Annotated in this window: 55 protein-coding genes (2 of these 55 only partly in view); 40 read left to right on the forward strand and 15 right to left on the reverse strand. The window is 64.1% G+C overall.

Translation table 11 applies throughout. The annotated features are described in order from the left end of the window. A protein-coding gene (gene eccB / locus QP752_RS01665; RefSeq protein ID WP_284804102.1) for a type VII secretion protein EccB crosses the window boundary here: on the forward strand, window positions 1-352 show its end. It extends 902 nt beyond the left edge of the window; 352 of the gene's 1,254 nt are visible here — the last part of the coding sequence; its start codon lies beyond the left edge, outside the window; its stop codon occupies window positions 350-352. On the opposite strand, the gene QP752_RS01670 is transcribed toward eccB, so the two are convergent. Then, window positions 349-1,542, reverse strand: coding sequence for a S8 family serine peptidase (locus QP752_RS01670; RefSeq protein ID WP_256007714.1), 1,194 nt, complete (start codon window positions 1,540-1,542; stop codon window positions 349-351). The two genes, eccB and QP752_RS01670, sit on opposite strands and share 4 nt — an antisense overlap. 4 nt (window positions 1,543-1,546) lie before the next feature. Then, a complete protein-coding gene (eccD, locus tag QP752_RS01675) occupies window positions 1,547-2,872 on the reverse strand; it encodes a type VII secretion integral membrane protein EccD (RefSeq protein WP_256006182.1) in 1,326 nt (441 codons plus the stop codon). A 137-nt stretch (window positions 2,873-3,009) separates the two neighbouring features. Between eccD and eccCa the strand changes: the two genes are divergently transcribed. From eccCa to QP752_RS01725, 10 genes are all read left to right on the forward strand, one after another. Then, window positions 3,010-6,666, forward strand: a complete 3,657-nt coding sequence (gene eccCa, locus QP752_RS01680) for a type VII secretion protein EccCa (protein ID WP_284804103.1) — start codon at window positions 3,010-3,012, stop codon at window positions 6,664-6,666. Beyond that, window positions 6,663-7,580 (forward strand): type VII secretion-associated protein, encoded by a 918-nt coding sequence (locus tag QP752_RS01685; RefSeq protein ID WP_284804104.1) that lies wholly within the window; start codon window positions 6,663-6,665, stop codon window positions 7,578-7,580. Before eccCa ends, QP752_RS01685 begins: the two co-directional genes overlap by 4 nt. 154 nt (window positions 7,581-7,734) lie before the next feature. Next, window positions 7,735-8,052 (forward strand): WXG100 family type VII secretion target, encoded by a 318-nt coding sequence (locus QP752_RS01690; RefSeq protein ID WP_071567367.1) that lies wholly within the window; start codon window positions 7,735-7,737, stop codon window positions 8,050-8,052. Between the two features lie 65 nt (window positions 8,053-8,117). Beyond that, window positions 8,118-8,402: a WXG100 family type VII secretion target gene (locus QP752_RS01695; RefSeq protein WP_070477587.1), complete on the forward strand. Its 285-nt coding sequence runs from the start codon at window positions 8,118-8,120 to the stop codon at window positions 8,400-8,402. 194 nt (window positions 8,403-8,596) lie between these two features. Continuing rightward, window positions 8,597-9,040, forward strand: a complete 444-nt coding sequence (gene rplM / locus QP752_RS01700; RefSeq protein WP_070363053.1) for a 50S ribosomal protein L13 — start codon at window positions 8,597-8,599, stop codon at window positions 9,038-9,040. After that, a complete protein-coding gene (gene rpsI, locus QP752_RS01705; protein WP_070363052.1) occupies window positions 9,040-9,570 on the forward strand; it encodes a 30S ribosomal protein S9 in 531 nt (176 codons plus the stop codon). Before rplM ends, rpsI begins: the two co-directional genes overlap by 1 nt. Window positions 9,571-9,665: 95 nt before the next feature. Beyond that, complete coding sequence (glmM, locus tag QP752_RS01710; RefSeq protein WP_070363051.1) at window positions 9,666-11,009, forward strand: phosphoglucosamine mutase; 1,344 nt, start codon at window positions 9,666-9,668, stop codon at window positions 11,007-11,009. A 122-nt stretch (window positions 11,010-11,131) separates the two neighbouring features. Beyond that, on the forward strand, window positions 11,132-11,467 hold the full coding sequence (locus tag QP752_RS01715) for a hypothetical protein (protein WP_070477591.1): 336 nt from the start codon (window positions 11,132-11,134) through the stop codon (window positions 11,465-11,467). Next, window positions 11,461-12,825: a hypothetical protein gene (locus tag QP752_RS01720; protein ID WP_284804107.1), complete on the forward strand. Its 1,365-nt coding sequence runs from the start codon at window positions 11,461-11,463 to the stop codon at window positions 12,823-12,825. Before QP752_RS01715 ends, QP752_RS01720 begins: the two co-directional genes overlap by 7 nt. After that, window positions 12,826-13,131 (forward strand): hypothetical protein, encoded by a 306-nt coding sequence (locus QP752_RS01725; RefSeq protein ID WP_070975823.1) that lies wholly within the window; start codon window positions 12,826-12,828, stop codon window positions 13,129-13,131. On the opposite strand, the gene QP752_RS01730 is transcribed toward QP752_RS01725, so the two are convergent. Beyond that, entirely contained in the window at window positions 13,120-13,974 is an 855-nt protein-coding gene (locus QP752_RS01730; protein ID WP_070975825.1) for a dienelactone hydrolase family protein, read from the reverse strand. The genes QP752_RS01725 and QP752_RS01730 overlap by 12 nt on opposite strands. A 128-nt stretch (window positions 13,975-14,102) precedes the next feature. On the opposite strand from QP752_RS01730, the gene QP752_RS01735 reads away from it, so the two are divergent. From QP752_RS01735 to QP752_RS01780, 10 genes are all read left to right on the forward strand, one after another. After that, the gene (locus tag QP752_RS01735; protein ID WP_284804111.1) at window positions 14,103-14,762 is read left to right on the forward strand and encodes a GAP family protein; all 660 of its coding nucleotides are present in this window, start codon (window positions 14,103-14,105) and stop codon (window positions 14,760-14,762) included. A 20-nt stretch (window positions 14,763-14,782) separates the two neighbouring features. After that, a complete protein-coding gene (gene alr / locus QP752_RS01740; protein WP_083290813.1) occupies window positions 14,783-16,330 on the forward strand; it encodes an alanine racemase in 1,548 nt (515 codons plus the stop codon). Window positions 16,331-16,350: 20 nt separating this feature from the next. Further along, complete coding sequence (locus QP752_RS01745) at window positions 16,351-16,851, forward strand: hypothetical protein (protein ID WP_070363044.1); 501 nt, start codon at window positions 16,351-16,353, stop codon at window positions 16,849-16,851. After that, window positions 16,851-17,519: a tRNA (adenosine(37)-N6)-threonylcarbamoyltransferase complex dimerization subunit type 1 TsaB gene (tsaB, locus tag QP752_RS01750; RefSeq protein ID WP_256007721.1), complete on the forward strand. Its 669-nt coding sequence runs from the start codon at window positions 16,851-16,853 to the stop codon at window positions 17,517-17,519. Before QP752_RS01745 ends, tsaB begins: the two co-directional genes overlap by 1 nt. Then, complete coding sequence (rimI, locus tag QP752_RS01755; protein ID WP_070477599.1) at window positions 17,516-17,989, forward strand: ribosomal protein S18-alanine N-acetyltransferase; 474 nt, start codon at window positions 17,516-17,518, stop codon at window positions 17,987-17,989. Before tsaB ends, rimI begins: the two co-directional genes overlap by 4 nt. Further along, window positions 17,986-19,038: a tRNA (adenosine(37)-N6)-threonylcarbamoyltransferase complex transferase subunit TsaD gene (gene tsaD, locus QP752_RS01760; protein WP_256007722.1), complete on the forward strand. Its 1,053-nt coding sequence runs from the start codon at window positions 17,986-17,988 to the stop codon at window positions 19,036-19,038. The genes rimI and tsaD overlap by 4 nt, the downstream gene beginning before the upstream one ends. 165 nt (window positions 19,039-19,203) lie before the next feature. After that, window positions 19,204-19,503 carry a co-chaperone GroES gene (gene groES, locus QP752_RS01765; protein WP_070363040.1) on the forward strand — a complete coding sequence of 100 codons (300 nt, stop codon included), beginning with the start codon at window positions 19,204-19,206 and terminating at the stop codon, window positions 19,501-19,503. Between the two features lie 21 nt (window positions 19,504-19,524). Beyond that, window positions 19,525-21,135, forward strand: coding sequence for a chaperonin GroEL (groL, locus tag QP752_RS01770; RefSeq protein ID WP_256007723.1), 1,611 nt, complete (start codon window positions 19,525-19,527; stop codon window positions 21,133-21,135). Window positions 21,136-21,271: 136 nt separating this feature from the next. Continuing rightward, complete coding sequence (locus QP752_RS01775; RefSeq protein WP_070363038.1) at window positions 21,272-21,856, forward strand: sigma-70 family RNA polymerase sigma factor; 585 nt, start codon at window positions 21,272-21,274, stop codon at window positions 21,854-21,856. Beyond that, a complete protein-coding gene (locus QP752_RS01780) occupies window positions 21,853-22,611 on the forward strand; it encodes a hypothetical protein (protein ID WP_256007724.1) in 759 nt (252 codons plus the stop codon). Before QP752_RS01775 ends, QP752_RS01780 begins: the two co-directional genes overlap by 4 nt. Here QP752_RS01780 and QP752_RS01785 read toward each other — a convergent pair. Next, window positions 22,608-22,994, reverse strand: a complete 387-nt coding sequence (locus tag QP752_RS01785; protein WP_205634860.1) for a DUF5319 domain-containing protein — start codon at window positions 22,992-22,994, stop codon at window positions 22,608-22,610. The two genes, QP752_RS01780 and QP752_RS01785, sit on opposite strands and share 4 nt — an antisense overlap. Before the next feature lie 140 nt (window positions 22,995-23,134). Here QP752_RS01785 and guaB point away from each other — a divergent pair, with 140 nt between their 5' ends. The 4 genes from guaB (at window position 23,135) to guaA (ending at window position 28,932) form a co-directional block, all read left to right on the forward strand. Next, a complete protein-coding gene (guaB, locus tag QP752_RS01790; RefSeq protein WP_256007725.1) occupies window positions 23,135-24,658 on the forward strand; it encodes an IMP dehydrogenase in 1,524 nt (507 codons plus the stop codon). Between the two features lie 36 nt (window positions 24,659-24,694). Next, window positions 24,695-25,849: a GuaB3 family IMP dehydrogenase-related protein gene (locus tag QP752_RS01795; RefSeq protein WP_070363034.1), complete on the forward strand. Its 1,155-nt coding sequence runs from the start codon at window positions 24,695-24,697 to the stop codon at window positions 25,847-25,849. 24 nt (window positions 25,850-25,873) lie between these two features. Next, on the forward strand, window positions 25,874-27,166 hold the full coding sequence (locus tag QP752_RS01800) for a PAS domain-containing protein (protein WP_284804115.1): 1,293 nt from the start codon (window positions 25,874-25,876) through the stop codon (window positions 27,164-27,166). A 212-nt stretch (window positions 27,167-27,378) separates the two neighbouring features. Beyond that, the gene (gene guaA, locus QP752_RS01805) at window positions 27,379-28,932 is read left to right on the forward strand and encodes a glutamine-hydrolyzing GMP synthase (RefSeq protein WP_284804117.1); all 1,554 of its coding nucleotides are present in this window, start codon (window positions 27,379-27,381) and stop codon (window positions 28,930-28,932) included. A 9-nt stretch (window positions 28,933-28,941) separates the two neighbouring features. Here the strand turns inward: guaA and QP752_RS01810 are convergent, their stop codons facing one another. Then, complete coding sequence (locus tag QP752_RS01810) at window positions 28,942-29,988, reverse strand: PspC domain-containing protein (RefSeq protein ID WP_284804118.1); 1,047 nt, start codon at window positions 29,986-29,988, stop codon at window positions 28,942-28,944. 111 nt (window positions 29,989-30,099) lie between these two features. Between QP752_RS01810 and QP752_RS01815 the strand changes: the two genes are divergently transcribed. Beyond that, window positions 30,100-31,227 (forward strand): ATP-binding protein, encoded by a 1,128-nt coding sequence (locus QP752_RS01815; protein WP_284804120.1) that lies wholly within the window; start codon window positions 30,100-30,102, stop codon window positions 31,225-31,227. Next, window positions 31,224-31,847, forward strand: a complete 624-nt coding sequence (locus QP752_RS01820) for a response regulator transcription factor (protein WP_284804123.1) — start codon at window positions 31,224-31,226, stop codon at window positions 31,845-31,847. Before QP752_RS01815 ends, QP752_RS01820 begins: the two co-directional genes overlap by 4 nt. Here QP752_RS01820 and QP752_RS01825 read toward each other — a convergent pair. Further along, window positions 31,844-33,739 (reverse strand): FAD/NAD(P)-binding domain-containing protein, encoded by a 1,896-nt coding sequence (locus tag QP752_RS01825; RefSeq protein ID WP_284804124.1) that lies wholly within the window; start codon window positions 33,737-33,739, stop codon window positions 31,844-31,846. The two genes, QP752_RS01820 and QP752_RS01825, sit on opposite strands and share 4 nt — an antisense overlap. Before the next feature lie 109 nt (window positions 33,740-33,848). Here QP752_RS01825 and QP752_RS01830 point away from each other — a divergent pair, with 109 nt between their 5' ends. From QP752_RS01830 to QP752_RS01850, 5 genes are read left to right on the forward strand one after another with little or no spacing between them, the layout of a single operon-like run. Continuing rightward, the gene (locus QP752_RS01830) at window positions 33,849-35,513 is read left to right on the forward strand and encodes a TIGR04028 family ABC transporter substrate-binding protein (RefSeq protein ID WP_284804126.1); all 1,665 of its coding nucleotides are present in this window, start codon (window positions 33,849-33,851) and stop codon (window positions 35,511-35,513) included. Beyond that, a complete protein-coding gene (locus QP752_RS01835; RefSeq protein ID WP_284804128.1) occupies window positions 35,489-36,502 on the forward strand; it encodes an ABC transporter permease in 1,014 nt (337 codons plus the stop codon). Before QP752_RS01830 ends, QP752_RS01835 begins: the two co-directional genes overlap by 25 nt. A gap of 5 nt (window positions 36,503-36,507) precedes the next feature. Beyond that, complete coding sequence (locus QP752_RS01840; protein ID WP_070975837.1) at window positions 36,508-37,320, forward strand: ABC transporter permease; 813 nt, start codon at window positions 36,508-36,510, stop codon at window positions 37,318-37,320. Window positions 37,321-37,323: 3 nt separating this feature from the next. Further along, window positions 37,324-38,934: an ABC transporter ATP-binding protein gene (locus QP752_RS01845; protein WP_284804129.1), complete on the forward strand. Its 1,611-nt coding sequence runs from the start codon at window positions 37,324-37,326 to the stop codon at window positions 38,932-38,934. Beyond that, window positions 38,927-40,150, forward strand: a complete 1,224-nt coding sequence (locus tag QP752_RS01850; protein ID WP_284804130.1) for an alkylhydroperoxidase domain protein — start codon at window positions 38,927-38,929, stop codon at window positions 40,148-40,150. Before QP752_RS01845 ends, QP752_RS01850 begins: the two co-directional genes overlap by 8 nt. On the opposite strand, the gene QP752_RS01855 is transcribed toward QP752_RS01850, so the two are convergent. Then, on the reverse strand, window positions 40,147-40,590 hold the full coding sequence (locus QP752_RS01855; protein ID WP_070975843.1) for a hypothetical protein: 444 nt from the start codon (window positions 40,588-40,590) through the stop codon (window positions 40,147-40,149). The two genes, QP752_RS01850 and QP752_RS01855, sit on opposite strands and share 4 nt — an antisense overlap. Window positions 40,591-40,696: 106 nt before the next feature. On the opposite strand from QP752_RS01855, the gene QP752_RS01860 reads away from it, so the two are divergent. After that, window positions 40,697-41,410: a hypothetical protein gene (locus QP752_RS01860; RefSeq protein ID WP_284804131.1), complete on the forward strand. Its 714-nt coding sequence runs from the start codon at window positions 40,697-40,699 to the stop codon at window positions 41,408-41,410. After that, a complete protein-coding gene (locus QP752_RS01865) occupies window positions 41,407-42,951 on the forward strand; it encodes a DNA polymerase Y family protein (protein WP_284804133.1) in 1,545 nt (514 codons plus the stop codon). Before QP752_RS01860 ends, QP752_RS01865 begins: the two co-directional genes overlap by 4 nt. 3 nt (window positions 42,952-42,954) lie before the next feature. On the opposite strand, the gene QP752_RS01870 is transcribed toward QP752_RS01865, so the two are convergent. After that, entirely contained in the window at window positions 42,955-43,548 is a 594-nt protein-coding gene (locus tag QP752_RS01870) for a hypothetical protein (RefSeq protein WP_252930963.1), read from the reverse strand. A gap of 143 nt (window positions 43,549-43,691) precedes the next feature. Between QP752_RS01870 and QP752_RS01875 the strand changes: the two genes are divergently transcribed. After that, on the forward strand, window positions 43,692-44,597 hold the full coding sequence (locus tag QP752_RS01875; RefSeq protein WP_070363020.1) for a sucrase ferredoxin: 906 nt from the start codon (window positions 43,692-43,694) through the stop codon (window positions 44,595-44,597). On the opposite strand, the gene QP752_RS01880 is transcribed toward QP752_RS01875, so the two are convergent. Genes QP752_RS01880 through QP752_RS01895 form a run of 4 tightly spaced genes read right to left on the reverse strand, consistent with a single transcriptional unit; the run spans window position 44,594 to window position 48,026 of the window. Continuing rightward, entirely contained in the window at window positions 44,594-45,382 is a 789-nt protein-coding gene (locus tag QP752_RS01880; RefSeq protein ID WP_084028662.1) for an HAD family hydrolase, read from the reverse strand. The two genes, QP752_RS01875 and QP752_RS01880, sit on opposite strands and share 4 nt — an antisense overlap. A gap of 29 nt (window positions 45,383-45,411) precedes the next feature. Continuing rightward, a complete protein-coding gene (locus QP752_RS01885; RefSeq protein ID WP_070975850.1) occupies window positions 45,412-46,104 on the reverse strand; it encodes a methionine ABC transporter permease in 693 nt (230 codons plus the stop codon). Beyond that, on the reverse strand, window positions 46,101-47,132 hold the full coding sequence (locus tag QP752_RS01890; RefSeq protein ID WP_070363017.1) for a methionine ABC transporter ATP-binding protein: 1,032 nt from the start codon (window positions 47,130-47,132) through the stop codon (window positions 46,101-46,103). The genes QP752_RS01885 and QP752_RS01890 overlap by 4 nt, the downstream gene beginning before the upstream one ends. A 3-nt stretch (window positions 47,133-47,135) precedes the next feature. Next, entirely contained in the window at window positions 47,136-48,026 is an 891-nt protein-coding gene (locus QP752_RS01895; protein WP_070363016.1) for a MetQ/NlpA family ABC transporter substrate-binding protein, read from the reverse strand. 126 nt (window positions 48,027-48,152) lie between these two features. Between QP752_RS01895 and QP752_RS01900 the strand changes: the two genes are divergently transcribed. Genes QP752_RS01900 through QP752_RS01910 form a run of 3 tightly spaced genes read left to right on the forward strand, consistent with a single transcriptional unit; the run spans window position 48,153 to window position 53,204 of the window. After that, window positions 48,153-51,308 carry an error-prone DNA polymerase gene (locus QP752_RS01900; protein WP_284804137.1) on the forward strand — a complete coding sequence of 1,052 codons (3,156 nt, stop codon included), beginning with the start codon at window positions 48,153-48,155 and terminating at the stop codon, window positions 51,306-51,308. Window positions 51,309-51,327: 19 nt separating this feature from the next. Further along, a complete protein-coding gene (locus tag QP752_RS01905; RefSeq protein ID WP_284804139.1) occupies window positions 51,328-51,834 on the forward strand; it encodes a PH domain-containing protein in 507 nt (168 codons plus the stop codon). Further along, window positions 51,831-53,204 (forward strand): PH domain-containing protein, encoded by a 1,374-nt coding sequence (locus QP752_RS01910; RefSeq protein ID WP_284804140.1) that lies wholly within the window; start codon window positions 51,831-51,833, stop codon window positions 53,202-53,204. Before QP752_RS01905 ends, QP752_RS01910 begins: the two co-directional genes overlap by 4 nt. Here the strand turns inward: QP752_RS01910 and QP752_RS01915 are convergent. Continuing rightward, window positions 53,201-54,169 (reverse strand): S1 family peptidase, encoded by a 969-nt coding sequence (locus QP752_RS01915; RefSeq protein ID WP_256041908.1) that lies wholly within the window; start codon window positions 54,167-54,169, stop codon window positions 53,201-53,203. The two genes, QP752_RS01910 and QP752_RS01915, sit on opposite strands and share 4 nt — an antisense overlap. Before the next feature lie 69 nt (window positions 54,170-54,238). Then, window positions 54,239-54,709 (reverse strand): tRNA (cytidine(34)-2'-O)-methyltransferase, encoded by a 471-nt coding sequence (locus tag QP752_RS01920; protein WP_070477642.1) that lies wholly within the window; start codon window positions 54,707-54,709, stop codon window positions 54,239-54,241. 23 nt (window positions 54,710-54,732) lie between these two features. On the opposite strand from QP752_RS01920, the gene QP752_RS01925 reads away from it, so the two are divergent. Then, window positions 54,733-55,581: a bifunctional methylenetetrahydrofolate dehydrogenase/methenyltetrahydrofolate cyclohydrolase gene (locus tag QP752_RS01925; protein ID WP_205634833.1), complete on the forward strand. Its 849-nt coding sequence runs from the start codon at window positions 54,733-54,735 to the stop codon at window positions 55,579-55,581. Then, window positions 55,574-55,909, forward strand: coding sequence for a DUF3017 domain-containing protein (locus QP752_RS01930; RefSeq protein ID WP_246814897.1), 336 nt, complete (start codon window positions 55,574-55,576; stop codon window positions 55,907-55,909). Before QP752_RS01925 ends, QP752_RS01930 begins: the two co-directional genes overlap by 8 nt. A gap of 7 nt (window positions 55,910-55,916) precedes the next feature. On the opposite strand, the gene QP752_RS01935 is transcribed toward QP752_RS01930, so the two are convergent. After that, window positions 55,917-56,306 carry the 3' portion of a homoserine O-acetyltransferase gene (locus tag QP752_RS01935; protein WP_083290817.1) on the reverse strand. The gene runs 705 nt beyond the window's last position, so the window shows 390 of its 1,095 coding nt (coding positions 706-1,095); the start codon falls outside the window, past its right edge — the gene reads right to left on this strand; it ends in the stop codon at window positions 55,917-55,919.

Raw genomic sequence — 56,306 nt, forward strand, 5'->3', positions numbered from 1 at the left:
GGCTCCGCGCTGGGTGCAACCCACACAGGACACGGTGTGCGTGAACGACAAACGTGGCGCAGCCACCTGGCCGAAGGATGCCGGTGGCGTGCTTGAAGGGGCGATTGCGCTGGCGGGGACGGGCACCGCGACCCACTTCGCGGGACTACGCGAGGGCGCCGTCGGCGTGGATACAGGGCAAGGCCTACTCGTGGTGTCGCCGGAGGGTGCCCGCCACGAGGTCGCCGGGCAGGCCACCCTCGAGCTGATCGGTGTGCGCCACACCGAGGAAGCGCCGTGGCAGATCGTTGCGCTTCTCCCAGCCGGAGCTCCGCTCGAGCGGTCGGTGGCGCTGAAACCGGTGGCGTCTTAGAGCCCGCGGCGTCCGCGGCCCCCACGGAGGGAGCGCGCCACGATCGTCAGCGCGATGCATGCCAAGAGCCCACCGAGTGCCAGCCCGGCGCGCCGGGCCGCAAGGGATGCGGTGGGCAACGGTGCGTCGATGGTGGTGACGGTTGCCTCGCGCGGTGGCGTGGGTGGGAGTTGCGTGACGATGTCTTCTGGGCGCAGCGCCCCGCCGTTGGGTTCCGCGGCGGCGTAGACGATCTCACGCACTTGTTGCGGTGAGAGGTGTGGATAGCGCTCGAAGAGGAGGGCGATGGCGCCACTGACGACGGGTGCGGCGAAGCTGGTGCCCACGTAGGGCTGCACGGTTGGTGTGCCGTCGGGTTGGAGCTCGCCGGTGATGCCGGTGGCGAACCCTGCGCCGTCGGACGCGAGGACCACGGGTGTGGTGCCGCGGGCGGAGAGCGGCGGCTTTGGGGATGCGATGGAGTAGTCGGCGACAGTGTGGGCGTCCTCGCGTGCGCCGACGGCAAGGACCGTGGGCATGTGCGCGGGGAAGACGGCGAAGCCGTGGGCGCATTCGTTGGTGGCGTTGCCGGCGGCGGCCACGACGACGGCACCGGAGGTTTCGGCGCGGTGGAGCGCGGCCTCCAGCTCGCGGGTGTCCAGGCTTGCGGCGAGGTAAGGCGGCATGCAGGAGACGATTGAGATGTTGATGACGCGTGCGCGTTCGTCGACGGCGTTGTTGATGGCGTCAGTGAGGGTGGCGAGTGATCCCGCGGCCTGCTCTTCGCGGTAGTGCGCGGAGGTTTGCCGGATTGAGATGAGGTGCGCTGTGGGCGCGATGCCGAGGTCGCGGCTGGCGATGATGCCGGCGACGATGGTGCCGTGGCTGTCGCAGTCGAAGAATGGATCGGGGTCGTCGGGTGTGACGAAGTCTCGGCCGGGTGTGACCGGCGGCAGTTGCGGGTGCCGCGCGATGCCGGTGTCGATGACGGCGACGCGCACCCCGCGTCCACTCGCGTGGCTGCGGGACGCGGCGACGGATGGGTCAAGCTCCGGTGGCGTGTTTCGGTCTAGTTGCAGGTGCGCAGGGCGGGCACAGGCGTAGTCCTGGGCCTGCGCCGGTGGGGCCGGGATCGAGATTGGCAGCGTCGTTCCAACGGCGAGCGGGACGCAGAGGGTGACGAAGAGGTGTCGAGAAGCAGTGGTGCGCATGGGCTTAGAGCCCCCGGATGAGGTCGAACAGCCCGGTGAGGTGCACCGCGAGCGGGATGACTGCGATGATGGCGGCGGCTTCGGCGCGCTCGAACCACACCACCGTGGTTGGCTCGAGGTCAGGCACGCGGCGCGACCAGATGACGGCGGTAGCGCACACAATGGCGATGCAGCCTGCGGCCACGAGGAACGCTGGGTGCGGGCTTGGCTCGTATACGGTGGCGAGCACCACAGCACCGAGCGCGCCGAGGGCCAGCGCCGTCAGCGCGATGCGCGGGGTGGGGTAGTGGTGACGCACCGCGTGGATGAGTAGCGCGCCAGCCACGCAACCGGCGAGTGCGACGCGCCAGCCAAGTGCGGCGTCCATCGTGGCAATGCCGTAGAGCGCCGGTAAGCAGCAGGTGGTCACGGCACATGCAATCGCAGCGGATACGGTCAGCGCGGTGCGGCTGCGCGCATCGACATCATGCTGGTACACATCCGAGCGGTCAAATTCCTCGCCAGCGGTGGGGATGCGTGGCACCTTCAAGCCCGCGGCGGCCGTGGCGATATGGGGCGTGAGCATGACCAGCAGCAACCCGAGCAGCACGACCACCGCCGCCCCCGCGTGGTGCTGCGGCAACCACGCACCGAGCGAGGCCGCGGCAAGGAGCAGCGCGCACACCGCCGCGAAGGTCGCGACGGCCGCACCGCACAGCCTGAGCATCGCGCCGATGACCACGCAGGCCACGGCGGTGATCGCGGCAGCCAGCATCCCGATTGCCGTATCGCTCGACCCGTCCCACGTAGCCGGAGGCCCAGCCACCCAGGCGCCGACTGCGAAAGGGGCCGCGCACAGAAACGCCCCGTAAACCGCGCTGCTTCGCGCCGCGAGCGACAGCACCAGCGCCGCCGCAGCCGCCAGGCCCGCGCCGAACGCCACTCCGCCGACCGTGCCAGCCACCGCTGCAATGCACAGCAGGCCCAGCATCGTCGCGCCGATGTGCAGGCCACGCACATCGCGTGCAGAAGCCGCCGCGGCGCTGAGCGAGTGGGCCGCGTCGCGGATCACGGGCGGTGCCGCCTGCTCCTGTGGGCGCATCACCACCGTCGCTCCGTTTCGCATCTTGAGCTGGTACAACGGCACGTGTCCGTCCAGTGGGATGCCAGCTACGTTGGTGAACTCCCAAGGGCGGTGCAGCTGCGGCAGTTCCACGAAGCGCGCGATCTCGGGTATCAGCTCGTAGAGCGACGAGGACGTCGGCAAACTGAGATCGATATCGCGGTGAAGCGAAGCGACGTCGATACGAATGGTGACGTGCACGATGTGATGCGTTGCAGAAACTGCCACGATGAATCCCCCCGGAAAACAAACAAATGCGCGACTTGGCGCTTAACTTGAACAATGTAGCGCACCATCGCCTAGAATGCATGCAGACGTTGCGCGAGGGGGAATGCGCAACCGGGGAAATGCATGAGGGGGAATGCATGCTAGGTCTTGACCACGAACCAGTCGTGACACCATCGACGGCGCACACACTCGCGCCGCCACCACCACTGCCGACCGGCCAACTCCGCGCCGAAGCGGTACCGCAGGCGCACAAGGACCAGCCGATGCCGCTGCTGAAAGTGCTGCTGCCGGTGGTCATGGTGGTTGCCATTGGTGCTGTGATGGCGCTGATGGTGATGTCCGGGCGCACCGTGAGCCCAATGATGCTCATCTTCCCGGTCATGATGCTCTTCGGCATGGTCACCATGTTCTCTCCACAGGAACGCCAGGGCGACATCGACGAGACGCGCCGGGTCTACCTGCGCCACCTGGACGCCCTCGCTCACCGGGCGCGCAGCAACGCCGAGGTCCAGCGCGAGCACGCCGAATATCTCCACCCGGCACCGAACGCCCTGCTCACGGCGGTGCCTGCGGAGCGTGTCTGGGAACAGTACGCCGCCTCGCCGTACGCGCTGCAGGTGCGCATTGGTGTTGGCGCGGTGGCACTGCATACCCCAATCGAGGTCGACGACCCTGGCTCGCCCGAGGACCTCGACCCGGTGTGCGCGGTGAGCCTGCGCAGGACGGTCGCCGCGGTGAACACGATCCAAGAGATGCCGATCGTGGTGGCGCTCAATGCGTTTCCCGTGATCACGATGGTGGGGCCGCGTGCGGCGGAGGTCGCGCGCTCGATCATTGCCCAGCTGGCGTTTTTCCACGGCCCGGAGCTCGTCGGCATCGACGCCGCCCAGGCGCCGAGAGAATTTGAGTGGGTGAAGTGGCTGCCGCACTCCGCCACGCCGGAGGCGGCCGAGTTCCAAGTCATACTTCTCGACGCCACCACCCACCCCTCCGTGATCTCCTTCAGCACCAGTGCCTCCAGCAGCGAGAACGTGTGCGTGCTGGTTATCCACCCGGACCCGGACTGGTTGGTGGATGAGGAGGCGTTCCACCTTGTCTGCGACGACGAACTCCACGCGCTGACCGGGATGGGCCTAGAGTTTCTGGGCAGGCCCGACAGGATTAGTGTCGCAGAGGCGGAGCTGATCGCGCGCCAACTGGCGTTCTATCGCCGCCCCGAGCTGCTCAGCGCCGAAAGCGCCTCCCACGGAGGCAAGCTGCTCCCGATGCTCGGCATCAACGACATCGCCGAGCTCAACGAGCACACCATGTGGACCGGACGCGAAGGCACCCGACAGCGCCTCATGGTCCCGATTGGCTCGACTGCCCAGGGCCAGGCCCTCTACTTGGACCTGAAAGAGTCCGCCCAGGGCGGGATGGGCCCGCACGGGTTGTGCATCGGTGCGACGGGGTCTGGTAAATCGGAACTTCTAAAAACACTCGTTGTGGCGCTCGCCGCGACGCACTCGCCGGAGGAACTCAACCTCGTGCTCGTGGACTTCAAAGGCGGCGCAACCTTCCTCGGCTGCGAGTCCTTGCCTCACACCTCGGCGGTCATTACCAACCTGGAGGACGAATCCATCCTGGTTGAGCGCATGTACGACGCCATCTCCGGTGAGATGAACCGACGTCAGGAGCTACTGCGCAAGGCGGGGAACTACGCCAATATCACCGACTACACCGCGGCCCGGCTCGCGGGCGAGGACCTCGCGCCGCTGCCGGCGCTAGTGATCATCCTGGACGAGTTTTCTGAGTTGCTCAGCCAACACCCGCACTTCGCTGACCTGTTCGTGGCCGTCGGCCGACTTGGCCGCTCGCTGGGCGTGCACCTGCTACTTGCCTCCCAGCGCTTGGAGGAGGGCAAGCTGCGCGGGCTGGACTCGCACCTTTCTTACCGTATCGGCCTCAAGACGTTCTCCGCGGCCGAATCCCGCCAGGTGCTCGGCGTGCCGGACGCCTACGAGCTACCCAGCGAGCCCGGCGCGGGCTTCTTGTCCACGGGCTCAGGCGACTTGGAGCGTTTCCGCGCGGCGTACGTGTCGGGGCCGCTGGAGCGCGCCCGCGGCGTGACCAGGCGCGAGGCGGCCGTGGAGGTTCGCCTGTTTCACGGGTGGGAGCCTCCGCCGGTGGAGGACGCGAAGGAGAGTGTCGGTGTCGATACTGATGCGACGACGACGTTGCTGGCGGCGGTCGTCGAGAAGTCGAGGGAGGTGGCGGATGCCCTGGGCATGCGGGCGCACCAGGTGTGGCTGCCGCCGTTGCCTGCACAGATCGAGCTTTCGCAGGTCTACGGTGGCAGTGAGTCGATGCCGAAGCTGCGGGCGATTATCGGGGTGATTGACGAGCCGATCAAGCAGCGCCAGGTGCCGCTCGTGCTGGACCTGTCGGTGGCGGGTGGCCACGTGGCGCTCGCGGGTGGACCGCAGACGGGCAAGTCGATGGCGGTGCGCACGATGGTGGCGTCGCTCGCGCTGCGCCACTCCACTGACGAGCTGTGCTTCTACATTATCGACGCCGGCTCCGGCGACTTCAGCGACGTCGCCGAACTGCCGCATGTGGCCGGTGTTGCGCAGCGCACGGACGAGGAGCGCGTGCGCCGCGTCGTCGACGAGCTGGTCGAGATGCTCGACGACCCGCAGCGGCGCACGAAGCGCCACACCGTGTTGATTGTGGACGGCTGGCACACGTTGCTCGCACCGGATGCGAAGACGGAAGACTTGCGTGAACCGCTGACTCGTCTTGCTGCGGAAGGCCCGGCTGTGGGCATTCACCTGGTTGCGACTACGCAGCGTTGGAACGCGATCCGCGCGAACGTCCGCGACGTGATTGGCACGAGGATTGAGCTGCATCTTACCGAACCGATGGACTCGGTGATTGATAGGAAGGTGCAGGCGAAACTTCCCGCGCTGCCGGGCCGCGGCATTACCGAAGAAGGGGCGTTCATGCTGGTCGCGCACACCTCCGCGCAGGACGTGGCACACGTCTGTGCAGCGACGCAGGGTCAGCCTCCGGTGCCACGCCTGCGAGTGCTGCCGAGTCACGTGGAGGTTGCGGACCTGCTCACCTCGGGAGGCCAACGTCTGCCACTCGGCGTCGGTGGACCCCGACTTGCACCGCTGTGGAGCGAGTCTGGTCACCTGCTGGTCATCGGTGCGAGCGGTGCTGGCAAGTCCACAGCGATTGCCTCGGCCATCACCGCGATTGAGGCGATGGGCCGTGAGCAGGCCCGCATGGTGATTCTGGACGTGCGCCGCGCGCACCTCGGGCGGGCGAACCCGGACATGGTGGCGGCCTACGCAGCCTCTACCAGCGCCGTCGACGAGGCGGTCAGTGCGCTGATCACCACGCTGCGCGGCAGGCTACCCGGGTCGGATGTGACCCCGCAGCAGCTCGCGCAGCGTTCCTGGTGGGAAGGCCCGGAGCTCTATCTCGTCATCGACGACCTCGAGCTCGTCCCGGAGGACACCCTGCGCGAGCTGGCCACGCTGTTCCCGCACGCCCGCGACATTGGCCTGCACGTGGTGGCCGCCCGCAAGTTCGGCGGAGTATCGCGCGCCATGTTCGGCAGCTTCCTGTCCTCGCTGAAGGACCTGTTGCCCGACGTCGTCATCCTCGACGGAACCAGGGACGAAGGCGCGCTCTTCGGAGTGCGCCCAGCCCCGCAGCCGCCCGGCCGAGGCCTGCTCGTCCAATCCGGCGAGGCCCGAGGCCTGGTCCAAGTCGCTGCACCCTACTCCGAAGGAGCCACCCTATGAAACCCGATCTCCGCATCACCATGCCGCCCACGAACACCGTGTTCACCGGCGCCGCCAACGTCCACCGTTTTGACGGCCCCGGCCCGCGGGAAGTCGCGCAGTACGTGCGTGGCCTGTTCGGGCCAGATCCGGGCGGCGCCGTGATTCAGATCGCCGCGAGCCCCGAGGACCTCGATCAGTTTGAGCAGGCCATGAGTGGCTACGACGTCACTATTACCGCCGAGCGCCTAGAGGTAGAGGCTGACCCTCCGACCGAAGAGCAACCCGCGATTACGGCCGCAGACCTTGCACCACGTCGCGCGTGGTGGCCGTTCGTCGCCCTCGGCGCCGCAGTGGTTGTGGTCGCAGCAATCTGCGGGTTCGTGCTCTTTCGTTTCTTATCGACGCCCTCTTCGCCCACGTCTGCCCAGGCTTCAGAAGGGGCGACATCGACCACTGTGCTGCACAGTCAACCGACGGCCTCGCGGGCGTCAACAAGCCCCTCTCCTTCTATTGCGAGCGAGCCTACCGCCGTGCGAATCGCGCAGGACGGACTTGCGATTGAGCTGCCTCCCGGGTTCCAACTCGCGCAGCACGAGCAGGGCTGGATGGCAACAGGCGCCGACCCCGACATGCGCGTACTGATCTCCGCAGAGAACCGCTACACGCTGCCGCCCGAGCAGTTCGTAGCGCAGCTGCTCGGGGGTATCGAGCGCGACCCCGAGCTCACGCTCGTGGATCACAACCTCCACGCCGTGACGTACCGCGAGACCGCCCCCGGAGGCGCCGAAACGCTGTGGCGAACTTGGGCGCAGGATTCTTACCAGCTTTTCGTGGCGTGCCAGACGCGGCAGGCGCCCAGCAGGGTGCAGCAGGCGACGTGTCAGATGGCCTTCGACACCGCCGAATTCACGCCACCGACAGGAGAGGGGTGAGGCAAACTCGCAGCATAAACGTGGTGGGAGGGTGGGGAGAAAAGTTTCTTCAACATTGAGGGAACCGGAGCACCAAAACGTGCGTCCAACTATATGAACAGCTTGGAAGGCTGTCGTTACAACCAAGACACAGTACCTAGTAGGGGGATTGAACATGGAACAGTTCAGAACAGAAGCCGACGTCATGCGCGCAACTGCCGACCGGGCAGATGACACCAACGCAAACGTCAACCGAGAAATCGACCGCGTGCAGCAGGTCGCGGAGTCCACGCGCAGCTACTGGGTGGGCAATGCGCAGCGCAGCTTCGATGACCTGATGGTCCGCTACGACGACGCGCAGCGACGCCTCTCCGAAGCGCTGCGTGACATCGCGAACAACATCCGCGACAACGCCAAGAACTACGAGAGCACCGACGCTACGAACACCGACAACTTCCGTTCGCTGTCCGGTTCCGCGGGCTTGGCTCTCTAAAACGCTCCCAGCGGTTCTCAGCAGACACAACGACCATCTTCCGAATGTAAAGGGACATACTCATCATGCAAATCAAGTACGACTTCGCTCAGATCGCCAACGCAGCTGAAGACATGCGCTCGTCGGCGACCCGCATCACCAGCCAGCTCAACGAGCTGAAGCAGATCATCCAGCCGATGGCGCAGACCTGGGAGGGCACCGCAGCGTCCGCGTACCAGGCACACCAGGCGAAGTGGGACCAGGCCGCAGAGGATCTGAACACCATTTTGAACCAGATCGCCAGCACCGTTGAAGACGGCAACTCCACCATGCTCGCGGTAAACAATGCCGCGGCAAACAGCTGGGGATAACTACACAGAAGCTTGCTGAACAGCAAGGCGCCAGGGGGAGCGTCTTGCTGTTCAGTGCTTTGTGCTGTAAAGTTTGCAGCTTGTGTGCCGTGCTGCTTGTCGGGTCTCCACCGGCCGCCGTCTGAGCGGGATACAGCGCACAGTTTTATACGTTATGGCCGGCAGCCAACTAGACAGACTTGAAGGAGTCATGCATGTCTACTTACCACCCAAAGAGCGGTGACATTACCCGTAAGTGGTACGTCATCGACGCCACGGACGTGGTCTTGGGCAAGCTTGCGTCGACTGCAGCGGATATCCTGCGCGGCAAGCATAAGCCACAGTTCGCACCGAACGTTGACACCGGCGATCACATTATCGTGATCAACGCCGAGAAGGTCCACATCTCCTCGAACAAGCGCGATCGCGAGATGCGCTACCGCCACTCCGGCTACCCGGGTGGTCTGACTGCTATGACGCTTGGTCGTGCGCTCGATGAGCGTCCGGACCGCGTTATCGAGGAAGCTGTCAAGGGCATGATGCCGCACAACAAGCTTTCCCGCGAGTCCATCAAGAAGCTTCACGTCTTCGTCGGCTCCGAGCACCCATACGAGGCTCAGAAGCCGGAAACCTACGAGTTTAAGCAGGTGGCACAGTAATGGCTGATCAGAACAACATTGCAGCTGAGACCGACATCGACGCGGCAACCGCGGCGACGGAAGAGTTCAACTACACCATCGGTGACGCTATTGCTCCAGAGGTCGAGGAGACCCAGGACACCGTTGAGGTTGCACCGCTGCACGAGGGCCCAATCCAGACCGTTGGTCGTCGTAAGCGCGCAATCGCTCGCGTGACCGTCGTTGAGGGCGAAGGCAAGATCACGGTCAACGGCCGTGAGTTCGAGGACTACTTCCCGAACAAGCTGCACCAGCAGGACATCCTGCTGCCGCTGACCCTGCTCGAGCGCGAGGGCCAGTTCGACATCAAGGCAAACATCAAGGGCGGCGGCCCAACCGGTCAGTCCGGTGCGCTGCGTCTGGCGATTGCCCGTGCGCTGAACATCTACAACCCGGCTGAGCGCCCAACCCTGAAGAAGGCTGGTCTGCTTACCCGTGACGCTCGTGCGGTCGAGCGTAAGAAGGCTGGTCTGCACAAGGCCCGTCGTGCACCGCAGTACTCCAAGCGTTAATCACTACGCTGGTTGTATCATCAACCGCCCCCTGGCACTGGCCGGGTGGGCGGTTGTTGTTTTTGTATAGCTGTCGGTAGTGCATAATAAACAGCATGACTCGATTGTTTGGAACTGATGGTGTCCGAGGTCTCGCCAATGAGCGACTGACGGCGTCGTTGGCACTGAAGCTCGGTGCCGCCGCCGCGACCGTACTAACGAAGGACCGTGAGTCCTCGAAGCGCCGCCCGACGGCGCTGATTGGCCGCGACCCACGCGTGTCCGGCGAAATGCTTGCGGCAGCGATGGCTGCGGGCATGGCGTCGAAAGGTGTGGATGTCCTGCGTGTCGGCGTGATTCCTACTCCCGGCTTGGCGTACCTCACTGATGACTACGGTGCGGACATCGGTGTGATGATCTCCGCGTCCCACAACCCCATGCCGGATAACGGCATCAAGTTCTTCTCCGCGGGTGGCCACAAACTGCCTGATGAGGTCGAGGACGAAATTGAGAGGGCTCTCGACACGCTTGAAGAAGGTGGGCCAACCGGCACCCGTATCGGCCGCGTGATCGAGGAGGCGCCGGACGCGCAGGATCGTTACCTGGCGCACCTCAAAGAGGCGATGAGCACCAGCCTGAAGGGCATCAAGGTCGTTGTGGACTGTGCGAACGGTGCGGCGTCCGAGGTCGCCCCGAAGGCGTACGAGGCCGCCGGTGCCGAGGTTGTGGCGATCTACAACGAGCCGAACGCTTTCAACATTAACGATGGCTCCGGTTCCACTCATATGGACAAGATCCAGGCGGCCGTCGTCGAATACGGTGCTGATCTTGGCGTGGCACACGACGGTGATGCGGACCGCTGCCTCGCCGTCGACGCTGAAGGCAACATCATCGACGGTGACCAGATTATGGCGATCTTGGCCTGCGGCATGAAGGCCGAGAACAACCTGCGCGACAACACGCTCGTAGCCACGGTCATGAGCAATCTGGGACTTACCCTCGCCATGGAGCGCGAAGGCATTGCACTGAAGCAGACCGCGGTGGGCGACCGTTACGTTCTCGAGGAGCTCAACCGTGGGGACTTCTCGCTTGGTGGCGAGCAGTCCGGCCACATCGTTGTCCCGGAGCACGCCACGACTGGCGACGGCACGCTGTCCGCGCTGCTGCTGATGGAACAGATGGCGGAAACCGGCAAGAGCCTCAAGGAACTCGCACAGGTGATGCAGGTGCTGCCACAGGTACTCATCAACGTGCCGGTGTCGGAGAAGTCCAAGATTATGAGCTCGCAGGAGGTGCTGGCTGCGATCGATGAGGCCGAGGAAGAGCTCGGGCACTCGGGTCGCGTGCTGCTTCGTCCTTCCGGTACTGAGGAGCTGTTCCGCGTCATGGTGGAGGCCGCCGAGGAAGAACAAGCCCGAAAGGTGGCGGGTCGCCTCGCAGCAGTCGTTGCGGCAGTGTAGAGTCCGTTGGTAAGAAATTTGGCCTCGCGGGGAACCGCGGGGCCGTTGGGGGAGTCTAACTAAGAGAAGTAGTTAGAACTGTCGGTGGTGAGCCGACGTGGATTTTGGGGGAAATTTTGAACATGGTGAACACGGTAAACACTGTGCACAACAAGGGCGTCAGCCTCAACGTTGACGCGGTGCGGTCATATTTTGCCGACGCCATCTCCGCCTACGAAGACACCGCCACGGACTTTGCCCGCCAGCAACCAGACCTGGGTGCGGACGACTTCGGTGCCGGTTTTGCCTTGCAGGGCCAGCGCATCACGGCGGCGATGCAAGCGGTCTATGCGGACTCGCTCCGGTTGTTGCAGGAGCGAACGCAGCAGTGGGAGGGGATTCGCAGCCTTGCACAGGAGGTCCGCGACGCTGACGAGGACGCCACCGATGGCATTTCGGGGGTGGGTTCCGCATGGTAACCAGCGACGTTGTCGAACAAGGGGTGCAGCGCTTCTCTCAGTCAGTTGCGACGGCCCCAGCCCTGGAGGGGCCTGAGCGCGACCAATTGCAGGCACTAGCGAAGGAAGTCATTCGGGAGCTGCAGGCCACCCGCTGCCAGGACCTACGCGGCTTCCACCAGGTCGGTGTCTCGCTGTCACAGTTCAATTGTGACGCCGTGGGCTACAGGTTTTCGTTGAAGGCGCCTTGCCAGGATACGCCGGGCAGTAAAGAGTGGTTTGAGCAGATCGGCGTGGGGTCGCGGGAGCGATGCTCGGCAGATTCGGAGACGCAGCACTTTACACGCCTAAATGAGCTGGGAAGCTCGATTACCTCGTGCTGCAGCGCTATAGATGATGTCAAGAAGACGTCCAACCTGGCGGTGGAACAGTTCGTGGTCCTTGCGCACTCGCACCTTGAGATACTTGCGAAGCTTGGAATCGCCACTCTGATTCGCCCATTGGTGCAGGTCGTAATTGATGCGATGCGGCAGGCGAGCCAGACAGCGAAAGAATGCAACGTGGCTGTCGCTGAGTGCCTCGATGCGATCGCGGTGTGCGTGGAGGAAGCACAACAGCCTTGCAGTCAGGCGCCCGGCGGAAAGCCAGTTGGAAGTGCGCCTGCTGCGGCGCCAGCGACGGCTGCGCACGCAGCCGGAAGCAGCTCGACCGCCAGTGCGAGTGTTGCCGCGCCGCCTGCTGCACCAGCGCCAGCACCAGTGCCTGCCCCTGCCCCTGCTCCTGTGCCGCCGACACCGCCGCAGCCGTGCGAGCGCCTTGTTTCTCTGGAGAGCGTCGGCACGCAGTCCGCGTCAGCGGCGCTGGCAGGTGCGGCAGGGATCAACGTGGCCTTTAACTTCGACGTCGATGTGCATGTTAACGCGCCCATCGAGGCCGTGACACGCGACGCAGCGGCGTTGTTCGCACCGGTACAGGAGCAGTGCGACGCTGCGCAGGCGTTCACGGGCGCGTTTGCACAAACGGGCGCGGCCGTCGTCATTGAAAGCATCAACGTCTTTGCAGCAAATATCGACGCGGCCTGGCAGTGCGCGACGGAGGCTGTGGAGGTGCCGTGTGACGTCGCGGAACCAACACCACCGGCACCGCCGGCACCCGAGCCCGCTCCTGCGCCGGAGCCTGCACCGGCAGTCGACGAAAACGGTGTGTTCGTGCCACCTGAGCAACTCGGCGAGGTGGAGCAGCCACCAGTGCCGGCAGAAAAACAAGCGATGACGGCACCGGCGGCAGCAGAGACGTCATCAGAACAACACGCTGAGCAGCAGCCAGCAGATACAGACCCGGCTGATGCTTGGGGCGTCAAGAAATTGGGGGAATGGTAAATGGATTTTTCAAGGTTTGCAGCAGAGTACCGTCAGCGCACGGCGATGCGGATGGAGAACTTTGAAAAGATGATCGCTGAGCACCATCGCCAAATGGAGATGATGCTTACCGAGCAGCGAAGGGCCGCCGCGCTTGGCTACAAACGCCAACCTGTTGTCATTCCACAGGGTGGCGAGCGGTTGTTCCCGTTTCGCCGCCCGCCGCAGGGCGGAATCGCGTCGATCCGTACCGAGGCACGCCCCAACGCCCCGGAAGCACCGGGGGAGATGAAGCGTGCTGGTCAGCCCGGCACGTTAGAAGAATGAGAAGAGGCTGTCGTCCTTGGTGAGGCCCGCCAGCTCAGCGAGGTCCTCACCGGTATAGGACGTGACGTTCTTTCCTTCGGCGTCCGGCTCGGAGTAGGAGGAGTACTTCTTCTCCCCGGCTAGCTGGTGCAGGAGGAACCCGGTGAGCAGGCCGCGCACTGTGGTCTGCAGGGAGGCGCTCGACTTGCCCAGGCCGAGCAGGCGCTTGGTCAGTGAGTCCTCCGAGAAGCTCTGCTGCTCGCCTTTCTTGACGCTGCGGTAGGCCACCTCGCCTGCCCAGTTGTATGCGAGCTTGGCGGGGTTGCCTGGATCGAAGAGCGAGTCACCGTCCTCGCCGGGGCCGATGATGAGCCCTGGGCGAAGTGCGCGCCGGGCCGCCTCTACTGCGGAGGGCGCCACGTTCGCCGGATAAATTGCGGCGACTGCCTGCACCTTCGGGTTTTCTACCGCGGTGAGTACGGCAGCGCCGCCGCCCATGCCGTGGCCAACGACGCCGAGGCGCTGTGGGTGGATGCTAATCTTGCCGTTCCCGAGGCGCACCCCAGTCAGGATTTGCAGGGCGGTTTCTAAATCGGCGGCGAAGCCAGCGTGGTCGGGGCGCCACCCCTTTTCAGTATCTGGCGCGGCGACCGCAATGCCCCAACTGGCCAGGTGGCGAAGTGTGCCGTGGTAGTCGTCGACACTCTGGCGCCAGTCGTGGCCGAAGGCGACGGCTGGCAGGTTCTTACCTTCCGCAGGCGTGTAGACCTTGCCTGGCAAACCGGTGTAACCGAGGTCGCCTTCCAGCACCTTGTGGGGGCCTCGCTTGGACAGTTCAGCTAACTTCTTCAATTTCGCAGACACGCAACCCACCCTACTTGAATTCTGCAGTACTGAAATAGCGCTTCAGCGTTTTTGTGGTTTAGGGTTAGGGGCCAGATCGAGAGACGGCCGAGATTCCGCCTGATGGAGCCACGCGAAAGGAGCGAGACATGCTTGGAGCGTTATCCTTTGCGTTTATTGATTCCATCAACGTGCTGTTGATCGGGGTTATCGTGGCAGTCGGGGTGGTTGCCTCCCAAGCGAAACGGCAGTATGCGAAGATCACGGCGCTGCTCATTGCTGGCGACTGGCTTGGGGTGGCGAGTCTCGCGGCGGTGATGCTGTTTGTGTTCGATGGCCTCGGTCCGGTTGTGCAAACGTTTGTCGAGGGTCCCATTTTCGGGTGGCTCCTCATCGCTACTGGTCTCCTGACCGCGGTGCTGGCGCTGCGTGGGGGAGATAACCACGCGTTGATTGAACGGGTGATGCGCCCGCTGCGAGCACCCAACGCGCTGACGGTGCTGACGGGGTTTGTGCTGGGGATCGTCCAATCGGCGACGTCGATGCCGTTCTTCGGCGGGCTTGCGGTGCTGTCTGCGACGGGTCTTGATACCGCGACGAAGTACAGCTTCCTGGTGCTCTACGCGACGGTCGCGCTGTCCCTACCCACGCTGTGCGCCCTGCTGGTCGGTTGGGTGCGGGCGAAGCCGGACTCGGTTGCTGGACGAGGTTTCGCGTGGGCGCGCTCACACCCGGATACGGTTGGTTTGACCGCGACGTGGGTGGTATCGCTGCTGCTAGGTGTAGTCGGCGTGGCGCATTTGCTGTGATCGTTGTTCAATAGATGCCCATGAACGCTTTAAAACTTCGCATTGACCTGGCGGCGATTGCCCACAACACGAGGCAGATGCGCCGTCAGGCTGGTGGCGCGCGCTTGATGTGCGTGGTGAAGGCGGATGCCTATAACCACGGCGCGGCGAAGTGCGTCCCCATCATGGAGGCGAACGGTGCGGATGCGTTCGGCTGCGCGACGATCGCGGAGGCGGCTAGTGTGGCGAAGCTGACGTCGAAACCCGTGATGGCGTGGCTGTGGGCTCCGGGGGAGGAGCTGGTGGAGGGCATTGAGATGGGTGTGCCGAGTCTTGCGCACCTGCGCGCGCTTATTGACGCCCCCTTCGTCCCCACCGTGCATCTGATGATCGACACGGGGATGAACCGCTCGGGCGTAGATGAGGAACAGTGGCCGGAGCTGTTCGCGATGGCCGCCGAGGCGCAACAGGCCGGTCAGATCCGTGTGGCCGGGCTGATGAGCCATTTTGCGTGCGCGGATAACCCAGCGGACCCGTACACGGACCGGCAGCTGGCGACGTTCCGTGAAGCGCTCAACCAGGCGCACGAGGCGGGGCTAGAGGACCTGGTGAACCACGTGGCGAACTCGCCGGCGACGTGGACGAGGGACGACGCCCGCTTTGAACAGATCCGTCCCGGGATTGGCCTGTACGGGTTGGAAGCAATCGACGGCACCGACAACGGGCTGCGGCCCGCGATGAGCTGGGTCGCAACAGTGACCGCGGTCAAACCGATCCGCGCGGGGGATCCGGTGAGCTACTCAGGGACATGGACTGCGCCCGAGGACGGGTTTACCGCCGTGGTGCCCGCCGGCTACGCGGACGGCGTGATGCGCATCTGGCAGGACCGGATGGACGTTACCATTGACGGAGCCCGCTACCCCCAGGTGGGTCGGGTGTGCATGGATCAGATTGTGGTGTGGCTGGGCGCAAACGAAGCCGGTGTCGCGCCGGGCGATGAAGCGGTACTTTTTGGCGCCGGCGGCGTGAGTGCGGACGAGTTCGCGCTGCGGGCGAACACCATTCACTACGAGGTGCTGTGTGCACCGAAAGGACGGACAGTGCGGGAGTACGGCGGCAGGCGCGTATGCGAGACGCGCGAGGAAACGCAAGCGTTGGGGCGTGAGCTGGGGGAGACCTTGCGCGCCGGGGACGTGGTGATTCTCGACGGCCCGCTCGGCGCCGGGAAAACCACGCTGACGCAGGGCATTGCCGAAGGGATGCAGGTCAAGGGGCGTGTGACGAGCCCAACCTTCACCATCGCCAGGGAACACCGCGCGAAGGAGGCGGAGGGGGCGTCGTTAATTCATGTCGATGCCTACCGCCTGTTGGGGGAGGGCAGCTCTGGCGACCCGCTGGGTGAGCTCGATGCTCTCGACCTTGAGTCGGAGCTCGACCGCAGCGTCGTGGTGGCCGAGTGGGGTGGTGATCTCGCAGCTCACATCGCCAGTGAATACCTTTTGGTCACCATTGACCGCACCACGCTCGTGGAGCAAGACGAAGACAGTGAGGGCCGCATCATCACATGGCGGTGGGTGCACACAGAATAGGAAGATGTAGGCTGTAGGCCATGCTGAAGCTGAACAATACTAGCCGTGGTTGGGTCGCTATTGCGTGTGCACTGTGGGTGATTGTGCTCGTTGCTCTCATTTTCATCCCACTGACCAAGCCGTCCCCAATGGCGGCTGCGACGCCAACGAATTCTCTTTCCCGCTCCCTTGAAGAGGTCAAGCCTGGTGGCGAAGCCGTTGCGGGCCAGCTCATCGACCTGACTCGCGTCTACGACAAGGACTACATCGGGTTCACCACGCTGTGCCCGAACGAGCCGGACCAGCTGCTGCTGAGCAAGCTGCAGGCGCTGAACCTTGACCAGGACCGCTTCGATTTCTCCGGCGACTGGGGTTACATGCTGCTGTTCGACGAGGACCAGAACGCGGAGATCGACCTGGACAAGGTGGAGCTTTCCAAGGTGAACATCTGCTCCATCCCGCAGTCGGAGATGTTCCCGATGAACACGCCGCTGCCGTTCCACAAGGACGGTAACGGCTGGGTCATGGGAGTAGCGGCGTAATGCTGACGCTGGCGCTCGATACCGCCACGCACGACCTCGTTGTCGGCGTGGGCGATCAACAGTCGCGCCGCGTGGATGCACAGCGGGTAATCAGAACCCGCTCGCATAACGAACTTTTGGTCCCCACTGTCAACGAACTACTGGCGGAAGCGGGCTGCACCTACGGTGCGCTCGAAGCCGTCGTCGTTGGCGTGGGGCCTGGCCCGTTTACGGGGCTTCGCGTAGGCATGGCCACCGCGTCCGCCTTCGGGCAGGCGCTGGGGGTGCCGGTGTACGGGGTCTGCACCCACGACGCCATCGCCGCGGAAGCCGGGGACACCACCGGGAAAAGCGTGCTAGTGGTCACTGATGCGCGCCGCCGCGAGGTGTACTGGAGCCTCTACCGTGACGGACAGCGCGTCGACGGCCCACACGTCAGCGCAGCCAGCGCGATCGACGTTGAGGGTGACGCCGTTGACATGCTCGTCGTCCCGGACGCGCTGCGTGAGACTGTGACTGTCGCGGCTGGTGAGGTACGCGATCTCGTGCCGGGGGTGCGCGGTCTGCTGGCTGCGTGCGATCCATCGGATACGCCGGAGCCACTCACACCGCTGTACTTGCGCCGCCCGGACGCAGTCCCGCCGAAGCCGCGCCCGCGCTCTGCTGCGCTGCCGGACATCAAACTGTGAATATCCGGGAGCTCACGCCCAGCGACGCGGACGCAGTCGCGGCGCTGGAAGCGGTGCTGTTCGCTGGCGAGACCCCGTGGTCGCGGGAGGTGCTGCTGACGCAGTTCGCGCAGCCGTACACGTTTTACATCGGTGCTTTCGACGACAAGGGCGCACTTCTGGGGTATGCGGGCCTTGCGATGCTGGGCCCGCGCAACGACCCGGAGTTCGAAATTCACACCATCGGCGTCGCGCCCGAGGTGCAGCGCCGCGGGGTGGGCAGGGAGCTGATGGACCAGCTCGTCCACACCGCCGACCTTCTCGACGGCCCGATGTTCCTCGAGGTGCGCACCGACAACTCCGCGGCGCTTGGCATGTACGAGCGCTACGGCTTTTCCGTGGTTGGCACCCGAAAGAATTACTATCAACCTTCTGGCGCGGACGCGTTTTCCATGATGCGTCCGCGGAAGATCGAAAGGGAGCAGGCATGATTGTTGCCGGGATTGAGTCCTCATGCGACGAGACGGCCGTTGGCATTGTCGACGTCCACTCCGACGGCACCATGGAGATCCTTGCGAACCAGGTGGCGTCTTCGATGGAGCAGCACGCACGCTTTGGTGGCGTGGTGCCCGAGATCGCGTCGCGTGCCCACCTTGAGGCGATGCCGCAAGTGATGGCCGCGGCACTGGAAGAGGCCGGTATCGATGCCCCGGACGTGGTTGCGGCGACGATCGGGCCTGGTCTTGCCGGTGCGCTGCTGGTCGGCGCGTCCGCTGCGAAGGCCTACGCGGCGGCGTGGGGTGTGCCGTTTTACGCCGTGAACCACTTGGGTGGGCACGTGGCGGTGGCGAACCTGGAGGGCCAGGAGCGGCTCCCGCACTCGGTGGCACTGCTGGTCTCTGGTGGGCATACGCAGTTGTTGGAGGTTGAGGCCGTCGGCAAGCCGATGCGTGAGCTGGGCTCTACCCTTGACGACGCCGCCGGCGAGGCCTACGACAAGGTCTCGCGCCTGCTTGGGCTTGGCTACCCGGGCGGCCCGGTCATCGACCGTTTGGCGGCGAAGGGTAACCCGGATGCGATTCCGTTCCCGCGCGCGCTCAGTAAGGCCGACGATCTGCGGGGCGAGCACCGCTTCGACTTCTCGTTCTCCGGCTTGAAGACTGCCGTGGCGCGCTACGTGGAAAAGGCGGAGCGCGAAGGCTGGGTGGTCAACGTGGAGGACGTGTGCGCGTCGTTCCAGGAGGCGGTGTGTGACGTGCTCGTGCGCAAGGCGCTGCTGGCACTGGAGGCGACCGGTGCGAAGACGCTGTTGCTCGGCGGCGGAGTGGCGGCGAACAGTCGCCTGCGCGCACTTGCCCAGGAACGTTGCGAGAAGGCTGGCGTGGAGCTGCGTGTACCGCGCTTCGGGCTGTGCACCGATAACGGCGTGATGATCGCGGCGTTGGCGGGCCAGCTCATCCATGAGGGGGCCAAGCCTTCGGAGCTGTCCGTGGCGACGGATACGTCGTTGGAAGTGGAGATTCCGCTCGTTCACCAGTAAAGATTGGTGAGTGTCGTCACAATGTTGAGTGTTAGCACTCGCAGGGGTAGAGTGCTAACAAGGTTGTGGAGAGCGCAGTTGTACACCCGCGACGACGGCTGGGCCTTCGAATAACCTCAAACTACTGAACTGATAGATACAACATTGAAGGAAGGCGTTCAGATCATGGCAAACGTCAACATCAAGCCACTGGAAGACAAGGTTCTGGTACAGATCGCTGAGGCGGAGACCACGACGGCATCCGGCCTGGTTATCCCTGATTCCGCTGCTGAGAAGCCACAGGAGGCAGTTGTTATCGCTGTCGGCCCTGGCCGCTTGGATGAGCAGGGCAAGCGCATTGCTGTCGACGTCAACGAGGGCGACACCGTGATATTCTCCAAGTACGGCGGCACCGAGCTGAAGTACAACGGTGAAGAGTACTTGCTGCTTTCCGCTCGCGACCTGCTGGCCGTCGTCGAAAAGTAATTGAAGGGGGCGTAGCCACCAATGGCAAAACTTATTGCATTTCATCAGGAGGCCCGCGAAGGCATCAAGAAGGGCGTTGACACTTTGGCGGATACCGTCAAGGTCACCCTTGGCCCGCGTGGCCGAAACGTTGTGCTTTCGAAGTCGTGGGGTGGCCCGACCGTTACCAACGACGGTGTGACGATCGCCCGCGACATCGACCTTGAGGAGCCGTTTGAGAACCTCGGTGCGCAGCTGGTGAAATCCGTCGCAGTGAAGACGAACGACATCGCCGGTGACGGCACCACGACCGCGACGCTGCTCGCGCAGGCGCTGGTCACCGAGGGGCTGCGCAACGTCGCCGCTGGTGCGAACCCGATCCAGCTGAACAAGGGCATCCAGGCTGCGGCCGAGAAGGTCATCGAGGAGCTGAAGTCGCGTGCGACGGAGGTTTCTTCGTCCGCCGAGATCGCCAACGTTGCCACCGTTTCCTCCCGCGACCCTGAGGTCGGCGAGATGGTTGCCGGTGCGATGGACAAGGTCGGCAAGGACGGCGTCGTCACCGTCGAGGAGTCCCAGACGATCGACTCCTTTGTCGACGTCACCGAGGGTGTCTCCTTCGACAAGGGCTTCCTGTCGCCGTACTTTATGACGGACCCCGACGCCGGCCAGGCGGTGCTGGAAAACGCCCGCGTGCTGCTGGTCCGTAACAAGATTTCCTCGCTGCCGGACTTCCTTCCGCTGCTGGAAAAGGTTGCGGAGGCATCCGTCCCGCTGCTGATCATCGCCGAGGACGTCGACGGTGAGCCGCTGCAGACGCTCGTGGTGAACACGCTGCGCAAGTCCCTGAAGGTTGTCGCCGTGAAGTCGCCGTACTTCGGCGAGCGCCGCAAGGCCTTTATGGATGACTTGGCTGTAGTGACCAATGCGACGGTCATCGACCCTGAGGTTGGCATGGCGCTCAAGGACGCCACGCTGGATGACCTTGGCTCGGTGCGCCGCGTCACCGTGACCAAGGACGACACCGTGCTTGTCGACGGCGCCGGTTCCGCTGAGGACGTCGAGGAGCGTCGCAACCAGATCCGCCGCGACATCGAGGCGACGGACTCCACCTGGGACAAGGAGAAGATGGAGGAGCGCCTGGCGAAGCTGTCGGGTGGCGTCGCCGTCATCCGCGTCGGTGCCGCGACTGAGACCGAGGTCAACGAGCGCAAGCTGCGCGTCGAGGACGCCATCAACGCTGCCCGCGCGGCAGTCGAAGAGGGCATTATCGCCGGTGGCGGTTCCGCACTGGTCCAGATCGCACGCGACCTGGAGGAGTACGCGGAGTCCTTCGAGGGCGAGCAGAAGACTGGCGTGTTGGCGGTTGCCCGCGCGCTGGTGAAGCCGGCGTTCTGGATTGCGGACAACGCTGGGCTGGACGGCTCAGTTGTTGTGTCGAAGATCGCAGACATGGCGAACGACGAAGGCTTCAACGCCGCAACGATGGAGTACGGCAACCTGGTTGAGCAGGGCATCATTGACCCTGTGAAGGTGACACACTCCGCTGTTGTCAACGCTTGCTCGGTAGCCCGCATGGTGCTGACCACGGAGGTTTCTGTGGTGAACAAGCCGGAAGAAGTTGAGGAACACGCACACGGTCACGCGCACTAATTAGTGTTTGTGACGAGGGGAGCCCGGACGGATACATGCCGTTCGGGCTTTTGCGTGCCTGATGGGTCAGGCTTTGGGAATGGCATGCTCGGCGCTGTACCCTTAGGCGATACTGGAAAGGAGTCGGGCGTCGCGTATGAGCGGTATAGATACTGATGACGTGAATGCGCAGCTTGCGCAACTGCTGCCTGCTGCACAGTCCGGTGATGATCGGGCGACGCAGCGCGTCGTGGCGCTCATTTATCCATTTGTGCTGCGCTACGCCCGCGCCCGCATTGGCGGTGGGCGCACCCCGACCCCGGAAGACGTCACTCAGGACGTGTGCTTTGCAGTAGTCAAGGCGCTCAGTACCTATAAGGACCAGGGCAAGCCGTTCATGGCATTCGTGTACGGGATTGCATTTAATAAGGTGACGGATGCGCACCGCAGCTATGCGCGAGACCGAATGCTGCCCACCGAAGATATCCCCGATGGGGTATCACAAGAGGCGGATCCAGAGGGATATGCGCTGGATGTCGACGCGAGTAACAAAATGCGCGAGCTGCTCGATGTACTCAATGAGAAAGCGCGAAACATCATTATTCTTCGCGTATTTGTTGGCCTTTCGGCGGAAGAAACAGCAGAGATTGTTGGCGGGACAGCTGGGTCGGTTCGTGTCGCACAGCACCGTGCCCTGGCTCGCCTGCGTGAGGCCCTTGAAGAAGAGGAGTCTGCGAAATGACACGTGATGCTCACCGTATCCCGCAGTTTGATGAGCTGTTGGCGGATGACGCCCTGTTGACCAAAGCGTCACGTGGAGAGGACCCTAGCGACGGCACCGATCCGCTTTTGGGCCTGATGGGTGCGCTGCGCGAGGACGTCGAGCGTCCGATGCCGGAGCCACCATACATAGCGCCCGTGGCGGCGCCTGCGCGCAAACAGATGAACCCGTGGCTCAGTGGGTTTGTGGGCGCGGCAGCAGCCACCGCAATCGTTGCTGGAAGCGGGGCAGTGTTGTACAACGCGACTCCTGATTCCCCTCTGTGGCCAGTAGCCTCAACCGTGTTTGGGGAGCGGGCGTCGGTCATGGAGCTTGCGAGCACGCTCGACGAGATGGAAGTAGCCAGCGATGAGGGTAACGGCGACGCTGTGCGTGCCCTGGTGTTACAGGCCAAGGCGTTGCTTGACTCCATGGATGTGAAGAAGACGCAAGGGTCTGAGCCCACGGTGGCGTCGACAATCCCCGAGGTGACGGTGACGCGCACCGTGACTGTGACGGTGACACCTGAGCCGCGCGAACCGGTGACGGTGACGCAGGTGGTCACGGAGCAGCCTGCCGTCGAGCAGCATTCCTCCGCGCAGCCGACAGTGAGTGCGGAACCGAGCGGTGCGCACGTGCCGGCTACTACAGGCAAGGACGCCGCGCCGGAATCGCCAGTGGCGACGACCTCCCCCAAGCCGGTTGAGCCCCCGGCGTCAGCCTCGCCGCAGCACTAGCGCCCGGCGGACTCGATGCCGTCCATGTACCCCAGCGCGTAATCCCACGTGACATAGGCGTTGACGTCCGGGTTAGCGCTTGGTTCGTGGACGGGCGGCAGCGCGTTGTTGAGCGTGGAGATCATGTTTTGCTCCATGATGTCCCAGTCGTAGTAGTGCGTCTGCTCGCAGTCTTCACACATGAAGAAGATCCCGAGGATGCCGCGGGGGCGCAGGATACGTTGTGCGTCGCGGACGTGGGCGAGGTCGTGAATGATCGCCTGCCGCTCCTCGCTGCTTAAGGGCTCCGGCTGTTCGTCGTCCTCGATGAACGATGCCGGGTCGTTCGGGTCGTTTGCGAACGGGTCGAGTGGCATCATGTCGTCGTAATTCACACCGATCAGCCTATTGTGTGGGGAGTAGCAAGGCCAATTAGCCATGTGCGTTGGGATTTTTCGACGCCGCTGTGTGTCGTGTCGCGCGACGTTATATCATGGCTGAAAACCAATGTCGGGTACACCGCGCGCGGAAGGAGAAGTTGTCAATGGCAAACGAGCGAGTTCTTACAGGTGGGGATGACCCGCACAAGGTTGCACTGCGGGGCTTGACCTTTGATGATGTGCTGCTGCTGCCAGCCGAGTCTCACATTGTGCCGGCCGAAGTGAGCACGAGCTCGCAGTTCAGCCGCAACATCAAGCTGGGTATCCCGATCGCATCGGCTGCGATGGATACGGTCACGGAGTCGCGGATGGCGATCGCGATGGCGCGCCAGGGTGGCATTGGCGTGCTGCACCGCAACCTGAGCGCTCAGGACCAGGCGGAGCAGGTTGACATCGTAAAGCGTTCTGAGTCCGGTATGGTCACCAACCCGGTGACCGCCACACCAGACATGACGATTCGTGACGTCGACGCGCTGTGCGGCCGCTTCCACATCTCGGGCCTGCCGGTGATCGACGCCGACGAGCGCCTGGTGGGCATCATCACCAACCGCGATATGCGCTTCGAGCCGGACTACGACCGCAAGGTCGCAGAGGTGATGACAGCGATGCCGCTGGTTGTGGCGGATGAGGGCGTCGATAAGCAGGAGGCACTCGCGCTGCTGTCGGCGAACAAGGTGGAGAAGCTGCCGATCGTGGATAAGGCAGGCAAGCTGGTTGGCCTGATCACGGTGAAGGACTTCGTGAAGAGCGAGCAGTACCCGAACGCGTCGAAGGACTCGAACGGCCGCCTGCTTGTTGCTGCTGGTATCGGCACTGGTGAAGAGTCCTACGAGCGCGCCGCGCTGCTCGTTGAGGCGGGTGTCGACGCCCTCGTCGTCGACTCTGCGCACGCACATAACAACCGCGTGCTGGAGATGGTGTCCCGTGTGAAGAAGGACTTCGGCGACCGCGTTGACGTCATCGGTGGCAACCTGGCAACGCGCGAGGCTGCACAGGCGATGATTGACGCCGGCGCGGACGCGATCAAGGTTGGCATCGGTCCTGGCTCCATTTGCACCACCCGCGTTGTTGCGGGCGTCGGAGCGCCACAGATCACGTCCATCCTGGAGGCTTCTGTGCCTGCTCACAAGGCTGGGGTACCGATCATCGCAGACGGTGGCATGCAGTTCTCCGGCGACGTTGCTAAGGCGCTCGCGGCTGGTGCATCGACCGTCATGCTCGGCTCCATGCTCGCAGGCACCACTGAGGCACCCGGTGACGTTGTCGTCGTTGGTGGCAAGCAGTACAAGCGCTACCGTGGCATGGGCTCGATGGGCGCGATGCAGGGCCGTGGCCTGACCGGCGAGAAGCGTTCCTTCTCCAAGGACCGCTACTTCCAGGCAGACGTCACCAGCGAAGACAAGCTGGTGCCGGAGGGCGTCGAGGGCCGCGTTCCGTTCCGCGGAGATATCGACGCCATCACCCACCAGATCGTCGGTGGTCTGCGCGCCGCGATGGGCTACACCGGCTCCGCCTCGATCGCAGAACTGCAGACGAAGCAGTTCGTCCAAATCACCACGGCTGGCTTGCGCGAATCGCACCCGCATGACATCACGCAAACGGTTGCAGCGCCGAACTACCACAACTAATCCTTTCTGACTGGCTCCTGAAGGAGAGAACCTGACATGCGTGAATATGTAGAAATTGGCATCGGACGCGAAGCCCGCAAGGCCTACGACCTTGACGATCTGACCCTGGTTCCGACGCGGCGCACCCGCTCGTCGAAGGACGTCAACACGGAGTGGCACATCGACGCCTACTCCTTTGACATGCCGCTCGTATCCCACCCGACCGATGCCCTAGCGAGCCCCGAGTTCGCCATCGAGATGGGTAAGCAGGGTGGACTTGCGGTGCTCAACGCCGAGGGCATCCTGGGCCGCCACGCGAACTTCGAAGAGGCGATCAACGAGGTCTGCGGGCAGGCGCCAAATCCCAAGGACCTCGAGCAGGAGAATTACCACGAGATTCCTAGCAAGATTGCCAAGGCTACGGCGACGCTGCAGAAACTCCATCAGGCGCCAATTAATTTGGACGTGTTGAGTGAGCGCATTGCGCAGGTCCGCGCGTCGGGCGCGACCGTCGCTGTGCGCGTGAGCCCGCAGAACGTGCGCGAGCTTGCTCCGGCAGTGATCAAGGCCGGCGCGGAGATCCTGTTCGTGCAGGGCACGTTGATTTCCGCCGAGCACGTGCAGCCCGGTGGGGAACCGCTGAACTTGAAGGAGTTCATCGGCTCCCTCGACGTTCCGGTCATCGCAGGTGGCGTCTTCGACTACACGACGGCCACGCACCTGATGCGTGCTGGCGCAGCCGGCGTGATTGTTGGTTCGGGTCGCTCCTCTTCCGGCCTGGCGCTGGACGTTCCTCTCGCAACTGCGATTGCCGACGTGGCTGCGGCTCGCCGCGACTACTTGGACGAGACCGGTGGCCGTTATGTCCACGTCATCGCTGATTCGGCACCGTCGAACGCCGGAGACATCGCGTTGGCACTCGCCATGGGCGCCGACGCCGTCATGGTAGGCAGTCTGTTCGCGAAGGCGAACGAGGCCGCTGCTGGCGGCGCGTACTGGGAACCGGCGGCTGCGCACCCGCGCTTCCCGCGCGGCGAGGTTGCCAACTGGGAGTTCGGCGATCGTCTTCCGCTGTCTGAGATTTTGTTCGGTCCATCGAGCGATTCGGGCGCTGCCACGAACTTAGTGGGCGGTTTGCGCCGTATTATGGCGAAATGTGGGTACACTGATCTCAAGTCGTTCCAAAAGGTCGACGTGACCGTCCGCCCGTAAACAGATTGACCTAATATATCGAATATGGCCTACGAAGTAGTTATTAAACGAGATGCCCCTGACGGCCCACACCACGAGGTTGATGTCGACCACATCTTCTTCTCGGTGACGGACAGCAAGGGCATTATGACCCATGTCAATGAGGTCTTTATTCACTACGCGCAGTATCCCGAAGTCGAGATGATCGGGAAGCCACACAATCTCATTCGCCATATTGAGATGCCTGGTGGCGCGTTCAAGCTGATGTGGGACGTCATTGAGGACGGCCGACCGTTCGCAGGCTATGTCCGTAACTGCGCAAAGAGCGGCTCTGCGTACGACGTGTTTGCTACCGTGACGCCTCTGCCAAATGGCGACTACCTCTCGGTGCGCACCCGCCCGATGACCGAACTGTTCAAGGTCGTCGGCGACGTGTACCAAGCGGTGAACGACGTTGAGTGGAAGGCGCGCCACGAGGGCGTTGGCCGTCGCCGCCGTGCAGAGCTTGGCCTGGCCAAGCTGCAGGAGCTTGTACCTGATTACGACGCCTTCGTTGCCGAGGCGCTGCCAGCCGAGGTGCTGGCGCGCGAGGAAGCGGGCTTCGACCTTCCAGAGGGCACCGGCGAGGTGTACGAGGCCACTAAGCGCCTCTACCGCGAGCTGGACCGCTTCATGGAAATCCAGTCCTCCATTAAGGAAGCCGCCGAAGAACTGGCAAAGGCCAGCCAGACTTTGGTGGAAGAAAACGCTGTGACCAACAGCGTGAAGGGCGAGATGGAGAACGTCATGGCGGAGGGTGCTGCCCGTACGCTGTTGCTTGCACCACTGCAGGTGTGGGCGACGATGCGTGGCATCATCGACGAGAACGCGCAGTCGCTCAACGAGGTGGCTGGCGAGTTGGCGAAGAAGGCGGCGTCCGCGCGTATGGCGATTGCGCTGGCTCGTCTGCATACTGCGCAGACCGCGATTTTCTCCCTTGAGGCGAACCGTGGCGAGGTGCTCTCTATGCTGTTCGACGCCCTCGAGGTGGACGTGAAGCAGATGGACGACGCAGTCTTCCTGCACTCCTCCCTGGCGAACCGCGTGGACCTGAAGGTGAACTCGATTTCCGAGCTGACCAAGATGCCGCTCGAGATGATTCGTCGCTGGTCCCAGACCACGGCGCAGGAGCCGTTCGGCGAGAACATCGAGCCGCTTGTTGCTCAGGTGCACCGCGCTATCCAGGCTGCTGATAACTCTATCGAGCGCCTGCACGCTTCCTCGCAGAAGCTGGGCTCCGACCCGGCGATTGACGGGGTGCACGATGCGCTGGAGAACCTGCGTGCGCTGCTGAAGTAGTCTGTTGTAACGTCGCAACGCTGAAGACACCACCCGCCAAGCGGGTGGTGTTTTGTTGTTTCGAAGGGATTCCCGCACCAGATTCCAGTATTTCGGCCGGGTGCATTGGCGTTTCCCCAGGTCCCGAATTGTGCGCGCGGGAATGTGGTGCGCAGGACACTGTCATCGGGCTCACGTACACATTAGGTGCTGCGTAGGTTAAGATTTGGTGCGTGACTACAGCTCAAACTCGCCCTGTTCTTGTTGTTGATTTCGGTGCGCAGTACGCGCAGCTCATTGCGCGTCGTGTGCGTGAGGCGCACGTGTTCTCCGAAGTCGTTCCGTCCACGATCTCCGCTGCGGAGGTGAAGGAGAAGCAGCCGCTGGCGCTTGTCCTGTCAGGTGGCCCGTCGTCCGTGTATGAGGATGGCGCTCCGCAGTTGGACCCTGAGATTTTCGAGTTGGGGATTCCGATCTTCGGCATCTGCTACGGCTTCCAGGTGATGACGCGGGCGCTCGGCGGCAAGGTTGAGCAGACCGGCGCCCGTGAGTACGGTCGCACGGCGATGAACGTCATGGGTGGTGTGCTGCACGCCGGCTTGCCGGAGGAGCACAAGGTGTGGATGAGCCACGGCGATTCGGTGACGCAGGCTCCGGAGGGCTTCGAGGTCACCGCGTCTTCGAAGGGTGCGCCGGTCGCCGCGTTCGAGAACGTGGAGCGCAAGTTCGCCGGTGTGCAGTACCACCCGGAGGTGATGCACTCGCCGCACGGCCAGGAGGTGCTGACGCGCTTCCTCACCGAGATTGCTGGTCTGGAGCAGAACTGGACGGCATCCAATATTGCGGAGCAGCTCATTGAGCAGGTTCGCACCCAGGTTGGGGACGGCTACGCCATCTGTGGTCTGTCCGGTGGTGTGGACTCGGCTGTTGCTGCGGCGCTGGTGCAGCGTGCGATCGGGGACCGCCTGACCTGTGTGTTCGTGGACCACGGCCTGCTGCGTCAGGGTGAGCGCGAGCAGGTGGAGAAGGACTTCGTCGCCGCGACCGGCGCGAAGCTGGTCACCGTGGACGAGCGCAAGGCCTTCCTGGACAAGTTGTCTGGTGTGACCGAGCCGGAGGCCAAGCGCAAGGCGATCGGTGCGGAGTTCATCCGTTCCTTCGAGCGCGCTGTGGCTGATGTGTTGTCGGACCACAAGGTTGATTACCTGGTGCAGGGCACGCTGTACCCAGACGTCGTGGAGTCTGGCGGCGGCACCGGTACCGCGAACATCAAGAGCCACCACAACGTCGGCGGCCTACCGGACGACGTCGAGTTCGAGCTGGTCGAGCCGCTTCGTCTGCTGTTTAAGGACGAGGTCCGCGCGGTCGGCCGCGAGCTGGGCCTGCCCGAGGTGATCGTGAACCGTCAGCCGTTCCCGGGCCCGGGCCTGGGCATCCGCATCATCGGTGAGGTCACCGAGGAGCGCCTGGAAACCCTGCGCGCCGCTGACGCGATTGCTCGCGAGGAGCTGACCAAGGCTGGCCTGGACGACCAGATCTGGCAGTGCCCGGTCGTGCTGCTCGCCGACGTTCGTTCCGTGGGTGTGCAGGGCGACGGCCGCACCTACGGCCACCCAATTGTGCTGCGCCCTGTCGCGTCCGAGGACGCGATGACCGCGGACTGGGTACGCATCCCGTACGAGACGCTGGAGGTCATCTCGACCCGCATCACCAACGAGGTGGCGGATGTCAACCGCGTGGTGTTGGATGTTACATCCAAGCCGCCGGCCACCATTGAGTGGGAGTAGGTAGCCGACTTAATCGGCAAAGTACGCGGACACGGACCCGACGCGCTGCTTCACGTTGATCGTGAGTAGCTCGCCGTCCTTGTCCGCGTTTTGCTTGCCTTGGGGGCATGTGGTTTCGCCGATGGTGGCTTCGCAGTGGACGTCGACCGGCACGTTGTTGGGCAGAATGATCTCGATTTCGCCGACGCCGTTGGCAATGTTCACGGTCTTCGGTTCGTCGAGAGGCGCGAGGCTCGACAGGTCGAGGTGGGTCTCGCCGATGAGGTTGTTGAGATCGGGGATCGAAGCCGCGTCCTCGAATGAGAGGTGCATTTCGCCGATGCGGCTGCCCACGTTGCTCTCGAATCGGGGGCCCGCAATACCGGTGATAAACAGGGCGCAGACGAGGATGACAGCCAGGGGCAGCCATAGCCAAAGGCGTTTCTTTTTCTTCGGCTGTTCCGGCGCTGGCTCGGTTGGCTCGGGCAGGTGCCACAGCCCGGGCGCTGCGCCGAGTGGGTCCCACGCGGGTGGCGTGCCGGGGTGTTCGTAGCCCTCGGGCACGGTGAGGTGTGAGGTGTCCACGGTGGGGCCTTCGCTTGTCGACGCCTCCTCGGGGTTCATTACCAGCAGTCCTGCCGGCGGCTCCGGCTGGCGCTGGTGGGCGAGGTACCAGCCGAGCGCGAACAACACGAACGTAACGAGCACCCCGTTGACATCGCCTGCCGCTGAGACAGATGGGAAGAAGATCACCAACCCGATGAGTAGCCACCAGCCGGTGCTGCGGTCCTTCTTCTCTGGCTCGGTGAGTTGTTCTTTCGGCGTGATAATTGAGTTCCACGGGCTGCGGGTCATGCCGAAGCGTGGCATGTTGATCCAGCACAGTAGGTAGAGGAAAAGTCCGCCGCCAAATACGAGTGCAAGTGCTACGAAGATGACGCGAACAAGCGTCGGGTCGACTTGGTAGCGGGCGCCGATGCCTTCACAGACGCCAGCGATGACAGCCTTACCGCCCTGGTCTTCTGGGATGCGGGGCGGGCGGGTCTCCCACATGCGCTTCAGTGTGTTGGTTTCCATGCCTCCATTGTCGCGTGGTGGGCCCGTGGGCGGTATCGGGAATGACCCTGATTTTTGATTTCAGGGTTTACCCTGATGTGACCGAGGCGCCGCCCGTGTCATGATGAGTGCATGTCTGCGTTGTATCCCCGGCTGACCCGGGACCGTTCACGCCGCGTGATCGCGGGTGTGGCCTCTGGAATTGCTGGCCACTTCGGGGTGGACGTGAAATGGGTGCGGCTGTTCTTTGTCGTCGCAAGTTTCACTGGCGGGATTGGCGTGTTGTTGTACACGGGCTTGTGGATGTTCGCACCGGTTGCAGAGAGTACCGAGCCCCGGCAGCGTCCTGGAGCGCTGGATGTTTTCCTTGTGCTGGTGGGGTTTGCGGGTGCGCTGATGTCCTTGCAGAGCTCCTCGGGCGTTGGATCGGCTGTGCTGTTCGTGGTTGGCGTGCTCATAGTGGGTGCGATTATCGCGTTGCAGGCCTACGACCGTGGTATGGCCTCATGGAAGAATCTTGCGGCGCTGGCGCTGGGTGCGCTGCTCGTGATGAGTGGGGTGCTGGCACTCGCGCTCATGGGGGAAAGCAGCGGGGTCGCCGGTGTGGTTGTCTCTGTGCTGGTGACGGTGCTGGGGGTGGCGGTGCTGGTGGTGCCGCTGATTACGAAGTTGGCGAACTCGCTTGTCGCGGAGCGTGAGCAGAAGGCGGTGGCGGACCAGCGCGCGGAGATCGCTTCCCGCTTGCATGATTCGGTGCTGCAGACCTTGGCGCTGATTCAGCGCCAGGCTGGTGATCCGGACGAGGTGGTTCGGCTTGCCCGTGGCCAGGAGCGTGAGCTTCGCGCCTGGCTTTTCGACGACACCGTGTCCAACCACACCACCACCTTCGCCGCGTTGCAGAAGGCTGCTGGCGAGGTGGAGGACGCGTACGGTGTGGTGATCGCGCCGGTCACGGTGGGAGACGACATTCCTTTCGACGAGCGCGCCGAGGCGGTCGTGCTCGCAGCTCGAGAGGCGATGGTCAACGCGGCCAAGCACGCCGGTGTGGACACCGTTGATGTTTACGCGGAGCACCTTGCTGGCAGGCTCACCGTGTTCGTGAGGGATCGCGGCAAGGGCTTCGACCCTGAGGCAGTGCCGACGGACCGCCACGGGTTGCGGGACTCCATCGTGGGCCGCGTGGAGCGCGTTGGGGGAGAGGTGCACGTGGTGGCGTCGGAAAGCAGTGGCACCGAGATTGAACTAGCGTTGGACCTATGACTCGCGTGTTTCTAGTGGATGACCACTCCGTGTTCCGCGCTGGGGTGAAGGCAGAGCTGCAGGAAGCGGTGGACATCGTCGGTGAGGCCGGGACGGTCGCCGAGGCGGTGCGAGGGATCGAGCAGACACAGCCCGACGTCGTGCTTCTCGACGTCCACATGCCCGACGGCGGCGGCCTCGCCGTGCTGAAGCGGGCTCCGGGCCCTGCGTACTTGGTGCTCAGCGTGTCCGATGCCGCCGAGGACGTCATCGCCCTGATCCGCGCGGGCGCCCGCGGGTACGTGACCAAGAACATCGCGGGCGCGGAGCTCGCGGAGGCCATCGAGCGGGTACGCGGCGGGGACGCGTACTTCTCACCGCGCCTGGCGGGGTTCGTGCTTGACGCGTTTGCGAGCGGGCCGGTCGTCGAGGAGGACGACCCGGCGGTGGACTCGCTGACGCGGCGCGAGCTCGAGGTGCTGCGGCTGCTGGCGCGCGGCTACACGTATAAGGAGATCGCGCAGCGCCTGTTTATTTCGGTGAAGACGGTGGAGACGCACGCGTCAAATATTTTGCGCAAGACGCAGACCTCGAACCGCCACCAGTTGACCCGGTGGGCGGTTGCGCGCGACCTGGGTTAGCGTACGCCCGCCCGCCGCAGCAGCGATTGGGCGGTGGTGTCCGTTTCCTGCAGCATGCGCGGGTCGGTGCCGGGCATTGGGGAGATGGTGGTGTCGGCCCATTGCTTGCCGGTGGGGATGCCTGCGATGTGCAGGCGCGGGTCCAGGGTGCCGTCGGGGTGGATGGTGCGGCGGGTATCTGCGTCGGTTTCGGGGGAGCCGGTGGGCGTGCCGAAGGGCGCGAAGGGGCGGATGCGCTCGCTTTCCAACAGTGACGCGGTCAGTGGGTCGGCTGCGCGGGTGATGTTAGGGGACGGCAGGAAGGCGTCTGCGAGGGTGTCCGCGGTGACGGTGCGCTCGGCGCTGGTGGCCGTGAAGTGTGTGCCCGATTGCGTGACGGTTGGGGTTGGGCCGAGCAGGGTGACCAGGCCGGCGTCGATAAGCGCGAGGAGCTCGCGGGAGCGGAACATCGGAGGACCGGAGCCGACCATCTGGCCGAATGCCATGTAGTCGGAGAGCGCGCCGCGCTGGTCCTCCGGGGTGCCGCGGCCGTTCTCGACGGCGATGGCGGTTGGTTTGCGGCCTGCGGAGATCACCCACAGGGCGGACTTGATGGGGGAGTCCTGAGCGGCGATGGCCTCGGCGATGTCGCGGGCCAGGGCGTCGGCGATGACACAGTTCAGGCTTTCGGTGTCGAGGCCTTCGCACCCGGCGAGGGGGTCGATCCAGTAGGAGATGTCGAAGGGGTCGGTGGTGGCGTCGGCAAGGGATTCGTTGAGTGCGCGGGCGCAGGGCAGGAGGCTGGTGCGGGTGGCGGCCTCAGACACTGGGGCGGCGTCGATGCGCGCGATGATGTCCGCAAGCGGGATCCGCAGGGCGTCGGGGCGTACGCGTGCGAGGGTGGTGTAATAGGCGGCGTAGGAGTCGCGGATGAGTGCGGGCCAGAGCTGCTCGCCGAAGCTGAGTGTTGTGGCGTCGCTGTGCTGCTCGATCGCGGCGCGCAGTCGTGAGAGGTCGGCCTTGGGCGGCAGCGAGTGGTACTCGGATTTCGGCAGGTAGGGGTAGCCGCGGCCCGAGGTGACCACGAGGTGAGGCTCGGCACCGCTGGGCTCGTAGCGCAGGCCGGAGCGGGTGTCGGCGGGCACGAAGCGGCCGCCGCGGTTGATGGTGCTCAGCGCCATGAGGTCGAAAAAGCCCATGCCAAGGCCGCGCACGATTGCGGTTTCGCCAGCAACCAGCGTATCGACGTCCTGTTCCACCGGGTTGCCCGGCTGAATCCAGTGCCCGCGGAAGGCCACCGGGTGCTCGGGGACGACCCAGCCGGTGGCGAGCACGGTGGCGTCGGCGTGGACGGTGGTGCCGTCCTCAAGCGTGATGGCGTCGCGGCCGTTCTCGGCGGTGATGCGCTGCGCGCGGGAGCGGTGGTTGGTGACGGTCACGTGTTCGGGGAGCTGCGCCAGCGCGACCGTGAGGACCCAGTGGAGGTACTCGCCGTACAGCGCGCGGGATGGGTTGGACTCCGGGCGGGTGGCAGCCAGCTCCGCGCCGAAGTCGGCGGTGACGTGGTCGGGGGTTGGGTGGGCGTCGAAAAGTGATTGCTTGGTGGCGGACACGGCGTCGCGCTCGCCGCGCAGGAGCTGGATCCACTCGTACATGGTCGGGCCCTCGAGTACGGGGGCGGTGACGGTCGCGCCGGGTTCGGTGAAGAGGGTGACGGCGCCGGCCAGCGTGTTCATGCACAGCGTGTGGGTTTGTGTGGTGTCCCAGACGCGCCCGGCGCCGTGCTGGGCGTCGTCGATGAGGTGGATTGTCAGCGACTGGGTGGAATTAGATTCGTTGAGCGTGGCGGCGACGCGTTCGATGATGGAAATGCCACGTGGACCTGCGCCGACGATGGCGATTGCTGGCTGCACTGTGTGTTCCTTCCTGTTGCGACAGTGACCGTTTAGACTGCTTAGTCTAGACGCATGAGACCGCTCCGTCTAATCTGTGTTAGCGTTATCGCTCATCGAAGGGAGAACAGTGAAGCACACACGTCGAACGCAGGCCGGAGCGCTGCTTGCGGCTACCACGCTACTCGGATTATGCACCGCATGTGCAGGGCAAACAGAGCAAAGCGGGGACATGCAGGCAATCACGTACCTGGAGCCGAACTGGTTTACCTCGCTCTATCCGCCTGCGGCCGGGTTCTACCCGAATGGTGGCGTCGTGAATCAAATAACAGACAGACTGCTCTATCAGGACCCGGAGACGCTCGAGCTGCACCCGTGGATCGCCACGAAGCTACCGGAGATCAGCGAGGACGCGACGGTATACACGTTCGACATCCGCACCGACGTCACCTACTCCGACGGCTCGCCGCTCACCGCGGAGAACGTCGTGGCCAACTTCGACCTCTACGGCAAAGGCGACAAGGAGCGGCTGCTCAACGCCTCCGAGCAGATCTCGAACTATGACTACGGCGAAGTCATCGACGAAGACACGGTGCGCTTCCACTTCACCGCACCCTCGCCGGGGTTCGAGCAAGCGGTCTCCGTGTACAACGCCGGGCTGCTTTCCGACGCCACCCTGGCGCTCGACAACGAATCCTTCGGCCCGGGCAGCGCCCACAACGTCATCGGCTCCGGCCCGTTCGTTATCGCAGGCGAGGAGCTGGGCACCTCCATCGAGCTGCGGGCGCGCGAGGACTACGACTGGGCACCGCCCATCCTCGAGCACCAGGGCCGCGCCCGGCTGGACAGCGTGACGTACCGGCTCGCCGCCGAAGAAGCGATGCGCACAGGCGCGGTCCTGTCGGGGCAGGCGGACATCGTGCGCGACGTGACTGCGTCCGCCGAGCGCCACCTCCAAGACCGCGGCGTGCAGATCGTCTCCCGCGGCACGAACGCGATGAACAATCAGATCGCGATGCGCCCGCAGCACCCGTACCTGCAGGACATCCGGGTGCGCCGCGCGATCACGCACAGCGTGGACCGCGAAGAGCTGCTGCGCATCCTGTTCTCTGACTCCTACCCGCTGGCGACCTCGAGCGTGGCCGCCACCGGCTTGGGTTACAAGAACCAGGGCGACGCCTATACATACGACCCGGAGCTTGCCCGGCAGCTCCTCGATGAGGCCGGGTGGGTCGTGGGCAACGACGGCATCCGCGTCAAGGACGGGGAGCGTCTGCACCTGACCGTCAACTACGCGCAGACCCAGCCGCGCGCCCGCGAGGTGATGACGATGGTGCAGTCCGACCTGCGCGACATCGGCATTGAGCTCTCCGTGCTCTCCGGTGATCGTTCGACCCAAAACGTGGCGTCCAAGGACCCGGACAAGGTGCAGCTCTACCACACGATGGTCGGTCGGGCGGACTACGACGCCATCGAGTCGCACTACGCGGTTGGGCGCCGAGACTCCTTCATTAACCAGGACGAAAACGACAACGTGATCGACCAGCACCTCGAAGACCTGCTGCAGACCGTGGTCTCCACACCCGACGACACAGGCCGGGCCCGCGCGGTGGAAGCCGTCCAGGACTACGTCACCGAGCAGGCCTACACGCTGCCGCTGTTTGAAGAACCACAGGTCTACGCCCTGAGCCCGCGCCTGTGCGGGTTCAGCGTGGAATCTGTTGCACGACCTGCGCTGTACAGCGCCTACCTCCAGGAAGGGGATACGCCATGCCGTACATCGTCAAACGGGTAGGCCAAGCACTGATCGTGCTGCTGCTGACCTACACCCTCGCATTCTTTTTGCTTTCGGCCCTGCCATCCGACGGTGTCATGGCCCGCTACGCCGACCCGGCCCTGGGACTCAGCCAGGCGGAGATTGAGGCGATCCGTTCGGAGATGGGCGTCGATAAGCCGTTGCTTACGCAGTACGTGGCGACGCTGACGGGTCTGTTCACCGGCAGCCTCGGCTACTCCGTGCGCACTGGTACGCCGGTGGGCCAGCTCATCGCCGACGCCCTGCCGCATACGCTGGCGCTGGCCGCGACCTCGGTCGGGCTCGCGATCATCGTGGCACTCATCACCGCATTCGTAGCGACGCTGCCCGGCGCCGGACGCATCGGCGCGCTGTTTCGCGCGGTGCCCTCCCTGATGGTGTCGCTGCCAGGGTTCTGGATCGCGATCGTGCTGCTGCAGCTCGTGTCCTTCGAGCTCGGCTGGATCAACGTGATTGCGCCGGGCCCGCTCGAGGGGCTCGTGCTGCCGACCCTCACACTGTCCGTCCCGATGGCGGCCCCGCTCGCGCAGGTGCTGATCCGCTCCATCGACGAGGTGCAGCGCAGCCCATTCGTGCAGGTAGCGCGTGCGCGCGGCGCGAGCGAGACCCGCATCTTCTGGTCCGATGTGCTGCGAAACGCGCTGCTGCCGGCGCTGACCATGGCGGGCCTGCTCTTCGGCGAGCTCGTCGGCGGCGCCGTAGTGACGGAAACGGTCTTCGGGCGCACGGGCCTGGGCTCCATGGTGGTCACGTCGGTGTCGAACCGCGACACGCCGGTGCTGCTGGGCGTAGTCCTCATCGCGGCGGTGGCGTACGTGACCATCAACCTCATTATTGACCTGCTCTACCCGGTGCTTGACGTGCGGCTGCGCACCGCCGGCGGACCGTTTGCCGCAACACCGAAGCAGTACGCCAGCCAGTCCGCCGACGCTATTGACGTGCGGGCAATCGAAACGGGACGGGAGTAGCAACCATGCGAACAACGAATTGGAAACAGCATTGGAAACAACCAGGCACGGTCCTCGCACTGCTCGTGCTGCTGCTTGCGTGCGCGTGGGCCCTGCTGCCGGGCATATTTGCCACGCACGACCCATACAAGGGCGTCGACGTAGCCCTTGCAGCGCCGAGCGCGGAGCACTTCTTCGGCACCGACGCCGTGGGGCGCGACGTGTACTCGCGCGTGGTCTACGGCGCGCGCCAGTCGCTGCTCGGCGCGGTGATCGCGGTGGCGGTCGGGCTGGTGTTCGGCACGCTGATTGGCCTGGTGGCGGGCGCGCTGCGAGGCAAAGTCGACACCGTACTGATGCGGATCGTGGACGTCCTGCTCGCTATCCCAGGCATCCTGCTGTCTCTGTCCATCATCATCGTGCTGGGCTTCGGCTCACTACAGGCGGCCTTCGCTGTCGGCATGACCACGGTGGCGACGTTCGCCCGCCTCGCCCGTTCACAGGTGATGCAGGTTGCAGGCACCGACTACGTTGAGGCCGCCTACGGCTCTGGAGCGACGAAGTCCCAGGTGCTGGTGCGCCACATCCTGCCGAACTCGCTCACCCCGGTCATTGCGTTGGCGGCCCTGCAGTTCGGCACGGCGATCCTGCAGCTGTCCATCCTCGGGTTCCTCGGCTACGGCGCCCCGCCGCCGATTCCGGAGTGGGGCCTCATCATCGCCGAAGGCCGCGACTTCATGGCCACCGCCTGGTGGATCATCGTCCTGCCCGGCGTGGCGATCATCGCCACCGTCATGAGCGCGAACCACCTGTCCCAACTCATTCGTACGGAGGCCTAACCCATGCAACCCCTGCAACCTTTACTTGAAGTACGTGGCCTGACCGTCGCGTACGGCAATCAGCCGCCATCGGCGCAAGACGTGTCCTTTTCCGTCGCGCCTGGCAAACTCACCGCGATCGTGGGCGAGTCCGGCTCCGGCAAAACCACCTCGGTGATGGCGACGCTCGGCCTGCTCGGCGGGTCCGCCCGGGTGCTGGACGGCACTGTCTACTTCCAGGGTGAGAATATCACGCAGCTGTCTCCGCGGCAGTGGCGCCAGCTGCGTGGCACAAAGATTGGCTTGGTGCCGCAGGACCCGAACAATTCGCTCAATCCGTTGAAGCCGGTCGGGGCCTCGATCGAGGAGGCGATGGCGGTCCACGGTATTGGCACAGCCGCCTCCCGTCGCGCACGCGCGCTGGAGCTCATGGAGGCCGTCGGCATCGACGACCCGCAGCGCCGCCACGGCCAGTACCCGCACGAGCTCTCGGGCGGGATGAAGCAGCGCGTGCTCATCGCGGCGGCCATCGCGCCCGAGCCGCAGGTGCTGATTGCCGACGAGCCGACGTCCGCCCTGGACGTGACAGTGCAGGAAAAGGTGCTGGACGTGCTCGACGAGATGCGTGAGCGCCTCAACCTCGGCATCGTGCTGATTACGCACGACTTGGCGGTGGCGGGCGACCGCGCCGACGACGTGGTGATTATGCAGCGCGGCGTCGTCGTGGAGGAAGGTCCTGCCGCAGACGTGCTCGCCGACCCGCAAGAGGAGTACTCACAGCGCCTGCTTGCCGACGCCCCTTCACTCGCCGTCGCGAACGCCTACCACCGGCCAGCGCCGGACGGTGACGTGCTGGTACGCGTGGATCACCTACGCCAGGAGTACGGGGACTTCGTGGCCGTCAACGACGTCTCCTTCGAGGTGACGCGAGGGTCCACGCACGCGATTGTGGGCGAATCCGGCTCCGGGAAGACCACGACCGGGCGGGCGATCTCACTGTTTCGTGACCCGACGAGTGGCACCGTCACCATCGGCGGTAACGTCGTGACCGGCGTCGACGACGCCACTCGCAGGAAGCTTCGTTCCACGGTGCAGCTGGTGCACCAGAACCCGTTTTCCTCCCTGAACCCCAAAATGACAGTGGAGGCCATCGTGGCCGAGCCGGTTCGGAACTTGACGGGGGCGTCGAAACGCGATGCGCGCGCGAAGGCGCACGAGATGCTGGCGCGCGTGGCACTGGACCCGCAGCAGTTCGCGCGGCGCACCCCTGCGCAGCTTTCCGGCGGGCAGCGCCAGCGCGTGGCCATTGCGCGTGCGCTCGTGGTGGAGCCGGAGCTCGTCGTGTTCGATGAGGCGGTTTCCGCGCTCGACGTGACAGTGCAGGCACAGATCCTCCGGCTGCTCGAGGACCTGCAACAAGAGCTGGGCCTGACCTATATCTTTATTTCCCACGATTTGGCGGTGGTGCGCCAGGTTTCGGACACGGTCAGCGTGCTCAGCCGTGGTACCCAGGTGGAGTACGGCCCGACGGACGACGTCTTCCAGTGGCCGCGCCACGAAGTGACAAAGAACCTGATCCATGCAATCCCGGGCGCGCGCTTCCGCGCCCGGCAGTTAGGAGAATTTAGTGTCTAACATCATCGATACGCTTGCCGACGCCTCTCCGGAACTCGCGCGCCTTCGCAGGCGCCGCCCGGAAGCAGTCGAGAACGCAGAGCTCACGTTTACGGCCCTCTTCGAGCCTGACGACGAGGGCGACGTGCCACTGGCCTGGCGCTATGGTGTCGCCGCGTTCGTGGCCGAGCTCACCGGGCTGACAACTGCGAGCGCGTTCTACCGGGAGTTGCTCGAGGACCTCGAAGACCAAGCCCCCGGCCTCGCCGAGGCCGTCGACGCCGCTATTGCGCGCGGTGCATCCGAGGGGCCGTACTGGCACGGCGACTTCGTCCTGTTCGGTGACGTCATTGGGGAGGCGTCGGAGCAGTTCGCCGCCGCCCTGGACTTCGCACACCTGCTGGTTGTCCACCCGAAGGATTCCACCGCCGCAGCGATTGGGCACCTGCAGTCCGCCGGGTGGAGCGACAACGGCATCGTGACGTTGGGGCAGCTCATCGCGTTCGTGGCGTTCCAGTTGCGTGTCGTACACGGCGTGCGGGTGCTCGGCGGGGTTGACGCTGGTGGGGCGCAGCGGGCGTCGATTAGCGGGCGCGCGCACGGCGTGGCTGACCCCGGCTGGGAGCCCGGGCCGCGCACCCTGCTGCCCGAAGTTGTGGCGCCGACGAAGTTCGTCGAGCACTCCCTGGGCTGGCGCGCGTGGGTGCCCAGCCTGGACAAGTCCGAGTTCACCGACGAGCACCGCGACGCGCTGCTTAAGCCCGAGCGCATCGACATGGAGTACTTCCGGCTGCTCGCGCGCGACCCGGCGGTGCTCAAGGCGCGCACCCTGACTGACCTGGACATTTTCTACAACACCGACGGTGGACTGGGCCGTGCCGAGCGTGAACTCGCCGCGACCGTGGTCTCCCGACTCAACGGGTGCGAGTACTGTGCCTCCGTGCACCAGGGGCGCGCGAAGCAGGAAGGCGGCGACGCCGAGGCGATCTCGCGGCTCCTTGCCGAAGGCGTGACCGCGGACCTGGGCACCCCGCTGTGGAACGCGCTGCGCGACGCCGCCGTGGCGCTCACACACACCCCGATCGCGTTCTCGCAACAGCACGTCGAAGCCCTCCGCGAGGTCGGCTGCGGCGAGCTCGAGATCCTCGACCTGATCAACTCGGCGGCGTTCTTCAACTGGGCCAACCGCCTCATGCTCAGCCTGGGTGCGGCTGATGTGCCGAAGCGCTACCGCTAGCGCTTCTGGGTGGGCGCTGCAGGGGCTGCGGGCGCGTATGCGAGGCGTCGCGTGCCGTCGACGTGCGGCATGAGCACCCACGCCACCACAAACAACCCACCCGCAAGCAGTGCCAGCCCCCAGCCGGGCAGCGGCGCGATCAGCGGGCTCAGCATGAGCGCCAGCCACCACAGCATCAGCGGCACCACCATGCTGAGCGACGGCACCTGCGAGACGTTGCGGCTGCGCGCAAACTCGGCCATGGCCTTGCGGTACGGGTGTGCCCGGGTGGTGGCGCGGGCGACGAGCACCGCGGCGAGAGCAACGCCAACTTTCACGGCTGCGGGTAGCGGTGCCGCCATCACGCTTATCGACGCCGCTACGCACCCCGCCGCCACCGCCCGCACAACGGGCGGCGTGGGAATTGGGGTGACGCGGTTGCGGAAGTCTGCGTAATACATAGGGCAGAGCGTACCGCATAGGGGCCTGCCTTGTGGCGCTACTATTCGAAATAGTGTTCGACCTTTACTGTTGCCCGTGTCGGGGGCGCGTTGCATACTTACATGCATGAATGGAACACCTATTCGCTTGCGTGAGTTCGCCTCGGACGATGGCGGACAGCTCAGCAAAGCTGAGCAGATTGCGCAACTCCGAGCACAATTAGCCGAGCTCGACGGTGGTGCCGTGCAGGAGCAGATCGGGGGCGAAGGTGTTGTTCCGCTGTCTGCAGAGTTGGCGCGCGTGCTCCCGAACGGGGGTTTGCCAAGACGGCAAGTCACGCAGGTGAGCGATACGCCGTCGCTTATCGTAGAGATCCTGCGGCAGGTCACGGAAGCCGGAGGATACGCGGCCGTGGTGGGGTGGCCGGAGTTGTCCTACGCAGAGCTCTCGGAGCAAGCGCTGCGCAGAACCGTAGCGGTTCCGGAACCGGGGATGGACGCCATGCACGCCGCAGGGGTGCTCGCCGAGGGGCTAGACGTGGTGGTGCTACACACCCGAAGCGAAATCCAGTACACGCCCGCTCAGGCACGCCCACTGCTTGCCCGCGTGCGCGCCGGGGAGGCGGCGATGCTGTGTGTGAACGCGACGGTGCCTTCGCCTGCATTGCGCATGAGCGCGGACATCGCTAGCTTCCACGGCATCGGGCGCGGTCGTGGGCGCATCGCAGGCATTGACCTGGAGGTGTCCGCGCACGCGAAAGGCTGGAAGCGGCCACCGGCACTGCTGACGCTTGGGGCCGCGACGGGCGGTGTCACGCACCTGAAGGCGGTGCCCTCATGAGGGTTGCGGCGCTCTGGTTCCCGGATTGGCCCGTGCAAGCAGCCAAGCTCGAAGCCGAGGACACGCTGGAGGAACCGATCGCGATCGCGGTGCAGCACCGCATCAAGGTGTGTTCGCAGGAGGCGCGGCGCGCCGGGGTCCGTCGCGGGATGCGGGTGCGCAACGCGCAGGCCGTCGCGCCTGAGCTGACGGTGGTGGAGGACAACCCGGAGCGCGACGGCCGCACGTTCAGCGCGCTCGCGGGATCCCTGGATGACGTGGCGGCCTCCGTGGAAGTGCTGCGCCCTGGCCTGGTGGTTGCGGACCTCGCCGCGGCGGCGAAGTTCCACGGCGATGAAGATACGGCGCTTGAGATGCTTCTCGACGCCGCCGCACGCCACGGCATCGACGTCATGGCAGGGGCGGCGGACGAGATCGCCACGGCCGTGATCGCCACCCGGAGCTCGCACGTGGTTGCAGCGGGGGAGTCGGCGCAGTTCCTTGCAGTACAGCCACTTCGGGTGCTCACAGCGGAGGCGGCACTCGGCGCGGACCCGGAAACGGTCCGTACCCTGGGCCAGCTGGGCATCCAGACGCTGGGGCAGCTCGCGCAACTGCCGTCCTCTGCCGTGATGACTCGCTTCGGGGTCGCAGGCATCCACCTCCACCGGATCTCCAGCGCGGCCCCGGACCGGCGCGTCGCCCCGGAGCTACCCGTGGAGGACTTCGCCGTCGAGATGACGCCGGAGGAACCGATCGAGCGCGTCGACGCCGCCGCGTTCGCCGCCCGGGCGCTCGCGGCCACGCTGCACCAGCGCCTCAAGGGGGCCGGGGTGCACTGCCTCCGGCTGAAAATCTCCGCCGAGCTTGTCGACGCCACCCGGGTCGAGCGCGTGTGGCGCACCCGGGAAGCACTGACAGAGGCTGGCACCGCCGACCGGGTGCGCTGGCAGCTCGACGGCTGGCTCACCAACGGGGGCGCAGGGCCGATCGCCTCGCTCATGCTGGAACCACTTGAGCTTGCGCAACCCGACATGGTGGGGGAGCTGTGGTCCGACGGGGCGTCGGATGAGGGGGCGCGGCGCGTGATCGAGCGGGTGCAGTCCCAGCTCGGAATGGAGGCGGTGCTGCAGCCGGTCGCGGTTGGAGGTCGCGGCGTGGCCGAGCGTATTCAGCTGGTGCCCTATGGGGAGGTGCCGCCGCAGGGCCGCGGGGCGTTCGTCGGCGCCGTTCCGTCACCACTTCCAGCCCGGCTCGGCGGTGGGATCGAACACCCGTCATCGCGGGTGCAGCTGCTGGACAGCGCCGACCAGCCGATACTGCTCAACGCCGAAGTCCTGCTCAGCGGCCAGCCGACAACGCTAGTGTGGGGCAAGCGCTGCTACGACATCACCGCGTGGGCAGGGCCTTGGCCCGTTGACGAAGAGTGGTGGGGTGCGCATCCGACCCGGCTTGCGCGCCTCCAGGTGCTGGGCCACGACCAGGCGGTAGGAACAGGGCAGCGCGGGTGGTTGTTGGTGTGGCACCGGCAGCGATGGAGCGTCGAGGCGCTCTACCACTAGGTGTTAGGACTGCACGATGTCGACGACCAGGCGCAGCGGGTGCTCCAGAATCTGCACCGAATACGGCAGGTCAGAGCGTAGCCCTACGACCACGCGGCTGCGACCCTCGTAGGTGCCGGCGTTGACGACGTCGATAATGTTGCCGGTCTCTGCCGGGGTATCCACCTTGATCTGGTCCGCGTCCAGGCCAAGTTCGTAGGGGTAGACGGTGCCGTCGATGTTGATATTGAGGAACGCGTTGCCGGTCACCTTCAGTGGTTTGCCGGTGATCTCCTGCATCGGGGTGGAGGTGTAATCCACGAACCAGCCCGGCTTGCCCTCGCCGACGAGGTCCACGACAACGCGGTCGAACCCCTCGTGGGTGCCCACACGCACGCCAGCCACGGCGAGCTGAGTAGGCGCGGAAGGCCGCTGAGTCTTCGGGCTCGCGTTCGCGGTACCGAGCGGGCGAAGCTGCGTCGTTGATGGCGCAGCAAGCATCGAGCCGACGCGGGTCGCGGCCTGGTCCTGAGCAGGAGAGGACACGCACCCAGCGAGCACGGCGCCAGCAATACAGGGCGTCAGCGCCGCAACGGCGAACTTCGGTAAGGGAAACACGCAAAATACCGTAGCTAGAACGAATCTCGAAGAGCAAAGCAGAACGGCGAAAAATCAAAAAGGTTATCAAAATGTTAACTGCCCGACTCGGCCCGGTTTAGGTATACCTAATCAATCGGGAAATTTTCGCTACAGTAGGTGACATGACTACAGCCCATGCACGCACACTCTGCTCCGATACGGACAGTGAGCCGCTGCCGGGTACCGCGAAACCCGGCTCGACCTACGTTTTGTTTGAGTGGCCACACAAGTGGAGCCACGACGTACTCGACGGCGACACCTTCGGGGACGAACTGACCGAAAAGTTGAAAGCGCACATGCAGCGCTACAACGCCACCTTGCTGCTTATCCGCCACCCAACGAGGGAAGGCCGCCAGATTGAAGACCACCACGTCTACCTGGTCTTCGCCGACCAGGCAGCAACCGAGGTGCTGCATGTCGATGGGCCTGAGGCGATCCTGGATCTCGACCTGTCAGGCCCAGGGCAAAACAGCGCCAAGTCGCGTACGAAGCCACTCGTCCTGGTCTGTACCCACGCGAAGCGCGACATGTGCTGCGCCATCAAGGGCCGCCCCATCGTCAACGAGCTCGTAGAGAAGTACCCGTTTGGGCATGGCAACGACGTGGTGTGGGAAACCTCGCACATCAAGGGGCACCGTTTCGCCGCCACGATGCTGCTCATGCCGTGGGCGTACAGTTTTGGCCGGATGAACCTCGAGGCTACTGAGGCCATGCTTGAAGCTGCGATGCGCGGCGAGTACTTCGTGCCGGGCAACCGCGGCCGCGGCACCTTCAGCCCGGTAGGCCAGGTGGCGGAAGTGGACGTCGCAACGCAGCTCGCCACCCGAGGGGACAAGGTGCGCTACGGCCAGCTCGAAGTCACCGCCGAGCGTATCGACGGCCCCTCCGCCCACGTCACCGTGACCGACACCGCGACCGACACCGCCTACGAGGTGATGTTGGAGCAGCGCGACGTTGATGCCGTGATGGCATCATGCGGGAAGGACCCGAAGCCCGGCAAGAGCTGGGTCGTCGCTAGTCGCTCCTAGATGTAGCTGGGCAGCACGTCAGCGACCCTGTTGATCACGTGGTCGGTGCGCTGCTGCACCTCGGCGGGCGAGTGGCGGAAGCTATGCGAGTGATCTGCGATTTCGTGCATGGACAGGTCATTCCACGAGTCGCCGAAGGTGTACAGCTCGATGTCTTCGCGTGGGACGTCGAGTAGCTGCAACAGGTCCTGGATGCCCGCACCCTTCGTGCGGCCCGGCGCCATGATGTCGATGAAGTCCTGGTTCTGGGCCACTGACACATGCGGCAGCGCGCGCGTCCACTCGTAGACTTCCGCGCGCAGGTCTTCGTCGTTCGGGATCCACAAGGGGACGACGGCGAACTCGTGGTGGGGAATGTCGGCCGTGGTCATCCTGTCGAAGTTGACGGTAAAGCTACTGCGAGCCTGGGTGTTGTTGCTGAACTCACCATCGACGTGGCCGATCGTGGTGCCGAACACCGCCACCCCATCCGTGTCAGCGAAGTGCGTGACCACCTGTTCGACGATCTCCGGGTCTACAAGGTGTGAGTAGAGCAGGCGCTCGTTGTCGCCGGTGGTTGCGGAGCCACCGTTCGAGAGCACCTGGTAGTCGAAGCGGATGGGGCAGTGGCGCATTCCGAACTCGAGCGCGGTGCGCGAGCGTCCGGTGGCAGAAATGGCGATGTGCCCGGCGTCGCGCCAGGCCTGGATCGCGGCCATGTCGGCCGGGTCGAAGCCGTGCTCGCCCGTGTCAGTGTCCGTGGGATGATGAAGGGTGCCATCAAAATCAAACGCTGCGATTTTCATGGCACCCATCCTAACCAACTGGTCACACCTTAGCGGCGCATCACCTTCTTGGACAGCCAGTTGCCCAAGAACTGCGCCAGCTGCACGATGACGACGATGACGATCACAGCCGCCCACGTCACCTGCGGCTCGAACTGGCGGTAGCCATACACGATGGCGAAGTCACCGAGGCCGCCACCGCCGATGTAGCCGGCCATCGCGGACATATCGATCACCGCGATGAAGATGAACGTGTAGCCGAGAATCAGCGGGCCGAGCGCCTCGGGGAGGATGACGGTGCGGATGATCGTCCACGGGCCTGCGCCCATCGAACGCGCGGCCTCAATCATGCCGGGGTCGATGGATACCAGGTTCTGCTCGACAATACGGGCCACGGTAAAGGTCGCGGAGAAACACATCACAAACGTAGCTGCGCCCCGGCCAATCGTGGTGCCCACCACCGACAGGGTGATGGGGTAGAGCATCGCGATCATGATGATGAACGGGATCGGCCGGAAGAAGTTCACGGCGAAGTTAATCACCCAGTACACGACGTTGTTCTGCAGGATGCCACCCGGGCGGGTGGTGTACAGGAACACGCCGAGGATCAGGCCACAGATACCACCGACGAGCAGGGTGATGCCCACCATCCAAAGGGTATCGCCGATGGCGTCTACGAACGTGGGGCCGAGCCGGTCCCAGTTCGGCTGCGCCAGAATGAATTCGTTGACAGCACTGTTCATCGACGTATCTCCTGAATATCCGTGGTGCCCTGCAGCGTGTGCAGGAACTCGTTAATCGCTGCATCGTCGCCGTTGAGGCGGACCGTCATCTTGCCGAAGGAGTGCTCCTGCAGGGTCGTAATACCCGCGTGCACCGGCTGAATCGACACGCCGCGTTGGCGCGCCTTCTCCGCCGCACCGAAGAATCCCGAGTGTTCGGTCAGGTCGACGGTGAAGAGGCGCCCAGGCGCCGCGTTCAGCAACTCGAGCTCCTCGTGCTTGTCTGGGGTGTTGCGAAGCGACGTCGATACGAAGCGCTGCGCGACCTTCGTTTTCGGGTCCGAGAACACCTCGTAGACGGAGCCATACTCGACGACCTTGCCGGCCTCCATCACGGCGACCTTGTCCGCAATCGCGCGGATCACGTCCATCTCGTGGGTAATCACCACGATCGTGATGCCAAGTTCCGCGTTGACGCGGCGCAGCAACTCGAGCACCTCGTGGGTGGTCTCGGGGTCGAGGGCGGAGGTGGCTTCGTCGGCAAGCAAGAGCGAGGGATTCGTGGCGAGCGCACGAGCGATGCCCACGCGCTGCTTCTGACCACCCGAAAGCTGCTCGGGGTAGTTCTTGCCACGATCCGACAGGCCGACGAACTCGAGGAGCTCCTCGACGCGCGCCCGACGCTCCTGCTTGCCCAAACCGGCAAGCTGCAGCGGGTACTCAATGTTGCCCGCCGCAGTTCGGGAAGAGAACAGGTTGAACTGCTGGAAAATCATCCCAACGTTTCGGCGCACTTCCCGCAGGCGCTTCTCGCTCTTGCCGACGATATTGGTGCCGTCGAGGAGGAGTTCGCCGCTGGTAGGCATGTCGAGCCCGTTGATCAGCCGCACCAGCGTGGACTTGCCAGCGCCGGAGTAGCCGATCACTCCAAGGATCTCACCAGGCTCGACCGTCAGCGACACATTGTCGACGGCCACAACCTCGCGCCCACCCGTTGTAAAGACTTTCGATACGTCCCGGAACTCAACCCGGGTGCCGGTTTTCGTCACGGATTACTTCTCCTGAAGGCGTGCGAGGATAGCGTTTGCGTCATCACGGGAGCGCTCAACAGCGACCGCGGTGCCACGGGAATCCTCCTGGACGGCAGCTGCGACCTCTGGGGAGTTCCACAGCTCTGCGAGGCGGTTGTAGGTCGGGTTATCCAGGTCCTCAGCGCGTGCAGCGAAGACGTTGATGTATGGCTCGCCCTGCTCGGAAGCCGGGTCATCCTGGAAGATAGCCTGCTTTGGCTCAATGCCAGCGCGCTCCAGCCAGGAGTTGTTGATGATGGCCGGGCGGCCTTCCTTGTATGCGGAGGTCGTCTGGGAAGCGTCGACCGGAACGACCTTCACCTTCGACGCTGCCTCGTCGATATCTGCTGGGGACGGTGCCAGTTCATCAGCGCCATCCTTCAGCGTGATCAAGTCAGCCTGGACGAGGACGTTGATTGCGCGGCCCTGGTTCGAGTCATCGTTCGGGATAGCAACCTCGGTGCCTTCGATGCCGTCGAGGGAATCGTGATCCTTCCAGAACAGTGCCAGCGGGTAGATCTCCGTGGTGGACAGCACCTTCAGGTCGTTGCCGGAAGCCTCGTTGTAGGTGGCGAGGTAGAGGATGTGCTGGAACTTGTTCAGGTCAATCTCGCCCTGGGCAAGCGCCTCGTTGACTGGTGCGTAGTCAGAGAACTGCACGATGTCGAGAGTGATGCCGTTGTCTGCCGCGAGGTCCTCGAAGACGGACCATGCCTTCTGGTCAGCGTCGGTGGTACCAATCTTGACGACGGTGTCCTCGCCGCCACCGGCAGCGTCGGTGGTCTTCTCGGCAGAGTCGTTGGAGCAAGCTACCAGGCTGGTAGCGGCGAGGGCTGAAGCTGCGATGGTTGCAATCACACGGTTGAGGCGCATGATGTCTCCTTTATGTCTTTCGTTGGGGAATCATTGATGGTTTGAAAACTTAGCATCTATTGGACCGCTTAGTCTATCCCTGGCTACAAACGTTGAATATAAATCCGCTTGCGCGAGCATTCGAACATGTTTACACTATCGAACATGCGATTCAATGGGGGTGCTCCGCTGACATGGTCAAAGCTGGAGCGGATACTGTCTGGGAACGACGTCGGTCCTGTCGTTCCGGTAGATCACCTCACCTTTGCTGGTGAAGCGGAGGGTGAGGGGGTCGGTGGGCGGCGCGGTGGGGTGCCATTCGCCGAGTTGCACGCGGTGTCGTCCTATAGCTTCCTTGGCGGGGCGAGCGAGCCTGAACAGCTGGTTGCACGCGCTCGGTCGCTCGGACTTTCGGCGCTTGGCCTGTGTGATCGTGACGGTTTCTACGGTGCGGTGAAGTTTGCGGAAGCTGCTGCGGCGGCCGCGATGCCCACGGTGTTTGGTGCAGAGCTGACGCTGAAAGAGGGGGTGCTGCCCGTCCTGGCCCGTGGTGCGGAAGGGTATCGGAGGTTATCGCATCTGATGTCGCGCGCACACATGGAGGGTAGACAAAAAGGCGAGCTCTCGTACCCGCCGATGTGGGAAATCGGGGAGTGGCTTGATGGCTCCTGCTTAGCGCTTGGCGGGTGGGAGTGGACCCCGCTATTCGATAAATTGAGCGAGAGCTTCGGGGTGGAAAATGTGGTGAGGGAGTACGTGGTCTCACTCATGCCGGATGACGCCGATCATCACCAACAATTAGACCGCTTCGTTCATCTTCCCGCCATAGTGAGTACCCGGCCTGCCGCTGCGACGCGCCGACACGCGCGCCTCGCTGCAGCGAAACATGCGCTTGGCCAGCGCCGCGCGCTGCGGCAAGACGTTGCTGACCTGCACCCCATGGGGGCGCACTGGCTGCGCAGCGGGCAGCAGCTCGCCCGGCTGCTGCCGGGATGTGAGCCGATGCTGGCCACCACCGTGGAGGTTGCCGAACAGTGCGCGTTTACGCTCGACCTTGTCGCGCCAAACCTACCGGACTACGACACTCCTGCTGGCCACAATGAAATGAGCTATCTGAAGGAGTTGACCTACGCGAGTGCGCAGGTGCGGTACGCGACGCGCCCGGAAAACATCCGTGAGCAGGCGATGAAGCAGATTGCTTACGAACTCAGCGTGATTGAGGAGCTCCAATTCCCCGGCTACTTCTTAATCGTGTACGACCTGGTCGACTTTTGTCGGCGCAGCAATATCCTGTGCCAAGGCCGTGGGTCGGCGGCGAACTCAGCGGTCTGCTTTGCTCTCGGGATCACGAACGCCGAGCCGATCAGCGCTGGCCTTCTCTTTGAGCGTTTCCTGTCGCCGGACCGCGATGGCCCACCGGATATCGATATTGATATTGAGTCCGGCAGGCGCGAAGAAGTAATCCAGTACGTTTACCGGCGCTACGGCCGCGAGCGTGCCGCGCAGGTGGCGAACGTGATCACGTACCGGAGGAAGGGTGCTGTTCGTGACGCTTCCCGGGCGCTCGGGTACCCACAAGGTGCTGCGGATGCCTGGTCAAAAGGACTCAGCGACCCGCCGGAGCAGGTATGTACGTTGGCGGAGGAGTTCATTGGCCAGCCACGCCACCTCGGGATCCACTCGGGCGGGATGGTGATCTGCGACCGGCCGATCGCGGACGTCGTTCCCATCGAGTGGGCGCGCAAGGAACAGCGCTCTGTGGTGCAGTGGGACAAAGACGACTGCGCTTCGGCGGGGTTGGTGAAGTTTGACCTGCTCGGGCTCGGCATGCTGGAGGCCCTGCACCACATGGTGGACCTCGTACGCGATACAACGGGCACAGAGGTGCACCTGTGGGAGCTCGACCTCGCCGACACCAACGTCTACGACATGCTGTGCCGCGCTGACGCCGTCGGAGTATTCCAGGTGGAGTCGCGCGCGCAACTTTCCACGCTGCCACGGCTGAAACCACAGCGCTTCTTTGACCTCGTGGTCGAGGTGGCCCTCATCCGCCCAGGCCCAATTCAAGGCGGATCCGTTCACCCATATCTACGGCGCCGCGATGGCCTCGAGCCCGTTCTCTACGATCACCCGGTGCTGGAAAAATCTCTTGGGAAGACGCTGGGTATTCCGTTGTTCCAGGAGCAGCTCATGCAGATCGCCGTCGACGCCGCAGGATTCAGCGGCCGGGAGGCCGACGCGCTGCGCCGCGCGATGGGTTCGAAGCGTTCTCCAGCTAAAATGGCGGCGCTCAAAGCCCGGTTCTTCGAGGGCTGCAACACCACGAACGGGATCGGGGCGGACGTCGCGGAAAAGCTCTGGAACAAGATCGTCGCGTTTGCCGCCTACGGATTTCCGGAGTCGCACTCGCAATCGTTTGCGTCGCTTGTGTACTTCTCCGCGTGGATGAAGTACTACTACCCGGCGCAGTTCTGCGTCGGCCTGCTGCGGGCACAGCCGATGGGCTTCTACTCGCCTCAGTCCCTGATTCAAGACGCCCGCCGCCACGGCATCACGGTGTTGCCGGTGAGCGTGAACGGATCCGGCGTACAGGCGCGCTGTATAGATAATGACACAATTCGGATCGGGCTGAATTTGGTGAAGGGGGTCGGGGAGAAGGCTGCGGCCAGGATCGAGAAGGCCGCGCCGTTCACGGACATCGCGGACCTGGCGCGTCGGGCGGCGCTGACCGTGGAGCACGTCGAGGCGCTCGCCAAGGCGGGTGCGCTGGACTGCTTCGGAGGGGAGCGTCGACAAGCAGTGTGGGCTGCGGGTATCGCAGCAACAGAGCGCGACGGCATGCTGCCTGGGCTTTCAGGTATCGACGCCCCAGCACTGCCCGGGATGACCGCGTTCGAATTGCTCGCGGCCGATGTTGCCGCCACGGGCGTCACCCCTGATATTCAACCGATGCAGCTGCTGCGCGAACACTTGCAACGGGAGGGGATTCTCCGAGCGGTCGACCTTCGTAGCGTGGAAGACGGTACCCGCGTCCGCGTCGCAGGCGTGGTCACGCACAGGCAGCGGCCGCAGACGGCATCAGGCCTGACGTTTCTGGGGATGGAGGACGAAACCGGGCTGCTGAACATCATGGTGTCGCCGGGGCTGTGGAAGCGGCAGCGCGTAGTGGCGCGCACAGCGCACGCGCTGGTGGTGCGCGGGATTGTCCAAAATGCGTCAGGTGCGGTCAGCGTCGTGGCGGACCGTCTGGAGCAAATCAATGTCGGCCAGTGGCTCTCGCGTGGTTCACGTGATTTCCGGTGAAGTCGCTAGGGTAGGGCCCATGGAACAGCAGACTGACGCACTCGCGAGACCACCGCTACCGGCCTCGGTTGAGCAGATGCACCGCGTATCACCGAAGTACATGGTGACCATGCTGGTGACCAACACGGTGTGGGCGCTGATTGTCATCGGCGGCCTGCTGTGGGCGCAGTGGAAGTACGGCGGCTGGTGGATGTGGGGAGCGGCCGTCTGCGGAGTGTTCTTCATCTGGAAGTACTTCCTTATCCCGTTCCAGGTACGCAACCTGGCGTGGCTGGAAACGAACAACGAGCTCATCCTGAGCCAAGGGAAGATGTGGCACACGCTCACCGTTATCCCTTACGGGCGCATCCAGTTCGTGGACGTCAACACGGGACCGGTGATGCGGATGCTTGGGCTTAAGAAGCTGGTGGTGAACACGGCATCGGTCAGTTCGGTGACCACGCTGCCTGGACTTCCCGCCCACGATGCCGACGCGCTGCGTGACCGGCTTGTGGTCAAAGCACGCGAACAGATGAGTGGCCTATGACAGCGGCCTCTGAGTACCGGCGGGTCCACCGACTGACCCCGTTGCTGCGCGTGTGGGCGACGCTGCTTGCGCTGCTCACGATCGCTGTCTTCAACTTCACGATGCCCCTAGTCAACTGGCTGCAGGACGAAGGCATCGGCATCATGGATGTGGGCGTGGCCGTCGGTGTGTTTGTCGTTGGCCTACTCGTAGTGTTCATTATTTCGCAGCTGTGGTGGGCCAAGATCGGATTCCGCGTTGGCGAAGAAGACATCGAGCTGACGCGAGGGGTGCTCACCACTAAGGTGCGCACCGCTCGCTACGACCGGATCCAGGCAGTCGACGTCATCGAGCCGTTCGCGCCGCGCCTGTTCGGGCTTGCGGCGGTGCGCGTCGAGGCGGCCGGAGGCAACAATTCGGCCATCGAGATCGCCTACCTGCCCCGCGCGGAAGCGGACGAACTACGCGCCGAGATCCTGCAGGCCATTGCTGCCCGCCCCGGCGCAGCTGCGTCCGCGTTGACGCCCACCGAGCAAGACGCCGACCCGGCTAATACGCTGGTGCCACCAATCCCGATTGGTCGTTCGCTGCTTGCTGCGGCGTTCCAACTCTCAACCATCATTACTGTTGTCTCGAGCGCCGTCCCGCTCTTCACCGATCTCTCGATCACCGCGGCAGTACCGATCCTCGTCGGGTTCGTGCCACAGATCTGGCGCACCATCGACCACTCGTGGCGCTTCAATTCAGTGCTTGACGACGCCACCTCCGGCAGCAACGGGGCCGTCATCAACATGACGTACGGGCTTGCGAACCGCAGGCACCAAGCGGTCCCGCTGCACCGCATCCACGCGATACAGCTTCGCCAGCCACTGCTGTGGCGCATGTTTGGGTGGTGGACCGTCTCGGTGACTGTGGCCGGGTACGGGTCCGAGCGCAACAAGGCAACTGGCACGTCCAAGTTGCTGCCGGTCGGGACCTTGGAGCAGGCCATGCAGGTCATCGACGCGATTGCGCCGCTGTCCGGTGAGGCGATGCGAGACATGTCGCGTGCACAGCTGCGCTCCCCGCGCTCTGCGCGGTGGGTTTCACCGGTTGATTGGCGGCGGCAGACAGTCGCGCTGTACCCAGAGGTCACCGTGGTCACGTTCGGTCGCCTGTCCCAGCGATACCAGATGGTGGAAAACGCGCATATCCAGGAACTTTCCTTCAAACAAGGGCTGTTGCAGCGCAGGCTTGGCCTCGCGCACGTGCGCTTTGATCTGGTCCCTGGAGCCGTCAAAATGGTGGCGCGGGATATGCGCGCGGGGGAGGGGCGCTGGCTCGTCGACACCCTGCGCACCCGTACGCTGCCTGGCATGGACGATGCGGTAGCGCTCGCCGAAGAGCCTTAATTGTGGATGGTCAGGCCCCAGTATTGGATGGCGCTGCCGATCTCCATGGCGCCTACGCGGGTCTTATTCGCATCGGACACGTTGGAGTTGACGCCTACGGCCCACACTCCAGAGTTGTCGGCGGCGAAGACCGCGCCGCCTGAGTCTCCGCGATCGGTGATGCTGCGGAAGTAGAAGAGGCCGTTGTTTCCGATGCTTTCGAACTCTCCACATGAGTAACCGGTGGTGGCGCCGAGACGGCAGATGGCCATGCCTCGGGCTTGCGCTTCTTGTGGGGTGATCCAGCCGCGGAGCGGAAGATCCAACGGGAGTGTTGAGGAATATCGCGCATCGCCGGTGATTTCGATCAGCCCGATATCGGCGCCGACGATACCGCCGTATGCGTCCTTCTCCAGATAGGACTCCACCATCTCTCCGACATACGACCAGTTGCCTTGGGCGTCCTGCACGTAGAACTGATCGCCGCGATCGCCACAGTGGCCCGCAGTGATGATGAAGATCCGCTCGCCTTTGGATGCAAGGAAGCCCGTCGAACAGCCCGAGCTTTGTGTCTCGTTGATGATCCTGCCGCCAGGTACGATCCCGCCAGGCTGCTCCAGCCACTTCCAGTCGACGGAGTTGTGGTAGTACACGCCACGGTTGTCGTCGCGGCCCCGCTGCCCAGATGAGTCGTTTCTCGGATCGATGACGTTGCGTTGAATCGGTGGCTCGACGCGTTGGCTGGGGGCGCTTGGGCGTTCGCGGTAGTCCGGCTCTGAACGGTACTGCGTCTGCTGGGCAGAGGTGGTAACAGCTGGTAGCGAGGTATGCTCGTCGAGCATTGAGGCAATGTCCGAAACAGCTGCGTCCTGCTCGGCGCGCCATGCGTCGAGCTCCTCATCGGAGGAACCCGAACAACTCGCCAACAATGCAGAAGCGGCGAGTACAGCGGTCAAACGGGCACGGGATGCAGTCGTAGAGAGCATGGCGGGCTCGTTTCAATTAAGGGGCAGGGTAACAGGCACAGATCTTAACAGCTGTAGCAACCCTTCCGCTTAGACTCCGCCGACGAATCCCAACTGCCGCCAGGCCTCGAAGACGGCGACGGACGCGGAGTTGGAAAGGTTCATTGACCTGCGGCTCGGCAGCATCGGGATGCGTAGCTGCTTGGTCACGCGCGGGTGGCTGCGGTGTGCTTCGGGAAGACCGGTCGGCTCGGTGCCGAAGAGGAGGGCGTCGCCGTCGCGGTACTCGACGTCCTGGTAGTAGTCGGTTGCCTGCGTGGTGAACGCGAAGATGCGGGCGTCCGGGATGGAGGCGAAGCAGGCGTCGATAGTCGGGTGGATCTGCACGTCCGCTAGGTCGTGGTAGTCAAGGCCTGCGCGCTTCAGGTGCTTGTCTTCGAAGTTGAACCCGAGTGGCTCCACCAGGTGCAGTACGGCGCCGGTGTTTGCGCACAGCCGGATTGCGTTGCCGGTGTTGCCTGGGATGACGGGATTGTCAAAGATAACGTGAAAAGCGCACATGGTTACAGTCTAGGATGGTCACCGTGACTGCGATTAAATTAGACGGAAAACTGTACCGCGAGGAGATCTTTGCGGATCTCAAAACACGAGTTGCCGCCCTGCGCGAGCGTGGGATTACGCCGGGGCTGGCCACCGTGCTGGTCGGCGATGATCCGGCGAGCCAGAACTACGTGCGCATGAAGCACCGCGACTGTGAAGAGCTGGGCATTGCCTCCATCATGAAGGAGCTGCCAGGGGACATCACGCAGGAAGCACTCGAGGAAGTCATCGAGGAGCTCAACAACGACGACGCCGTCACCGGCTACATCGTGCAGCTGCCACTGCCGAAGCACTTGGATGAGAACCGCATCCTGGAACTCATCGACCCAGACAAGGACGCCGACGGCCTGCACCCGGTCAACCTGGGCAAGCTGGTGCTCAACGAGCCCGCGCCGCTGCCGTGTACGCCGAACGGCTCCATCAAGCTGCTTGAGCGCTTCGGTGTGGATCTGAACGGTGCGATCGTGTGCGTCATCGGCCGCGGAGTAACCGTGGGCCGCCCAATCTCGCTGATGTTGACCTCGCGCAACGTCAACGCCACGACGGTGCTGTGCCACACCGGCACCAAGGATCTGGCCGCGGAGACGCGCCGGGCGGATGTGGTCATCGCGGCGGCTGGCAAACCACACATGATTACTGCGGACATGATTAAGGAAGGCGCCGCGCTGCTGGACGTGGGCGTCTCTCGTGTCGACGGCAAAACAGTCGGCGACCTGCACCCGGATGTGTGGGAGAAGGCGGGCTGGGTCTCGCCGAACCCTGGTGGCGTTGGCCCGATGACTCGCACGTTCCTGGTCCGCAATATCGTGGAGCGGGCTGAGCAGCTTGCCTAACTCGGCCGAAGGGTTGTCGCTGGACAACCCTCATGACATTGGGAACCCGCCCTCGCCCCTGCCTCGGAACGTGCAGGTGGCGATGGTCGGCGTGTTCATCCTGGGGTTTGTCGCCGCTGGGGTGTGGTCGCTGACGGACCACTGGCGGCGTGCCACGTTCACACTGGGGGCGACCATGCTGTGGTGCGCACTGCTGCGCCTGACCTGTGACTCGCAGGTCATCGGCTTGTTGGCGGTGCGCTCGAAGCGGTTTGATATCGCGTTTGCCACCGGCCTGGGCGCCGCGATGGTGTGGCTAGCCTGGTCGGTGGACGCGCTGGGCTCCTAAAGGGATCTTACGCGCTGGTCAGCGCGATGAAGTTGCGCAAGATGTTGTCCATCTGGCGGGCCTCGACGAGAAACGCGTCGTGGCCAACCGGGGATGACAGCTTGTGCATCCCCAGCAGGTTTCCCAGGTTGCGGGACATGTGTTCCTGCTGGTGGTAGGGGTACAAAATATCCGTATCGACGCCCACAATCATCGTCGGCACCGTCGACGAGTGCAGCGCCTTGTTCAGGCCTCCGCGACCGCGGCCGATGTCGTGGCGGTTCATGGCTTCAGTGAGTGTGACGTAGGCGCCGGCGTCGAAACGCTTGACGAGCTTCTGCCCCTGGTAGTCCAGGTAGCTTTGCACAGCGAAGCGCTGGTCGTGCTCGCGGTAGGGGCCGAGTGGGTTTTCGCCTTC

Source organism: Corynebacterium sp. UMB10321 (assembly GCF_030228725.1).
Classification (GTDB): domain Bacteria; phylum Actinomycetota; class Actinomycetes; order Mycobacteriales; family Mycobacteriaceae; genus Corynebacterium; species Corynebacterium pseudogenitalium.

Excerpts from the sequence above, each read along its gene's own strand:
- QP752_RS01900 (WP_284804137.1), top strand. The coding sequence starts at position 48,153 with ATGTTTACACTATCGAACATGCGATTCAATGGGGGTGCTCCGCTGACA.
- QP752_RS01915 (WP_256041908.1), bottom strand. The coding sequence starts at position 54,169 with ATGCTCTCTACGACTGCATCCCGTGCCCGTTTGACCGCTGTACTCGCC.
- QP752_RS01905 (WP_284804139.1), top strand. The coding sequence starts at position 51,328 with ATGGAACAGCAGACTGACGCACTCGCGAGACCACCGCTACCGGCCTCG.
- QP752_RS01815 (WP_284804120.1), top strand. The coding sequence starts at position 30,100 with ATGTCTGCGTTGTATCCCCGGCTGACCCGGGACCGTTCACGCCGCGTG.
- alr (WP_083290813.1), top strand. The coding sequence starts at position 14,783 with ATGAACGCTTTAAAACTTCGCATTGACCTGGCGGCGATTGCCCACAAC.
- QP752_RS01695 (WP_070477587.1), top strand. The coding sequence starts at position 8,118 with ATGCAAATCAAGTACGACTTCGCTCAGATCGCCAACGCAGCTGAAGAC.
- QP752_RS01835 (WP_284804128.1), top strand. The coding sequence starts at position 35,489 with ATGCCGTACATCGTCAAACGGGTAGGCCAAGCACTGATCGTGCTGCTG.
- QP752_RS01910 (WP_284804140.1), top strand. The coding sequence starts at position 51,831 with ATGACAGCGGCCTCTGAGTACCGGCGGGTCCACCGACTGACCCCGTTG.
- QP752_RS01875 (WP_070363020.1), top strand. The coding sequence starts at position 43,692 with ATGACTACAGCCCATGCACGCACACTCTGCTCCGATACGGACAGTGAG.
- QP752_RS01920 (WP_070477642.1), bottom strand. The coding sequence starts at position 54,709 with ATGTGCGCTTTTCACGTTATCTTTGACAATCCCGTCATCCCAGGCAAC.
- QP752_RS01690 (WP_071567367.1), top strand. The coding sequence starts at position 7,735 with ATGGAACAGTTCAGAACAGAAGCCGACGTCATGCGCGCAACTGCCGAC.
- glmM (WP_070363051.1), top strand. The coding sequence starts at position 9,666 with ATGACTCGATTGTTTGGAACTGATGGTGTCCGAGGTCTCGCCAATGAG.
- QP752_RS01720 (WP_284804107.1), top strand. The coding sequence starts at position 11,461 with ATGGTAACCAGCGACGTTGTCGAACAAGGGGTGCAGCGCTTCTCTCAG.
- QP752_RS01840 (WP_070975837.1), top strand. The coding sequence starts at position 36,508 with ATGCGAACAACGAATTGGAAACAGCATTGGAAACAACCAGGCACGGTC.
- QP752_RS01745 (WP_070363044.1), top strand. The coding sequence starts at position 16,351 with ATGCTGAAGCTGAACAATACTAGCCGTGGTTGGGTCGCTATTGCGTGT.
- QP752_RS01795 (WP_070363034.1), top strand. The coding sequence starts at position 24,695 with ATGCGTGAATATGTAGAAATTGGCATCGGACGCGAAGCCCGCAAGGCC.
- QP752_RS01775 (WP_070363038.1), top strand. The coding sequence starts at position 21,272 with ATGAGCGGTATAGATACTGATGACGTGAATGCGCAGCTTGCGCAACTG.
- QP752_RS01780 (WP_256007724.1), top strand. The coding sequence starts at position 21,853 with ATGACACGTGATGCTCACCGTATCCCGCAGTTTGATGAGCTGTTGGCG.
- QP752_RS01820 (WP_284804123.1), top strand. The coding sequence starts at position 31,224 with ATGACTCGCGTGTTTCTAGTGGATGACCACTCCGTGTTCCGCGCTGGG.
- QP752_RS01895 (WP_070363016.1), bottom strand. The coding sequence starts at position 48,026 with ATGCGCCTCAACCGTGTGATTGCAACCATCGCAGCTTCAGCCCTCGCC.
- guaB (WP_256007725.1), top strand. The coding sequence starts at position 23,135 with ATGGCAAACGAGCGAGTTCTTACAGGTGGGGATGACCCGCACAAGGTT.
- QP752_RS01860 (WP_284804131.1), top strand. The coding sequence starts at position 40,697 with ATGAATGGAACACCTATTCGCTTGCGTGAGTTCGCCTCGGACGATGGC.
- groES (WP_070363040.1), top strand. The coding sequence starts at position 19,204 with ATGGCAAACGTCAACATCAAGCCACTGGAAGACAAGGTTCTGGTACAG.
- rpsI (WP_070363052.1), top strand. The coding sequence starts at position 9,040 with ATGGCTGATCAGAACAACATTGCAGCTGAGACCGACATCGACGCGGCA.
- QP752_RS01725 (WP_070975823.1), top strand. The coding sequence starts at position 12,826 with ATGGATTTTTCAAGGTTTGCAGCAGAGTACCGTCAGCGCACGGCGATG.
- rplM (WP_070363053.1), top strand. The coding sequence starts at position 8,597 with ATGTCTACTTACCACCCAAAGAGCGGTGACATTACCCGTAAGTGGTAC.
- tsaD (WP_256007722.1), top strand. The coding sequence starts at position 17,986 with ATGATTGTTGCCGGGATTGAGTCCTCATGCGACGAGACGGCCGTTGGC.
- QP752_RS01845 (WP_284804129.1), top strand. The coding sequence starts at position 37,324 with ATGCAACCCCTGCAACCTTTACTTGAAGTACGTGGCCTGACCGTCGCG.
- QP752_RS01855 (WP_070975843.1), bottom strand. The coding sequence starts at position 40,590 with ATGTATTACGCAGACTTCCGCAACCGCGTCACCCCAATTCCCACGCCG.
- QP752_RS01800 (WP_284804115.1), top strand. The coding sequence starts at position 25,874 with ATGGCCTACGAAGTAGTTATTAAACGAGATGCCCCTGACGGCCCACAC.
- tsaB (WP_256007721.1), top strand. The coding sequence starts at position 16,851 with ATGCTGACGCTGGCGCTCGATACCGCCACGCACGACCTCGTTGTCGGC.
- QP752_RS01735 (WP_284804111.1), top strand. The coding sequence starts at position 14,103 with ATGCTTGGAGCGTTATCCTTTGCGTTTATTGATTCCATCAACGTGCTG.
- QP752_RS01880 (WP_084028662.1), bottom strand. The coding sequence starts at position 45,382 with ATGAAAATCGCAGCGTTTGATTTTGATGGCACCCTTCATCATCCCACG.
- QP752_RS01865 (WP_284804133.1), top strand. The coding sequence starts at position 41,407 with ATGAGGGTTGCGGCGCTCTGGTTCCCGGATTGGCCCGTGCAAGCAGCC.
- QP752_RS01810 (WP_284804118.1), bottom strand. The coding sequence starts at position 29,988 with ATGGAAACCAACACACTGAAGCGCATGTGGGAGACCCGCCCGCCCCGC.
- eccCa (WP_284804103.1), top strand. The coding sequence starts at position 3,010 with ATGCTAGGTCTTGACCACGAACCAGTCGTGACACCATCGACGGCGCAC.
- groL (WP_256007723.1), top strand. The coding sequence starts at position 19,525 with ATGGCAAAACTTATTGCATTTCATCAGGAGGCCCGCGAAGGCATCAAG.
- QP752_RS01885 (WP_070975850.1), bottom strand. The coding sequence starts at position 46,104 with ATGAACAGTGCTGTCAACGAATTCATTCTGGCGCAGCCGAACTGGGAC.
- QP752_RS01685 (WP_284804104.1), top strand. The coding sequence starts at position 6,663 with ATGAAACCCGATCTCCGCATCACCATGCCGCCCACGAACACCGTGTTC.
- QP752_RS01715 (WP_070477591.1), top strand. The coding sequence starts at position 11,132 with ATGGTGAACACGGTAAACACTGTGCACAACAAGGGCGTCAGCCTCAAC.
- QP752_RS01670 (WP_256007714.1), bottom strand. The coding sequence starts at position 1,542 with ATGCGCACCACTGCTTCTCGACACCTCTTCGTCACCCTCTGCGTCCCG.